A 55,773-nucleotide genomic window follows, 5' to 3' on the forward strand; every position below is an offset into this window, starting at 1 on the left:
TTTTTAAGGAAAATATCATTTCCCTAAAAACTCCGACATCCCTTTTTTTGCTTGCTTTTGAGAATGTAGATATATCTACTGTCTCCCCTCGCAAGTTCAGTCTTTTAAACATACTTCTCATGCTTGTCTGACTCTGGTCTAAGACCAAGCCTAACCAGATACTCACAAACTTAAATGTGTCTAACACTGGGTAGTCATCTTTAGGAAAATTAGATAGATGAGTTTTGACAATATGTCCAAAATTTGATATCATTGCTTCAATTATTTTAATATTTCTGCCCTTTATTCTATCATTTTAAAGGGCATTTTCCTTCTTTACAACTATCGTTCAACACTTCTGCAGGTACACATATCTTCATTGGACACGGGCGATCGCCTCTCTGGAGAGACCTCAAGGATTTTATTAGTGATCGATTGAAATTGCCTTGGGATGAATTTAATCGAGTTCCAATCGCTGGAATCACCAACACTACCCGTTTATCTCAGATGCTAGATAATGCAGCAATTGCATTATTGATAATGACTGCTGAAGATGAGCAAAGTGATGGTAAGCTCCGCGCAAGAATGAATGTCATACATGAAGCTGGTCTTTTTCAAGGACGTTTGGGCTTTACGCGCGCAATTATTCTTTTGGAAGAAGGCTGTGAGAACTTCTCAAACGTTGATGGACTTGGTTATATTAAGTTTCCATCCGGAAATATCAAAGCCTGTTTCGAGGAGATTCGTAGTGTTCTTGAACGCGAAGGATTAGTATGAACGCCATATAACATTCGTTTGGAGGGGACTATCAAAAGATTTAGTGCATTGCGAGAGTTCTTTGTAGCCGCTCAAGCGAACCGTTAGCATTACTGATAGCAAATATATGCAGAGAAACTGAGAAATTATATGAGAATTAAGAAGCTACAGCTAAAAAATGGGTACAAAAGATTTTTTAATCTTACTATAGATCTCGGTGACACACCTAAGCGTGTTGTCGCTCTGGTTGGGCCAAACGGTTGTGGGAAAAGCAGTGTATTAGATGGAATTTTATTCCATGCGAATGCACATGCTCAAATTGGGAACAAGGGAAACAAAGATTACCAATATCACTCAATGAACAGAACACCAAATTATAATTACAGCAATATAACTATAGAGTTTGATAAAGGTACATTTCAAGAAATAAGACAACAGAAGGTTGAAAGTGGCAAGGAAAATACAATTTTTTCATTCAGAAGTCCATATAGATACAACAGCACTCTAAACGTAACTGAGTCTAAAGCAACAACTGAAATTAGATTAAATAATTATGGAGCTACTACTGCCTCTGATTTAGACGATAAAATGGAAGAGAACTACCGACGTTTATATGTTAAATACGATAAGTACCTAAACGATCAAGATTGCCCTCCAAGTCAAGCTAAGGCAAAGATAATTGGTGATTTAAACTCATCCATCAAAGAATGTTTGGACTTAGAAATATCTAGCATTGGTAATATAGAGGCATCAAAAGGAACATTGTATTTTAAAAAGTTGGATCATCCTAATGAGTTTGAATTTAATGTTCTTTCTTCTGGCGAAAAAGAGGTAGTGGATATTCTCTTAGATCTCTATCTTAGACAAGATGAATATACTGATACGATATTTTTGTTAGATGAGCCTGAGCTCCATATAAATACAAATGTTCAAAAAAATCTGTTAATCGAAATTGACAAGCTGGTGGGGAAAGATTGCCAAATATGGTTAACAACACATAGCATTGGTTTCTTAAGAACATTGCAAGATAAATTCAGGGAAGAATGTCAAGTTATTCAGTTTAAGAGTTACTGCAAATTTGCATCGGAGTCATATTTATTAACACCAATGACAATGTCAAGAAGCAATTGGAAGGATATTTTTGAAATAGCTTTAGATGATATTGTTAACTTAATTAGTCCAAAACGAATTATTTATTGCGAAGGAAGAGATAGACCAGGTAATAGTGGGATAGAAAAAGGTCTTGACGCGCAGATATTTAATAATGTATTTGCGAATACGTATATTGATACATTATTTGTCTCAAGCGGCGGCAACACTGAGTTAGACCAAAGAAGTGAAATAGCAATAGCAATTCTTGGCAAAGTATTTTCCGATTTAGAGATTTTGGTACTTAAAGATAGAGATATGGCGTCAGGAAAAGACACCAATGAAAACGATAGAATTGTGTATCTAAAGACCAATCCCGATAATCACAGAGTTCTTAAAAGATGGGAGATTGAGAATTATCTGTATGACAAAGAGGTGCTTGTTAATTATTGTAAATCTAATCAACTGAATTTTGATCAAGAAACTTATGACAACTTTGTTTCTGATATTAATAATCAAAATCTAAAAGATCATACTAGCCAAATTAAAAATATATGCGGAATAAAAAACAGTATAAATCCTGAGAAATTCAAGCTTGAGCTTTCAAAGTATATTACTCAAGATATGGAAGTATACTCAGAATTAGAATCATGTGTTATTCGCCGCGAATAAAATATTGCACTAACAAAGCGCTCGTTCAGGCACAGGGCTTAAATATTAAGAACAAAAATCTATCCGTAGCTGATCGCCATCAAAAAAACTAGTCGAGCTAACAAGGCTTACATACATTACAGAGGTTTGCGAGCGCACCGCATAATGGATCTTTGCAAAGTCGCAAAAATATCTTTAAGTCAATAATGAAAAGGAAAGTCCGCCCGGCCAAAGCCCGGCTTTCTGTGGGGTTTAAATTTGATGGCACCATGGATTACCACCGTGCATTGAAGATGTAGTCGCTCAGCCTAGCGGATCTCTGCAAGGCCGCCAAATTTTACTAGGGGTTTAACTTAATCCATCTAACTTATCCAAAAGCCTTAAACCCTCAGTAACGTTACCCCGGGCCGCCATTAACCGAAAACGGTTATAAGCATCAAATTCAGTCAAAGCAATGGTTGAAAGCTCCTCAACTAACTTATTCACACTAATTCCCCTAGACTCCGCAAGCTGCTTAAGTCTGGAGTGTTTATCATCCGGCATCCGTATCGTTAAAGTACCCATGGTTTAACCTCTTAGTAAATGCTCTGGTTTCAAAATTGACAAGTGAGGAAAAATTAACTCTGTTCCTTGAAAATCTTTGACATTGTTGGTTGCAATATAGTGAGCATTACCAGAGATTGCTAACTCAATCAAATGATTATCTCCCTCATCTCTTAAATTGGGTCGCCACAGATAGTAAATATTAATCCACTCACAAACCGACATCAAAGCCTCTAGTAAACTAACAACCTCAGTCTGGCTCAAAACACATTGGTCAATAATCTCCTTACGTCCCATTACAGCTTCATACTCGGCAAATAAAGCATTTCCTATCAGTGGTTGATACCGCCCCAACAAACAATACCTAATCAGTTTCCGACTCGGCCCATCAGCACCAATCAGAGCACTCACAAAAACACTGGTGTCAATGACAATTCGATTATTCACAAAGCTAATGATAGCATATACACTGTCATTGTTGAATTTTTTTATCCAGCCATTGGGAGGCGATCGCCAAAAACTCTATCAAGTCTTAATTGTTCTGGTTAGCAACAAACCGATTAACCAGTTCAACATCAATGTCTAACTCCTTGGCAATTTCGGCAATTGTAAGGCCCAATTTCTTCAGCAGAGGTATGGTTTCTAGTTTCGCCTCCAGCCTACCTTCTAGTTTCCCCTCTAATTTTCCTTCCAACCGTCCAGTTTCCCGGCAATTTTACCTTCCTCTAAAATTTCTTGATAGACAGCAGATTCCTTCATAATTTCACTCCTTAAAATTGTCTTGATAATGTCAGGGGCCAGCAGAATTCCTGCAAAAAATGAGGTTGCTGCCATGAGATTTGCTTTAACTCGATTATCCTCAATCTGATCCAGCACAGTCGCCACTTCCCTCAATTTTAGTGCCGGGTCAGAGGTCTGCGTCAACACCCCTAGGGGCAATAGTCCTGGACTTTGGAGAAATGCTTCCGATAGCTGCTCCCAATTGTGGTAGAGTTTAGGCTATTGAAGGGGAGTAGCTTGGGCTATAAAAGCCCGTTATCTGAATCAACATACTGGTGATGAGCCTGGTTCAGATAGCAAATTAGTTTTCTGATTTGTCAGCGAGACCTTCACTGAGTCCACGGAAAGAGTGGGCTTGGTGGGGTCTTTCCAGATATCCGTCATGCCTACTCAATCCACTATTGGTTGGAGTAAAGCATGAATTTTTTGACGGGATTCACGTCCGGGCTATTGCTGATTACGCTTTCAGAGCTCGGCGACAAAACCTTTTTTATTGCCGCTATTTTGGCGATGCGGCACCCCCGACGATGGGTATTTATCGGGGCAACGGCGGCGTTGGCCACCATGACTTTGTTATCTGTTGGGATTGGCCAACTAACTTCTTTACTTCCCCAACACTATGTTCAAGCCATTGCTGTGGCTCTGTTTATTGGTTTTGGCTTAAAACTCCTCTACGATGCTAGCCGTATGTCTGGAAAAGAAGTCCTAGACGGAGAGCAAGCAGAAGCTCTAGAAGTGGTTAAACAACGAGAACAGGGTATCGTCCTCTGGTCTGCTAGAGCCATCGTAATGGAAGCATTTGCACTTACCTTCGTGGCCGAGTGGGGAGACCGCACTCAAATCGCTACTATTACCCTGGCTTCTTCTCACCATCCCTATGGAGTGCTTTTAGGAGCCATTATGGGCCATGCCATTTGCGCTGCTATCGCCGTGGCCTGCGGAAAACTCATTGCCGGTCATATTTCCGAAAGGCTACTGACTACCCTTGGCGGTGTACTATTCATTGTCTTTGGGATTATTACTGCCATAGAAAACTTTTGAACCGAACTATTTTGCTTTCTGAAACTATTCCTTTATCTTTCAATCCAGTCATTTAACCAATGATTAAGAAGAGAACACCATTCTATCCCTATCAACCTTTCTTACTCAGAATTTTGCATGGCCTTACGGGATTATGCCTGATTGCAGCCATTCTGACCGCCTATTGGACCTACGACACCTACGATGGACGCTGGGGCCGCATTCCTCTGCCCTCTTACCCTGATATTGAAGGCATCCATGGCACTTTTGGATTATGGACTTTGCTGATATTTCCAGCTTTTGTGATCTACGCTTTCCAACGGGGGCAACGGCGACTGGTACAATCCGATACCCTAAGTCAACTAACTTCGGTAGGTAAACCGATCTGGTGGTATAGCCTAAATCGCATCACTAATACCCTAGCTTTGTTAGGATTAACCTTTGCTTTATTCAGCGGCAAAATGATGGGCGAAACCTAGTTACCCAACGGGGAACTCCACCATGGCTGGTACTACGCCCACCTAATTTCGTGGTTGGTCATGGTGGGTGCAATATTGCTCCATCTGCTGATCAATGCCAGGGTAGGGGGCACACCGTTGCTACTTTCTATGCTGACCTGGAAGTTTCGTGATAAAGATAGCCCAGCTCTTTGGCCAAGTCATGTTGCCCAATGGTGGTCACAAATTCAACATGGAGCTTGGACAATGGAGTTTCAAACAGCGACGGCGATGCTCTACCTAGAAATTTTCATCTTGGTGAGCCTTGTTGCTGCCTGGATTATTCCTCTATTCAGGTAAAAGCTTCAGAGACTGGCAAGCTAAACGGACATGAAAAGGAAAATCTAATCGTTCTGCCAAGGCTATTTCAAGAGGGGTAACTTTACTACAGTTATCAATTCCTTCTAAAATCATCACTCGACAGGTAGAGCAATTACCCTGGCCTCCACAAACATCGGTGTGGGGCACATCCTCACTCAACAAATTTTCCAGAAAAGTCTTATTAGGATGAGCTTCAATGATTTTATTGTCGGGGAAACAGGTAATTTTAGTCATTACCCTTCAAGCCTCTTAAAGTGATTTATTGACAAATTTAAAGATCAAAAGTAAAGAAATCGTAAATAAGGTTTAGTTTCCTTAATCGAGGACAACGGGCAACAATACAATGAAGCAAGAACCTTTACCCAGTTCACTTTCCACTAAAATTTGACCTTGATGGTGTTGGACAATGCTTTGGGCGATCGCCAAACCTAAGCCTGTGCCAGATATTTGGGAAGATCTAGATTTTTCCACTCGCCAAAAACGATCAAAGACAAAAGGAATATATTCTTTTTTAATTCCTATACCCGTATCTTGGACAGTAACAATTGCCCATTCTTCTGAGGTTTTCAAGCTAATATTAATATCTCCTCCCGTCTCTGTATATTTAATGGCATTATCAATTAAATTAGTAAATAGCCTTTGTAACTGGAAAATATTACCGTTAACTAGGGGTTTAGTTAAACAATGGAGTTGCAGTTTAATCTTTTTTTTCTCAGCTTTGATTTCCCCAAAAGTAACTATATCTTCTAATAATTCTTCCAAGGGAATAACCGCAGTTTGCTGAGGCAGTAAATCTAAATCATTATCAGTACGAGCTAGAAAAAGCAAATCATCTATCAAACAACTCATTTGATTAGTGGCACTGACTATACTATTGATTTTTTCAATATCCTGGGGATGGATACGCTCTGGATGGGTTTGTAAGACTTCTACTGATGTTTTAATGGCTGTTAGGGGACTACGTAATTCATGGGAAGCGTCGCCCGTAAATTGTTTTAACTGCTCATAACTTTTAGCCAAAGGCTTTAAAGATTGTCGGGTTAACCACATACCGCCCACACTAATTAAGCCGAGAGTAATAAAAAAACCAATGGCAAATCCCCATGATAATTGTGATAAAAGTATGGTGATAGATTCCGTTGATTCCGTTACCCTGACATAGCCTTCGATATGCTTTGATTGAGGATTTTCCTGTTCATAAATAGTAATTATTAGAACTCGGATAGGAGGAGATTCGGGTAAAGTAATAAAACCAGGGGTAAAGTTGTTGATCTGAAAATTAATCTTTTTTCCTGAAGCTCCTAACAATTTTTGGCTGCCATCAAACCATTCAATAGTTTGGTTCGGTTGCTGTAATCCCTGCCAAGATAAATCCAAATCCCCATCTTCGTCTAAATAACGGTCGTGCCTAATGTCTGTATTGTTATTCTCTTCGATAATTTCCAGACTATGGGCTGCAGAATTAGCCAATAACTTTAGTTTTTGATCAAGTTGCTGATAAAGAATATGGGAAAAAAACTGATAAACTAAAAAGTTAGAAACAAAGTTAATGGCCATCATCACGGCTAAAAATGCCCCCAGTAATTGCCAGCGGAGACGCTGAAATTGAGGACTAAGACGAATATTAGATTTAGATAGATTTGAGGCGATAACCCAAGCCATAAATAGTCTCAATAAAATCCGGTGGTGCCCCAGCATTTCGTAGCTTTTTACGAAGATCCTTAATATGAACTTTAACGGTTTCTTCCCCTGGTGGATTTTCAAAAGACCAAAGCTGATCCATAATCATACTACGGCTTAAAACTCTCTGGGGTTTACGAACAAATAATTCTAAAATTTGATATTCTTTAGGAGTTAAATGTAATAAATTTTCACCATAAATTACTTCATAATTACTAGGATTTAAGCGAAGATTTGCCCATTCTAATACCGTTGGCAAAACCACGTCTCCTCGTCTTAATAAAGCCCGAATTCTAGCAGTTAATTCTGCTAAATCAAAGGGTTTAATTACATAATCATCTGCTCCGGCATCTAATCCCATAACCTTGTCATTACTACTGTCCCTAGCTGTTAACATTAAAACAGGCAACTGCATTCCGGCACAGCGTAGCCGTTGGCAAAGTTCAATTCCACTAAGTTTGGGCAACATTATATCTAACAAAATTAACCTATAATCAAAAGCTTGTAATAGTTCCCAGCCCATTTCTCCATCTGGGGCCAGATCAACCGTATATTGACAATCTTCCAGGGTTTCCTGTAGGGCAACAGCAATACGCTGATCATCTTCGACCAGTAAAATTTTCATCTATGGTAGTAATTGAATGAACTCACGATGTTAGATTAGCTGTAGAAATAAAACCTAGATAATACTATACATTGGAAATACGTTTACGAAAAATTCCAGTCATTTGAATTCCACTGATTAAAATTGCTATTAACCCTAAGCCAATAAGTAATATGTAAATCATCTGCAAAAATGAACCAAAATAACTACCTTGGTGAATATCCATGAGAATTTCTACTTTTTCCTTGGGGAGGTTAAACCAAGCTCGACCAATACGATAACCGATCCCTGTTATGGCACTTACTAATAATGGAGCAAATAATATTGGTGCTAAAAAACCATGAATAGACCGAGGATTTATCTTGCCGTGAATTAAATTCCCTAGGCGATTATTGCGCTTTTGGTTAAACATAATTATACCAGTGACAATTATCCCGATTAATCCTAAACCCACAAGTAAAATATAAACCGGCACTAATGGTTTACCTAAAAATTCTCCTTGATGAATGCCTAAAATAATGTCCTCAAACTCTTCTGATTCCTCTAAAAAAGTTTCTCCCACAACAAAGATCGTACCTGTTAACGCACTAAGTATCAGGGGCAGAAAAATTATTGGGGCAATGGTGCGGTGTAGTTTACGAAAGTTAATCTTGGCCATGGACTTTACCTAATAAATAATAAGATTAATTTCCCCTAATACTCATCCTTGGCTGACGGTAGGAGAACTGAATTTAATCTTTGTTATGGTTAAGATTATTGATAAACTGTAAAGAAAGGGTAAAGAATTCTCCAAACATAACTTACGAAAGTAAGGATTTGGTTAGATTTATCCGTTGTTCGGATGGAAAATTTTATGTCTATCATCTCCGATCGCCGTCAAAAGGTGGTGATTTTGGGGGCCGCTGGGCGGGATTTCCATAATTTCAATCAGGTTTACCGGGATAATCCTCAATACAAGGTTCTGGCCTTCACCGCCACCCAGATTGTGGGCATTGCCGATCGCCGTTATCCCCCAGATTTAGCCGGAGAACTTTACCCCCAGGGCATTCAAACCAGGGGAAACGGTGGTGAGAATGGCGGATATTGTCCTCATTCCTAAAACCGAAATGGCCACCACAGAACAGATTGCCCAGGTTAAAGCGTCCATTACCAAGTTGAATGCCACCGGCAAAATTATCCAGGGGCGATCGCCGTTACGGTTGGAACCGGCCATGGATTTACGGGGCAAACGGGTGATTGTGGTGGAGGATGGCCCGACGACAACCCACGGGGGCATGGGCTTTGGGGCTGGTTACCAAGCAGTGAAAGGGATTGAAGGTATTGACATAGTTGATCCCCGATCCTACGCCGTGCCGGAAATTGCCTCTATTTACGCTAAATTTCCCCATTTGACGAAAATTTTGCCCGCCATGGGTTATTTCCCCGCCCAATTGCAAGCATTGGCCGATACCTTAAACGCCGCCAATGTGGATGTGGTGGTGTCGGGAACCCCCAGCGATCTCGGTCGTTTGATCCAACTCAATAAACCCCTGGTGCGGATCTTTTACGATTATGCCGAAGTTGATGATCCTGGTTTAGGTGATCTCGTTGACGATTTTTTGGCCCAGCGTAATTTAGGGGGAAAAAGCCATGAATCTTCCTAAAGATACAAAGCCCATTGTCATTGTCCTGGGGGGAAACGCCTTATTACAAAGGGGTCAACCCCCCGAAGCGGAATTGCAGAAAAAGAATATTCACATAGCGTCCCTGGCGATCGCCAGTTGGTAACTCAATAAGTCTGAAGGTTGATATTCCCCCATTCCACAGGGTTTCCCAGTATAGCGGCGGGGAATGCTCAACTATCTTCACCAAACGAACAACCCTAAACCTTGCTTGCGGGGAACTCTACAGTGGTTGCCCCTTGTGCGCCGCACCATGCTAATCGGTAAATAGCGATCGCCAAATAACGGCGCTGGGGCATTTATTTTCGCTACGCTCTTTGTCCCCGACCGGGGTTGTTTTCTGTCCGCCGCTTCGATGACCCCGTTCTTTTTTGGGGGTTTTGCCCATGTCTGCTTTTCCTGTCGGTTCGGTTCGTGGTTCTGCTTTGGGTTCTGGTTGTTCCGGCTGGTTGGTTCGGCCTTCCGTTCGGGCCCAGTCCGGGTTGGTTTTGGTTGCTTCGTTCGGTTCTTTTGCCGGGGCTGGTCGTTTTGCCCGTCGTTGGTCTGGTCGGTTGGGTCGCTCTGTCTTCGTCCGGCGGGTTGGCCCTGGTTGGTCTGTCTCCGTCCCGGTTCTTGCCTAGTTTTCCCTGGGGGGCTTCGGCCTCCCTTTTTTTATGGTTCCTTGCTACAACAAAAATTACTAGGGGTTAACGGCGTGCAGCTTCGCTTTCCCCGAAGGGATAGACTGATGGCTTCCCTAGTTCTTTACATTTAGGTTCTAACTTGAATGGTGTAGAACAGCAATTAAAGCTTTTAGGAGTTTTCCCATGAATATTTCAGCTAAGTCTTTTCTAATATTGACGATCACTGCTGGTTTGGGATGGGGCGATACAACATTAGCCACCAATGCAAACCAGACCGTTGCTAATAATTCTGGGCAGAGTCAATACACCCTTGCTCAATTTTCTTCCCAGGACGTGGCCAGTCGAGACAATGATTCCCATGAAGGGCAAGAAGATCATGATGATGATAGCGACGATAAACAAGATAATGACGACTAGAACTATCTCTAAACCTTCATTAATCCAGCACCAGCAGGCAGACCATCACGCACCTCAGTTCTAAACTCTAACCCTATGTCGCGTCACGTTCCTTTGTTGCGATGAACCCGTTTTGGGTCGCCCTTGGGGGCGAGGACTAGAACAAGTTTTACTAGGGGTTAATGGCGATCGCCAAAAGTTTTTGTTGGTCACTGATGTCGGGAAAGTCCGCCCGGCTAAAGCCCGTCTTTCTGTGGGGTTTAGATTTTATAGCACCGTGGATTACCACCGTGCATTGGTAGTGTAGCCGATCGCTAAATTTTACTAGGGGTTAATGGTGATCGCCTAACAACAGAAAGTTTCTGTATAATCCTTAATTAGCCATCTCATCTACCTGACTTTGTTAGTACCAAAAGAATTTGGAACCAACTAACTGAATTAAAGGTCAAGTTACGCTTTACTGTTGCGCTAATCAAGCTGAATTAACGGTGGCTATAACTTCACCAATAGACTAATTTCGGAAAAAATATGAAAGAAGACTTTGGTTTCACGCACATTGCTCTATTTGCAAAAAATATTGACTTGAGCATTAGTTTTTACAACCGCTATGCAAATATGTCCGTAGTGCATGAGCGATTAGATAAAGATACCGGTAAACGAGTTGTTTGGCTGTCTGATAAAACTCGTCCTTTCGTTTTAGTGTTAGTCCAAGACGAAAATCCAACCCCCATCCTAGGCCCTTTTGCACACCTAGGCATTGCTTGCAAGGATAAGAGCGAAGTTGATTGCTTATGCGAACAAGCTAGACAGGAAGGAATATTGGCTAAAGATGCCACAGATTCTGGCTATCCTGTTGGTTATTGGGCTTTTATCAATGATCCTGATGGACACACCTTAGAAGTCTCCTATGGTCAAGAAATTGGATTAACCATTGATAAGCCCACTTAGGGCGCAGTGGCAAAGCTGGCGTTGAATCAAAGAAATTAGAAACTCCCACTGATCGCCAACAGTCTTTGCTGGAACCTAAAGAAAAAATAATTAATTTTGATAAAAATAATAAACTTTAATATCAAGAAAGGACGGACTGGATAAATTACTAAGAGTTCAATAGCGATCTCAATTGTAAAGAAGGCAAGTCAAAGAATATGATTCTCTGCTAACTTCAAATAAGTCTTCCTTTATCGTTCCAATTACCAAACATTTGATTGCGGGCAGTTTTGCTCACAAAATTCTGAAGTCGCCGCTCAAATTCTCTAGGATTTTTCCGCATTTCCTCAATGTATCCGATGCGTATTCGGCGATAGAGATCGGGGAATGCAAGGAAGTTAGACCAGGCATCAGATTCTGTTTTCATTACCTCAACAATATCTTTGGGAACTTCAAATTTGATGGTTAAATCAGGTAGTGTTGCAAATCCAGCATTAGTCATCATTCCTAGGCGAATCAGACGGCGAGCACGCTCCTTATTTAATTCTGTCCAGTTACTTCGTTTTTTCCGGGGAGTAAATCGTTGAGCACGCTCATGGGTTGAGAATCTTTTTTCTATACCATCGATCCAATCAAAACAAATAGCCTCTTCAACAGCGTCAAGGTAAGAAACAGTTGGACAATCAGGAAGCTCATCGAACAACAACCAAATTTCGCTGGTTGTAGCGTGATTTTGCTCAAGCCAAGAACGCCATACAGTTCTATTAATTGCTTTATAGGTTTTAGTGACCTCCATTGACCTCCGATGGTTTTATACATAATGGCTTAGGCTTCAGCTTATCCATACCCAAAGTTACTAAACAGCGGCCCCACCATGTGAGGGCAGAGATAGGCCTAAATAAATTACTAGGGGTTTACGGCGATCACCATTGTAAATAGTTCACCTGGAAGATTGCTTTAAATTTCAACGGTGTGGTGAAGATTTTAGTTGTTATATTCGATTGCCTATTGTGCAATTTTTAATAAATAACCTGAGTTCGGGATAAGGCAAGCCCTGAGATGGTTAAAGAAAAAAGGAGACAGATAAATTGGGATAGATGTTAATTAACCACCTCTGTCTCCCGCTGTGTCTAGTTTAGAAGAATTATTCTGTGCCGTAGATGATTTTTGCCAAAAATTTGAACCAAAGTGGCAATCAGAGTTATTGGGAACGGGTGTAAAAACCCGCAAACGCCCTCAGGGATTATGTTTGAGTGAGAAAATGACTCTATTGATTGCATTTCATCAACACCATTATCGAAACTTCAAGCATTTTTACCTGGACCATGTGTGTGTTTATTGGCGTGAATACTTCCCCGGATTGCCAAGTTATCAAAGATTTGTAGAATGGATGCCCTCTACCTTAGTGCCTTTATGTGTTTATCTCAAGCATTGTTTTGGGCAATGTACAGGCATTAGTTTTATCGATGCAACAAGTGTAAAAGTTTGCCACAATCGCCGTATATTTAGCCATAAAGTATTTGATAATTTGGCAGCAAGAGGGAAAACTTCGGTGGATTGGTTTTTCGGATTTAAGCTACATTTGGTTGTTAATGAAATGGGAAAGTTATTAAGCGTGCAAATTACTCCTGGCAACCTTGATGACCGAGTCCCAGTGCCAGATTTACTCCAATCATTATTTGGGAAAGTATTCGCTGATAGGGGCTATATTTCTAAGCCCTTAGCTCAAAAACTGTTGTCAGATTTTGGTATTGAATTCTTTGCTAAACATCGTCGTAACATGAAAAATCCTTTAATGCGCTTGACAGATAAATTATTATCCCGTAAACGTTTAATTATTGAGTCAATTATTGACCAACTCAAAAATATTTCTCAGATTGAGCACTCTCGTCATCGTAGTCCTATTAATTTTGGAGTTAATCTTCTCTGTGGCTTAATTGCGTACTGCCATCAACCCAAAAAGCCAGGACTTTCTCTTGAATGGGTTTTGCCTCCTGCTCTTTAACCCGAACTCACGTTATCAAGTAAGATTTAGGCCTCCGTCTGAAATCAAAATTTCGCCTGTAATATAGTGACTTGCAACCAGCATTGAAGCCATCTGTGCTATCTCTTCTGGCTGTGCCCCCCGCCCCATTGGAGATCGTTTTTCCCATAGCTTTCTTGCTGCTGTCCAATTTTTACTCATCGGGGTTTCAACTAAACCCGGTGCGATCGCATTTACGCGAATTAAAGGGGCAAGACTCAATGCAAGCAGCTTTGTCATGTGGTTTAGAGCAGCTTTACTTACAGAATAGGGGATTGAGGCTCCTTTCGGGCGAATACCAGCATGAGAACTAATATTGAGAATGCAGCTAGGACATTCACGACTAGATGACTGACGTAGAGCATTTTCAGCCTCTGCGATCAGAGTCCAAGGTGCAATGACATTGACTTCATACAGATCGCGCCAAATTTCGGGCGTCGCTTCCTTTAGGAATGTATGTGGAATTGTCGCGCTAATGCCCGCATTATTAACTAACACATCCAGCCTCCCATAATGCGATAATACTTTAGCAATCAGATCACAAGTTTGGCTTTGATCAGACAGATCAGCTTGAAAATAATATGCCCCAAGATGAGCTTCTACTAATGATTGCCCAACCAACACGGAAGACTTGGAATGAAAAGCAATCGTAAAACCATCTTTAGCAAGTTGCTCTGCGATCGCCATTCCGATGCCAGATGTCGAACCAGTGACAAGTGCAACTCTTTTTTCGCCTCTATCTTTGGTCATAATCCTATACTTTTCATTTTCTTTGAGTTTAATTCTGTCTAACCAGGCAATAGTAAATATATGGAAACCTTCGGCATTCCAATTTGACCACATCCCCGACCAATTGGCGATCGCCAAGCGTATCGGCACCAGTGGGCGCATACTGGTCTACCACTTTGGCTCGAAGCTACAGCTAGAGCGCCAAATAATTGCCCGGCTAGAGGTGCGTCTGCGCGAACAGCTCCAGTCACTACAAAACAAAAACACAGCCGTAGCTGATGCCAATACCATTGCTGAGTCATTGCTGGCGATGTGGAAGCAATTTACTACCCCAGAAATGCAGAGCTGGCTAAAGCTGACGATGGATCTCAACCTGCGGGCGATGCAGGGCGATACCGAAACTCAGCAGTTTCTGGATCGTGAAAACCAGCAGTGGATTGAGTCACTGACGACGCTGACGGGGGATGAAGCAGTGGCGCGATCGCTATTTCACCTCTTTCAGGGTGCTACTCTCGACTTTCTGACCACGGGCAATGCACAGCGAGGTGAGGAAAGCATCCAGTTATTTTTAACTACGATAGGCTGGAAAATCCGTATATCCCGTTGAATAGTCTCCCTCTGTCCCATTCCAAATTGTGGGATCGGGATCTGGAGCTAAAGCCCAGCCATTGGCAAAGCGTTGTACTAGATCTGGATTTGAAATATAGGGACGACCAAAGGCAATTAAGTCAGCGTTTCCGGCGGTGATCGCCTTTTCTGCGGTAGCTTGAGTATAACCGCAATTCCCCATTAAGGTTCCTGAATAAACTGCCCGAAAATCTGCCAAAGTTAACGGTTCTCCCAGGTCATGGAAACCAAATGCTAGACCATCTACAATATGCAAATAAGCCAAATTGTAGGCGTTTAAGCGTTGAGCAAAATAGGGAAAAGCTTCTCGATAATCGGGAGAACCCATGTCATTGTAAACGCCATTGGGAGATAGACGAACCCCCACCCGTTGGGATGGAAATACCGTTGAAACAGCTTCAGTGACTTCATGTAAAAAACGGAACCGATTTTCTAAACTGCCCCCATAGGCATCGGTGCGTTGATTGGTTTTAGACTGCAAGAACTGATCAATCAAATAACCATTGGCTCCGTGGATTTCTACTCCATCAAACCCGGCTTCCTTAGCCCGCACAGCAGCTTGGCGATAATCTTCTACGGTGGCAGTAATCTCTTGGACAGTTAATGGTCGGGGTATTTGATGGGGCTGTTTTCCATTCGGGGTATGGATATAGTCACCGTTAATGGCGATCGCCGAGGGAGCAACGGGTAAGCCTAAATGGGGATGAAAAGATTGATGGGAAGCACGGCCACAGTGCCACAGTTGTAGAAAGACTTTGGACTCGGCCTGGTGAATGGCCTCTACAATCGGTTTCCAGCCTGTTAGTTGGGTCTCGTTATAAATACCAGGGGTATGGTTCCAGCCATTGCCAATTTCAGAAATAACTGTGGCTTCGGTTAGCATCAAGCCTGCATTAGCCCGTTGACGATAATATTCCACCATTAAGGGCGTAGGAACCCGATCATCAGCGGTTCTAGCTCTGGTCATGGGAGCCAACACCACTCGATTTTTTAAGGACAGATCAGCAAGTTGGTATGTGTCAAATAAGGAAGGCATTTTAAAAGTCCCTAATGAGTTGAAATCAATAAACTAAATGACTATTCTTGTTGCTACAAATTTGTCATTCTCTGAATTACACTGCCTATAATTCTTGCCTGACCCATCGAAGTAGAACATTAGCACGACTAATGGACACCTTGGCCTTACGAAACTGGATAAAGCGGCGATCGCCACAAGCATTGCAACACTAGCCTCTCTTCTCCAATAGCCTCCTGTCCTAGGATCAAAAGCCTGCCGGATGCACTGAGGAATTCTCGCTGCCCAGCAAAGGAATTTTCCTTAGAATTATAGTTGAGCTGCAGTGGCTTGAGTTTGTGCCCAAAATGCATCCATTAATGGCTTACCCGCTTGCAGCAAAGAATTTACCACAGTAGATCCAGCGGTCTCAGGTCTACCAGCATCAAACGGCGGCTCAGGATCGTATTCCAACATCAGCTGCACCGTCCTGGCAACGGGTTCGCCGCAGAGTAGACTAAGTAACGTCAGCCCGAAATCAATGCCAGAGGTAACACCCGCCCCGGTCACTCGATTTCGATCAATCACCACCCGTTGGGGCACCACCTCTACTCCGAGCCTTGCCAACTGATCGCGAAAGGCCCAGTGACAGGTGGCTTTGTAACCTTTCAATAACCCCGCCACCGCCAAAATTAAGGAGCCTGTGCAAACACTGGCTACGTACTGGGCAGTTATGCTTTGCTGTTTTAAGAAATCTAGGCTTTCCGAATCCTTCATCACCTCGACCTGTCCCAGACCACCGCCTGGCACGCAAATTACATCCAGGGGTGGGCAATCAGCCATGGTAGTAGTAGATGTTAGGATTACCCCTTCGTTGCTGATAACCGGCCCAAAAGTTTTACCGACCAGATGAACGGTAGTCTGCGGCGGAAACGCCAATACCTGATGGGCCCCCATCACATCCAATTGCACCACACCGGGATAGATCAAAAAGCCAATTTGAATTTGAGTCATCGGGATATCATTGTCGAAATGCTGGTCACGTGGAACGATTATAGACAGCTCCCCCAGCCCTAGATAGTCCTCAGGTGGGTACAATTTCGGCAATGGTATGGTGAATTCTTTACATGCGCTATTTCAGGCAATTGCCACGGCTACTAGCGAGCAAACCCTACGTCATCGCTTGATGGATAGCATGGGTGACCATTTTAGGACAGAGCGTTGGGGCGTTTATCTACTGGATAATCACGACCATCTCGCTAGTGTGGACGTCATTGGCGTATCCGATAGCTTTGTCGAACGCTATGAACAAATGGGGCGAGCTGTCGATCCGGTCATGGGATATGTCATGGAAAACCATGCCCCGGCCCATGAGGAACTTGTACTTCCTGGGGGTGAATGGAAACAAAGTGCTCTCTACCAATACTGCTGCTCTGAGTATGACCATGAGCACATCATGACCGGGCCAATTGTCGGTCAGGGGCATCTGATTGGGACGATTCACTTTGCCCGGAAGACGGGAGCTCGAGCATTTGATGCCAAGAATTTAGCAGAACTAGGAGCAGTGTGCAGTCATGTTTCGGCCTGTCTAGCGGCGCTGCGGCGATCGTCGGCATATTTATTTCCAGACAATTTATTGGCAAAACGGCTCACACTCCGGGAGCGACAAATTGCCGATCTGGTGGCCAAAGGCTTGACAAATGCTGAAATTGGTACAGAACTGTGGATCACGCAAAACACCGTCAAGCAAGCTTTAAAGCGTATGTTTCGGAAGCTGGAAGTTTCAGCCCGAGCGGAATTGGTGGCAAAGTTGAGAAATTGACAGCGATTTTTATTAGGCTCTTTCGTCATTCTCGGCTTTGATGCTGGATCAGTAACGCCTCAATTAGCTGTTGGCCAGTTTTCAGCCGCTGTGGATCCTCAGACTGAGCTACCCAGGCCGCTAGTTCATTAAGCGACCCATTAACCAAATGGGCAAAGCCTTCCGCATCAACCACCTTGAGTTCCCTGTCAGCCACCACCATGTGGATCCACTCTTGGAGCAAGCTAAACCCATACTAGTCCATTTCAATGGTTAGTTTAGGAGACATAGTGATCGCAAGGGTAGAATATTTTCCTTTCTATGGCGTAACCCCTGATGAGAGGTAAAATCCGCCCAGCTAAAGCCCAGCTTTCTGTGGGGTCTATATTTGATGGCACCGTGAATTACCACCGTGCATTGAGAATGTAGGCAGTCTTTATAAGGGGTATAAAACAGTCATAAATATCGACGTAAAAGTTGATATACAACTACAATAGTCAATCCTATAAAAGCTCCAACTGGGCCAAAGAAAAAGATTGAGGTCATGGCTAATTCCAAGGGTTTGTCTTGAACATTAGTGGAGAAATTATTGACAATGAAGATTCCGGCCATAACACCAAGAGCATAGCCTGCTAATCCAGCAACTAATGCAATGACTATAAATTTGAGCATATTTTTAGTTTCATTTAACCCAAAGAAAAACAATTAGTTTTGATAAAAATAATAAACTTTAATATCAAGAAAGCAAGAATAAAGATGTGATTCCCGGCACTTTATGGTCGTCGTCCCTCCCTTTTTTTACTGCCTCCCCACCCCCCCGCCGGACGAGAGTTAACTATTGACACCCAAAGCTACTGACCGGCGGCCCCCCGAGTGGGGGCAAGAAAGCAAGAGGCGTTGTGGTCTAGTCGGTCAGAGCAATAAATACTTCACTCGACTACCTGCCCAAAGGCCGCAAGAGGGGGGGGACACCCCCTTCCCTAACCCTTCCCCCTTTTTGTAGTCCGGTCAAAGTCAGCGGTCACGGGTTGATTAGCCCGCAGGTCTTTTTTCGGAAAGCAAGAAAGATGAGCGGATTCGATGTTTTAATTTTTGATTCTAAGGAATCGAAGATCCGGAAATACCGTTTTTTTTTGCAACGAGGAATTTTATCATATTCGTCAAAATTTTTTGGTGTTATTCCATTTAAGGAAAAAATTTTATTTGGAATATGATTTTTGCTTTTCTTGGGCAAAAAAAAACTTAGTGGGGAATGGAAGAGAAAAAAGAGAGGAGAGAAAGGGTATATTGGTGTATTGAAAATAAAAGTAATTTGATGTATTAATTGTAGAAGAAAAAAATGATATAATATAAGAAAGTTTAAAAGGAAAAAAAGATGTTTAAAAAGTTAGGAGAAGTAGAAAAAGTAAAATTTAAAAATTGGTGTGTTGATAAAAATAATTTGATGGTTAAAGAGAAATGGTTTGGTAAAGAAATTAAAGAAGATAGGAAAATGGTATGGTTTGGGGTTGGAATTGAATTGGGAAAAAATGAAAAATTTGAAGGATTAGAAATAGATAATGGTTTGAAAAAAAGATGTTTGGAATTTTATGGAGAAGATTTTAATAGTTTATTATTAATGAGATATGGAGATGGAAGTAAATTAAATTTACATAGAGATAGAGATTGTTTTGATAAAAAAGTAATTATTGTAAATAGTGGGGTTTGTGTGTTTGAATATGATGGAGAAAGAAAAATATTAGAAGATGGAGGAATATATGAAATAGATGGTAAAAAAAGTCATGGAGTAGTAAAAGTAATTGGGGAAAGATATAGTTTAAGTATTAGAAAAGTTTTATAAAAAAGTTTGATTTTTTAGATCAATCACCCCCCGCTAGTAAAATTATACCACGCTATTTCCCGGCAAGGGTAAACTCCACCTTCACCCTCCTTCTAGTGGTTGCCCCTGCGGGGCATTTTTTATTGGTCGGTTCGGCCCTTGCCTTGACCCAAGCCTCATCTGCGGGATGGAGGGGCGTGGAGTTTCAATGGACAGGGGGGGGTCTGCCTTGTTTTGGGGGCTGGTCGGTGGGTGGCTCGGCCGCTCTGTCCTGGATTGCTTTTTGCATGGTTCCACGCTATAATGGGGGTTGTTGGTTGTTCCCCTGGGGGTTGCACTGTGTTGTCCGTTTCTGCCCTGTCGCCCTGCCTTGTTTCTCTGCTTTCTGCCTGCCCTGCCGTGGGGTTTTCCGGTTCCCGCTCTCTCTCCCCGTTGTCGGTTGCCGCTCTCCGTTCCCTTTCTGCTGCCGTTCTGCCTTCGGCCCGCGTTTTTGTTGGTTGTGCGGCTGGTGCCGATGCCGTTGCCCGGTCGCTTTTTCCTTCGGCCCAGGTTTTTTCTGTCAGTTCTGGTCGGTGGGGGGCTGGCCGTTCTGCCTTTGCCCGTCGGTCGGTTGCGGTGGTTTCTGCTGTTCTGTCTGCTGGTGGCCCGGCCGGTCTGTGGTGTTTCTTCCCTGCCGCCGGCTGTCCTGGTGGGTTGTTGCCTTCGGCCCGGTCTTCCCGTTGCTTTTGTGGGCTGGGGTCTGGCTCTTGGGCCTCTGCCGCCTTTGCCCTTGGGTCTGGCCTGCCGTTGCTGGCCTTCCTGCCGCCCGGTGTTTCTCCTCCTCCCGGCTGGGGCTTTGTCTCCCTGGGGGGTGGCTGGTGGGTGGCCCGCCCTGCCGCTGTCCAGTTGTCTCTTTTTGCCTAGCGTTCAGCCCCTGCCTGTTGGTGGGGGTTAATCATTGGTAGCAATAATTTCTAAAATCTTGTGGCGTAATATTTCCCGCCAGTTAGAGACAGCATAAAGTTTTTCTTTTTGTTCTGGGGTAATTCGTAACGAAATTTGAGCAGTACAAGGTACTTCTCTTTCAGTTTTGAATGCGTGCTTTTTTAAATCTGGATTACCACCAGGACGACCACGACCCATAAAAAATCCTTTGATAAATACGGCTCAAATATAGCACGGAACCACGCTATAAAGTTTTGTAAATTTTCTCAAAATAAAGTATTATTGCACGGAACCACGCTATAATAGATTTATAGGGCAAAACCCTAGACCACTCAACTACTTAGGAATTTTTATGACCATTCAAGAAGCAAAAGAGATCGCCGCAGTCTGTTCAATGATGCGAAGCGAATTACCCGATGGAATGTGGGAGGAAGTCAAGGAAGCAATTCTCGACTACCGGGAAGGCAAAGACGGTGAAGCTTTCGCAGAAGAACTAAGCGAAATTTGCAAAGACTGGGGGTTTTCAATCTAATGAAAGATTTAGAAAGCCTACGCAAAGAACTAGATAAGCTTGCACAACAAACTGAGCAAGAAGACCTGAAAAGGGAATTAGAAAGCTTAATTCAACAGATTCTCAAACATCGAGATTATTGCCCATTCTAAATAGTTACATAGCCCTCACCCTGGGGGCTTCGACCACTCTACTACTTAAGGATTTTTATGATTATCAAATTGTGTGAACTGTCCAATCCATCCCTAGCCTTAGCCGTATCCCGTCAAATGGGGGGAAAATCTGAATTATTGCAACACTATAAAGACGTTGTCAATCATGGTGCAGATTCTGGATTTAATGGCTTTATTTATTATTCAGAAACCGTTAAATTTTGGCGCAATAATAAGAAATTAATCCTAGAATCCTTAAGCCAATTAGCGGATGATTTAGGAGAAAATGTAATCAATATGGTCAGAAACTTTAACTGCATTAAGGGTGATTTTTCAACAGATGAAATTGGGAAAGCTCTATATGGCAGTTACCGTGAAGAATTCGACTTAATTTATAACTGCTTAGCCTGGTATGCACTGGAAACAGTTTGTCAGGAAATGGAAGCCCTAAGTTAAAATCTCGCGACCTCAGCACGTCCTGAAAAGGCTGACCACTCTTCTACTTAAGGATTTTTTACCATGCACCACGACACCAAAGAAGCGATCGCCCGTTGCCTTTATTTCATCGACCGGGAAAACAAAACCCAAGAAAACCCCATCATTGCCGTAATTGAGAAGGCCCTAGAATTTGCCAAAAATGAGGTTATTTTTTCAGACCCCTACGACCTATTAGCTCAGATTGAAAGCGTACTGACTGAGGAAGAATTGGCCAACGACGACCGTTATTATTCCCGCCAGGAAACGGAAGACTACCACCGCAATTGGTTACATTTCTAAGCCCCTAGTAAAATCCCTGGCCCCCCTGGGGGCCTCCACCACTCTACTACTTAAGGAAAATGATTATGTACTTTGACCGTTTCGACATTGCAGAGGCTTGGTTTATTTATCTCTCAGAAAACCATTCTGGCCAGAATTGCCCCCTATATCTTCGATTATGCCAACTGCAAAAATGGTTTAAGCCTAGCCCATTGTTAAACCGCTCCCGACTGAATGAAAATGCCCAAGCTATTCTAGAAAATTTGGAAGAAAATTAATGAAAGAAGAAACATTTTCAAGAGAATTAGCAAAAATTCTCAAAATTCACTGGACTAAAGAATTTCACCTTGAATTTATCAAAATCTCAGAGGAAATTATCAATGACAATATGGAACAGCAAAAACGGCCCAATCGCAGTTGATGATATGACAGAAGCCCACGCTAAGAATGTCTTAAAAATGTTGATCCGAAACAACATGATCAAGCGACCGGAACGACAAGTCCTAGAAATGCCCCAAGAGGTTAAAGACGAACTTTTAGCAAAGATGATTGAACGTGAAGAATCTCAATGGGGATATTAACCCCTAGTAAAATCTTTGGCCCCCCTGGGGGCTTTCACCACTCTACTACTTAAGGAACATTTATCATGACAACTACCACTAAAAGCACCAGCAAAACCCCTAAACTTTGGGAACTGTCCGACGAAATTACCAATCTTGAAGACCAGATCTCAGAAGTTCAAGACCGGGAAGATTTAAGCGAATCTGAAAAAGACCTATTAATGGGAGAAATCCTAGAAACTTGGTTATTGACTGGCAAAGAATTTGATGCTAAAGCCTGTAATGTTGCCGCTTACATCAAGCACCTAGAAGCAATTACAGAAGCTCGTAAAAATGAATACCGACGCTTACGAGATTTAGCAGAACAATCAGAAAATCAATCCCAACGCCTACGCAATTACCTTGTTAGCAATATGCAGAAATTAGGTAAAAAGAAAGTTAGTGGAGTATCAGTCAATTTATCGCTACGAAAAAAGCCAGCAAAGGTTATTCTCAATTGCCCATTGGAAGACTTACCAGCGGCGTTTATGAAAGTCGAAATTAGCCCCCGTCTATCGGAACTGAAAAAACACGTTCAGGCTAACCCAGATTGTTCTTTTGCCCAATTAGCCGATGTTGAGGAGTATTCAGTGATGATCAAGTAAACCCAAAGACCTGGGCAAGTCTAAAACTGCCCAAAAAGAAAGTGATCTCCCTTAGGGCGACCACTCTTCTACTTAAGATCTTCAGGATAACAAATCATGCTCCTTAACGAAATTCTCGAAAACCTACGCCAACCCATTGCCCCCCAGTTCATTAGCCAGAAAAAAACCTACAAAAACAAAAAACCAACTGGTTCCGTTGATTTTGTAGCCTGGTATGATCTAGCGGACTTGCTCGACGACCTTTGTGGCCTGGAGGGTTGGGAATGGTTAATCATTGACACCCAACAAATTGGCGATCGCCTAACCCTCACTGGCTCCCTGACGATCCATGGGGATGACCGCAGTTTGACCAGGCAGGCCACCGGCACCGAAGACATTGATTGTAGTAGCTACGGCGATCCAAGCTCCAATGCAGAAGCCATGGCCCTAAGAAGATGTTGCGCCAAGTTTGGTCTTGGCCGTGACCTGTGGAGAAGAGAAAAACCCCAGCCCCTCAAGATGGGACAACGACGAGAACCAGAGAAACAGACAGTTTTCCCCAGGCACCATCTCGCGGGAGGAATGGCTTAAGAGAAAAGCGGGAAAGGGCTAAATGATAGCCACTGTAGAAGCAGGAAAATTAGGCCGCTATTTTTTGACGACTCGGTGACAACTCTCCCAATCTCTGGCCAGTGAGGATCAACAAAGTGGAAAGCTCTGAGCTACCAAGAGATCTAATAAAACTACCCATATCAACGCCACCAGCGAGAGATAAATAATACTCATCGGCGAACCCTGGCGAGAGGCGATCTGCGGCCTCCACTAAACCCTTAAACATTTCAAGGGTGGGGCTTTTCTTACCTGTAAAGACTTCAGAGAGATAAGAAGCATTACGGCCAGCTTCTAAAGCAAGAACCTTGGTTTGGATTCTGTGGCTTTTAAGCTTGCCCTGAAAAACTTCTAAAAAATCTCTATTCATTTTTTTAGCCAACCTAAGATAACATGTAACACAGCAATAGCCGCTTTTTTATGGCTATACTCAATTTAACACATTTTAGGGGAAGCAATAGCCCCAATGACCTTTCTACAATTACTGAGGCTACGGTTATTATGGCATTTTTCGATGAACTGACAAGGCCCGCAACAGCAGAACTATCAATGGATAAGTCATCTTACCGAGGTCTGAGGTTGTACAAAATAGCAAGCTTTACAGCGATCGCCACGTCAAAGGAGTGGGCAATTTAGGCCAAAGAGAGCAAAAACTCGAAATACTCCAGAGATTCGCCTATGGATTACATTGACCGAATTTATGAGTTTTTGTATACCAAAGCACTTTCTTCCCCTAGCCGTTCAGGTAAACAGTATCTAATTTATTTAGCATAGGCTTATTTTAAGCCTTTATACCTGCAACTAGATACTTTCAGAACTTAATTGCATCAATCAGATCAGCGCTTTATCTCCGTAAATCCAGGCAAATCAGCTTCAAATTTGCCAAAAACGGCGCAATGCTGAAAACCAAATTGCAATTTAGGAACTTGCTTTCACAATTTTTATCCTTTACAAAAATAAAAAAGGCGGAGGGTCTTAAGCACCCAACGCCCCAAAGAAATATCAAAATATGACCCAATTCTACAAGCTAACGACGGATACTGCCGCAGAACTCTTAGCCGCTAAACTACCCCGTTCAAGCTGGGAGCTATGGACATGGGCAACTACCCTCGATCCGTTTGGAGATCGCCGGGTAAGAATAACCTGGGAAATAGCCAAAGAAGCCATAGGAATCAGTAGAACGACTTTTTACCGTGCCCTAGCCCAATTGACTGATGCAGGCTTACTGATTTCTGAGCGGGTTTTTGGGTTTTGGATTAGTCCCAAAAATGGGAATCCAGTCCCAGAAATAGAAATCGAGTCCCAAAAATGCGTCTCTGAGTCTCAAAAATGGGACTCCACTATATATACAGACTTACAGACTTTCTCATACTCTCCAGACTGGAAGAGCGAGGAAAAAGAGAAAATTCCAGATCCGGAAATAAATACAAATGGACGAAGTAATGGAATTAAGCCAAAAATCCCAGAAAAACCAGCTACGGCAGAAGTTAACCAAAACTTATCTGCAAAACCTGTAGGTCAAGGAGAAGAAAAATATTCCGCCGCCCGTCGTACCAAAAAACGCACTAGTAAAAACCAACGCTTTGATTGGCTGCCCCAGGGCCCCTGGAACATTGAGGGCAAGCTAGACCCCAACTTCCGCGATTGGTTGGCGAAGAACTGGCTGAAACGATATGGCGGAGACTTCCACGATAAGCAAGCGGATGTGTTGGCCCATTTCAAGAAAGACCCCGCTAATCTGCCCATTCGCTGGGAGCAATATCAGAAAGAATTTGTCCATCGGGTAGAGAATACCCAAATGCGCCTCGCCAATGGCTGTCAAATCCCCGAAGACCAGCAACGGAACCTAATCACCCATCAGCGGGCTGTGACGGCGGTTCTACCCCCAGAAATGAATCCGGTGGCTGTGGTGGAACCCACAATTGCACCGGTGCTTATGCCTGGTGTGGAGGAAATTACTAGGGGTTTGGAAAGTGTCGAACCTGTGGCGGACTTATCCCCTAGTAAAAATCTTGAGGAAGCTGAGCTGGCCCCCACGGAAATCCCTTCCCTGATTGTTGCTCCTGAGTGTGAACCTTCTCCCTGGGAAAGTGACTGCCCTACTGAGGAACCCCAAGAAGTTACTGGGGATGTGTTTGTGTCAGCGGTGAGTGTTGAAACCCCTCCCGAAAATTCTTCCCCGACTCCTGATTCTGAATACACCATCCTTCCCGACGGCACTCGACTAAAAGTTTTCCAACGCCAGCAAAAATCCGAGCCTGTGGCCCCAGAGCAAGCCCAAGCATTCCGGCAAATGATGCAGGGTTTGCTCAAGGGTTTTGGTGGTAAGCGGGAAGTTTGCCCCAAACCCCAGTCCGAACTGGAACGACTCAATCAATGGCTTTTTGACCCTGCTCTACGAGAGGAAGCAATTCACTATGCCCGGCGATCGCCAAGTTACAAATATTGCCCCGACACTGACCAAATTATCCACTGCGAGGAGTTCTAGCCATGGAACCCTTAAACACCTTGACCTTTTTGCCGGATGTGGCGGATTCACCCTGGCCGCAGAACAAACCGGAGGAAAAGTGGCAACAACTCAGTTTGTTGAAATCGACCCCGACTGTCATACCATTTTGTCCCACCACTGGCCCCACATCCCTATCCACGCCGACATCAGGGACTACTACCCAAGCCCAGGGCAATTTGACCTTGTTACCGCTGGTTTCCCCTGCACCGGCACCAGTGGAGCTGGAACCAAAACAGGCCTCCACCATCCCGAATCAGCCCTCTTTCGGGAAGTGTTACGCATCATTGCCCAGTGCCATCCCCAATTTGTCGTCATTGAGCAACCCCTGGGAGTTATCCATCGAGGCCTTAGAGCAATCCTTGGCGGACTCCGAATGGTTGGTTATCAAAGCGAAATTGAGATTATCTCGGCGCAGGAGCTTGGAGCGGGGCACCGCAGGGAAAGATTGTTTGTTGTTTCCTACCCCTACGGCCTGTTTGGGCACCTACCGTCAAGCTGGGTCGAACAAATTGGAGCAATGGTTGAGGAGCAACGGGCTAATTCCCAATGGCTCACAGTTGAGCGCAACCGCCTATGCCCTGATTCAGGGTTATCCTTCTCACTGGTTTCAGGCCTTGGCCCCCAATTCTGCATTGTCCCCACCGGAACCCCCGGCAGAATTAAAGCTCGCAAGCTGGCCGGCAGAACCGTCACCCCAGGACAAGCCAGTATTCCCCTCAAGCGAATCCTCTATCTCCATTCCCTTATCCCCTAGTAAAAATTCTGAGCGAAAATCCAAACGGAGATCTCGGGGCCAAGGTAGTGGTTACATCCAATTGCACTATTGCGAAAAACAGACCCGCTCCGGCAAAAAATCCTATGAACAGTACTACTATCACTATGAGCTTGAAGTGGGGAAAAAACGGGTTAAACGCTCTGCCTATATCCCTAAGGACAAGCTAGATGTGGTGGAGGAATGGGATAGGAAAAAACTGGATGTAGTCCTGATTCTGCAATATCTTGGCAAGGTGACGGACTAATTAAACCCAACAACGGCGATCAATTAATCCCGTCCGGCGAGTTGGTGCAGATTTGTTAGTTAACCCCTAGTAATTTTTGTTGATTCTTGGTCTTCTGCCGACAGCTATGTAGGCTTTTAATCAAGAATGAACGAAATAAAGAAATAAAGAAAAGTTGGAGTAGGTTAAATTGAAATCCCTGGAAAGCTTGTTTTTCAGGGAAATAACCTGTTCAAGACTAAGTAACGAAATGACGAAAGCAAGACTTAAAGCAAAGACCGAAACTTGGCAGAAAGGACGAATTAACGAAAACAAGAAATATATTAGTGAAGTCACTCTAGACTTTTCCCATGATCAAAACGGCCTATATTGTCTGCGGCAGTCCCGGTGCTGGCAAAACCTTCTATGGCAAAGAACTAGCCAAACTCAAGCAAGCTACTTTCCTAGATATTGATACAGCAACAGAACGGCTTGTGAGGTTAGCCCTCGAACTATCAGGTCAAGATCCCAATGATCGTGATAGTCCCTATTTCAAGGACCACTTTAGGAACCCAATTTACGAGCAGTTATTTGACATCGCCCAAGATAATTTGCTTTGGAACGATGTGGTCATAGCAGGGCCTTTTACCAAAGAAATCAAAGATCCAGACTGGGCTAATAAGTTATCAACTCGTTTAGGAGTTCCCGTTCAAGTTCATTATGTTTTTTGTCTACCCTCAATTCGGCAAGCCAGAATCAGAGATCGTAAGAATCCTAGAGACTTAGCCAAGTTAGTCTCCTGGGAAGACTACCTACGTTATTACGAGTCCGAGCCACCACCAGCTTGTGAACATATTTTCATTGACAACACCCTTGATAAAGAAATCAAGAAATAAAGAATTCTGCCATGGGCACAAATAGCTTAATCTAGGGTCATAGCAATAAATAACGAAAATAAGAAAACACGAAATGAAGATAATTGCCGTGACTGGCTATAAGGGAGGAGTTGGTAAAACCATCACCTCAATTCACATTGCTCGTTATCTGGCCGACAAGGGAAAAGTTTTGTTGATTGACTCTGACCCTAACCGTTCGGTGGAGAAATGGGCCGCCCGTGGGGAAAATGAACCTCCGTTCAAGGTCAAAAATGAAAAGTCTGCTCCGGCCCATATTGCCGGGAATGATTTTTTAGTTTTGGACACCCCCGCCCGGCCCGATAGTAATGAACTCAAAGAAATTAGCCAAGAGGCCCATCTAACAATTCTGCCCTGTGTACCGGATGCCATTAGTCTTGACCCAATGCTTCAGATGTTTCAGGACTTATACCCTGGTGCCATCTATCGAGTTTTGATTACCATTGCCCCTCCTTATCCCAGTAAATCAGCCGATGAATTGCGGTCTGTTCTGGCTGAAAATCAGATCGAAGTTTTTAAGGGATTTATCCGACGCTCTGCTTCGGTGGTTAAAGCCATTGATATGGGAGTCACCACTGCGGAAATGAGGGGACGAGATCACTACCCCTGGCAAGATTACAAAACCATCGGCAAGGAAATTATGGAGGTCATCAATGGGAAGGCTCAGTAAAGTGTTTGACACGGCTAAGGCAGAATCCTTACCAGAAACAGAAATAACGAAAGCAAGAAGTAACGAATTCGTTAATCTTAATTTTAAGGTAACTCCAGAAATGCGCCGTAAGCTCAAACAGTATGCCGCCAAGCACGATCTTTCCCTCAAGGAAGTTTTTGAAGCGGCTCTGGATTTTTACATTGAGCATCATCCCTAGCCCGAAAAAATTACTAGGGGTTCAGCAAAAGTGTCAAAATTTTTTGCTAGGGGTTCCAAATGATGACTATAAAAATTACTAGGGGTTTGGGATGAAAGATAGCCGTTATCCCCCAGACTGGCCTCAGTTAGCTCTGGACAAAAAGCAGTCTGTTGGTTGGGTCTGTGAACGGTGCGGGGTGCAATGTCTTCGGCCTGGGGAGGGGAAGGGTCTGCTAAAGGAGGAACGGTATAGGCTTAGGATGGCGGTGCATCACTGCGATTATGATCCTGGAAATAACTCCCCCAGTAATTTGATGGCCCTATGCTCTCCCTGCCATCTTCATTATCACCGCAGGCAACGGGGGAATATTTCACTGGGGCAATTATCGTTGGAATTTTACTAGGGGATAAGAATGCCGAAAACTCCTGACTGCGACTACTGCCAGTTTTACGCCCATGATCTCCATCTGGTTTGTGTGGTGTATCTTGTACAGAGAGAGTTTAAGAGATTAACTGTTTATGAAACCTTTGTAAGATCATTAGAATGTGTGACAGTAAGATGATCGCAACAACATTTCAAGAACCAATTTACATGGTTAAAACCGTTGAATCTTTATCAGGCACATTAGAAAAATATGACACAACGATTAATGTGATAGGGGGAATTAAGGATTACAGTGCCATATTTAAGGTTATTAATTCGTACTTTGATGGGGGAGACTCAGTTAATCAGCTAATTTATCAACGAAATGAATTCAACTTACGTACCGATAAAAGTCGGCAGCGTATTGAAAAAGCTATTGTCAAAGCATTTTTAAACTTTAAAAATCCAGACCATCAACAATTCGTCAAAGGCTTATTAGCAGAACATATTCCTTGGGCGGATAAACAAATGGTTTTATTTTGGCACTTTTCGCTGAATAATCGCTTATTTCGCGAGATTTCAATTCAGGTATTTGCTAAAATATATCATTCCGGTAGAGTTAGTATCAATAAAAATGATATAATTGCCTACTTAAAAGACTTTATTGCTACGGAAGAAACTAACCAAATTAGTTGGTCAGAATCGACAATTAATACCTTGGCAACAAAATATTTAAATTTGATGACTAAGTTAAGATTTTTGAAACCCAAGCGGAATAAAATCTTTGAAGAAATAAAGCCTTCTTCCCAATCATTAGTTGTATTTCTTTATTTTGCTAAATTATTTGATCCCGATGACCATGATATTTTCAAAAATCAATTTTTACCTCTTTTACTCATTCATCATCAAGGGGTTGTAGAACGTCTCAAAAAGTTGGCAATGAGAGGCTTCTTTAATATGGATTTTAATGGTGTTTCTTTAAATATTGACTTAACCTATCCTTACCAGGAGATTAGTAATGTCCTTTATCGCTAATCATCAGCAAAAATTTACTGATTTAATGTTTAATTTAGAAAATCAAGAACAGCTAAAAAAACAAGCAAATGGAGGAAATAGTATCATATTTAGCTACCCGCCCTATGAGGAGTATTTATACATCCAAAAAGCCAAAGAAATTTATCGTAATAAAGTAGAATTTATTGACATCAGTCGTCTATTTGTTAACTTTATTGATCAAGGAACTTGGGAAGAGTTTAGAGACTACTATAATGATTTTCGTAGTAGTCCTCATTTAGTTTTCCATTCTGATGATGCTGATATAGACTTATTTGATTTAATTATTAGTGAAATTAAGATCGCTTGTGAAAATGATCGGATTCCGTTTTTAATTAGGACAGGATGTTTATTAGGGACGGGCATTGATAATGTCAACATTATGGAGCATCCAGTTGTGATGGGCTTAGCTCATCCTTTAGTGGTTTTCTATCCATCAATAATCGAAAATAGTAATCTTTATTTTTTGGGTTTCAAGTCTGCTTCAAATTATCGTTGCATATTAATTTACTAAGAGATTAATTATGACTCAAATCACAGAATTATTAACGCTAAAAATTGATGAAGATATTAAAAATGTTATTGACTTAGAAGATCGTTCTGAGCTAGAAATTCAACAGGAGATAGAATCCTATATCGTGACAGAAGGAATTGGTCGTCATCTTTATAATTTCACTAACCAATTCACGTCTAATATCAAAGAGACTGGCGTTTGGATATCAGGGTTTTATGGCTCTGGTAAGTCTTATTTTGGTAAAATGTTAGGCTATATTTTAGATAATCCGCTCATCAACGGGACTTTAGCTAGGGAACGTTTTATTCCTCGTATTAAAGGAATAGCTGATGCCAGTTTAATTGAGAACTCGATCAGAAACCTTGCTATGGTAGATTGTCGAGTTATTTTTTTAGATATTGCTAAACAAAATACCGATAACGGATTGGCATGGACTTTATTTGCTAATTTGCTGAAAAGTTTAGGTTTTCGAGAAGATGTTTATGGCTATATGGAGTTTGATTTATATGTCGATCGCCAATATAATCGTACCAAGGAAATTGTCAAAAATCAACTGGGACAGGATTGGGAAACCGTAAAACGGAGTAATCGTCAGGTTGCTAAATTAATGCGCCAAATTTTTTTAGCAATGGATTACAGTGAAACTAATTATACAGAAACCTACAATACTTATAATGCGGCGATCGCCAATTTTTCAGCGAGTAAGTTTAAGGAAGAATTGGAGAAATATTTAACATTTAATCCTGATGAACGGTTGGTGTTTATTTTTGATGAAGCCAGTGAAGCCATTAGTCAACATAAATTTAGTTTGCTAGATTTAGAGGGTATTAGCGAAGCTTTATCGAGTATTAGCAATCGTGTTTGGACGATCGCCATTGCCCAAGAGAAGTTAGATACGGTTATCAATAATGCTAATGTCAATCGTAGTCAATTAACCAAGGTCACTGATCGCTTCAAAACTAAGATTCATCTAGAATCTACAGAAGTTGATGTTATTATCCGCAATCGTCTATTACAAAAAACAGAAGTAGGGGAACAGATTTTAAGGAATTATTACCAACAGAAACAAGGTTTAATCACCGATATTACTAACTTAAACTCTACTTTCCCCACGAAAACAACGAATGTGGAAGAGTTTGCCACCTATTATCCGTTTCATCGCTATCAATTTGATATTTTACAGAAATTTCTTTTTAGTTCTAATGCCTTGGTTGCGACCCAGATTGCGGCCCGGGGAATGATTATCACCACGTTTGACGTACTCCGCAAACAAATGCGAGATACTACGGTGTTTAACGTGACACCTGGCTATGCTATTTGCTCAGAGGCCCAAACAGCCCCGCCGATTGATCTAGCAAATAAATACGATACAGCTAGGAAAATATTAATTGAGCAAAACAGTGAAATTGAAGGCAATAAACTGCTGAAAACTCTCCATTTATTAGCAGACTCGGATGTCGTTGCTCCCACAATTGAGAATATTACCAAGAGCTATATTACAGATATTAGTAAGTATTATGACATTAAACCAAAAATTGAAGAGGCGCTTAACCTATTACTGGACGCTAAAGTTTTATTATTTTCCAATAATAACTGGAAAATTACCTCGGATTTGGAAGGTAAAATTCTCGAAGAAATGCAGAACTTCACCGATGATTTGACGCTAAAAAAACGAGAGATAATTAACTATCTTAAGGATTATAAGCTGTTTACCTCTATTGCTCAATTTAATGACGGTGAGGATTCGTTTCGGTTTAGTGTTTTGTCTGATCAAGAAGACGAATTAGTCAGCTCTGGCAATAAGCAGCTAAGAATCATCGTTTATAGTTTGTTTAATATCAATGATAATCGCCTGGATTTTGTCGAACAAAAAAAATTAGAAACCCAATATCAAAAAGAGTTAGCAACGCTGATTCCTGACAACCGTGAATTTGCACAAATCAGTAAACTGATTGGGGAGATCTTACGTTATGGGTTTATTGAAGATAAATACAAATCTGATCCAGATCCGAACAAACGTAAAATTATGCAAAATTTCGGTATAATTCGAGAAGAGAAGGAAAGAGTGTTACGCAATAAACTGGAAGGAGCTTATCGCAATGCGTCGTTAATCTATCTCTACGATGAATTATTGCTGAATGATAATACCTTCAAAAGCACCATTGGCGAGATTCAAAAACAGATTGTCAAAAATATCTACACCAAACGTTTAGCCAGTCAATTGAATGATGCGTTAGCTGTCAAAATCTTTACGACCCGCAATGATGGCCTCTCTCGATTATTTTCAGGAGAAGATTTCAAATTTTTTGATAGCCATGGCAACTTTATCGGTGATCGCCTGAAGGTAGTGGAGGAAGTCACCGCTCCTCTCAAAGGTCGTTATGTGGATGGCAAGGGTTTGGAAACGGAATTATCAGGGCCGCCCTGGGGGTTTAGCTTTGGCACTCTTATTTGTACCCTAGCTGCCCTTTTCCGAGCGGGACGCTTAACGGTTAAATATGCTGGCGGAACCTACTATTCTCCCGATGAAAAAGCAGTGCAGGAAGCCTTTAAAAATACCACCAAGTTCAAATCAGCTTCCTTTAAAGCAGTCACCGCGACCCTGACGGCTGTGCAAAAACAGCAGGCGGTGGAGTTATTGCTAGATCTTGATGTGGAAAAGCACACTGGGCGTAAGGTGGACTGGAGCATTAACGACGTGGAGTTAGCCTTCAGCGTTGAAGCCTTGGTAGGGCATTTTATTCAAGCGCTCAACACGCTCACGGAAACGATCGCCGAATTTGAGCTGCTCTTTGCCTCGGTAGCCGCCCAAAAAGCAGTATTACAAGGATTTGCCGGTAAGGTTACCGAAAATAATCACCTGGAGAAAGTGGAATATCTGTTAACCAATCGGGACGCTTTCCAGGGTGCCATTCAGGTCATTCTCAAAGGGCAGTCCTTTATTAAAACCCAATTCCCGAAAGTGAAGGAGTTTAAGCGTTTTATTGAGGCAGTAACGGCGGAATTGAACAAGGCCGATCGCCAGGATGTCACCATCAGCCAAACCCAGGCAGAATTTGAGCGACTATATCAACAGGATCTGGTCAATCATTATGGCGCACTGCAACAACAGGCCCAGATCGTCAAGGATAGTTATTTCCGTTTGCTGAAAACGGGCACCGTCGGTATGACCCAGGCTTATCAGGTGTTGAACGGCAAAGTGGACGGGGCAATGCGGGAATTGCAGGATTATCCGGCGGAGCTGAATCAACAAAATCGGCAAAAATTGGAGGTATTAAAACGGTATTGCGGCGATCGCCAGGTGGAGGAGCCAGTATTAGACTTTGGTATTACCTGTAAAAAATCGGGTTATTCGTTATCGGATGTGTTGAACTACACAGCTTTAGCCCCTAGTAAGGAAAGTGAGTTACTGATTATTCAGAGTTCCTTTAAGCGGGAACCGACTCCGGTGATTGAGCCTGATCCGTCGGGAGTGGTGGTCAAGCCTCCCCGTCAGGTCAAGGTACAGTTTCCCCGAGGGGTGATGACGGTGGCGGGTTATCGGTCTTGGCTCCAGTCAGAGTTACAAAAACTGACAGCGGCTAGTGCCCAGGAGGCAATTGAGTTAGACCTGGAGGGGGAAGATTGAGTAAAATTGGATAACATGAGCAATTGTAAGGAGATGTACCGATGAAAATTGACTTAAGGACAGAGTTACGTCAAAAAATCGACCATCTATCAGATGAACAACTGGAACTATTTACAAAAATTGCTCATTTTGTTGAACAAAAGGATCTGAATGATCTAAAGGAATATGAAGACTGGACTGATCAGGAGTGGCGGAAATTAGCATTGCAAGCTCTTTGGGATGATGATGACGTTGAGTACACACTAGCGGATGCTAAGGAAATTTACCAACGATGAATCCTGGTGATGTTGTTTTTGTTGATTTTCCCTACGCAGATCAAGCATCAAGCAAACTAAGGCCAGCCTTGATTATTGCCATCATTCCTGGAAAGTATAACGATGTGTTAATTGCGGCAATTTCTTCTCGTCTATATCAAGCTATTTCTAACTTTGATGAACTAATTAAGCAAACAGATGATGACTTTGAACTGACTGGTTTAAAGATTCCTTCATTAATACGTTTGGGAAAATTGACAAGTGTTGAATCTCAAATGATTTCAGCTCGTTTGGGTAACATTTCTTCTGAAAGGTTAGCCCAGATCAAGGAACGGGTAGCTGATTGGCTTACGGATAAAATAATTCCGCAATTACCTCTGAGCGATGAACAGGTTTGATGTTTACAGATTTTCAAAAAAGTAAAGTTTTCTAATATCAAGTAAATTATGATGTCTGTATCAGAAAGTTATCGCCAATTATTAGCCCAGTTTCCTGCCCGTCCCATTAATACGGAGGAAGAACTGGATGCTACCCAAGCGGTCATTGATCAACTACTCGACAAACCAGAGCTAACTCCTGATGAAGCAGATTATTTAGACCTCTTGGGAACCTTAGTGTATGACTATGAACAACAGCAAGATCTGATGCCTGATATTTATGGGGTGGAGTTGTTAAAAGTTTTAATTGAGGAGCGGGGACTCAAGCAAAAAGAATTAGTGCCCATTTTTAAAACGGAATCTATTGTTTCTGATATTCTGCGGGGGAATCGTCAGCTTACCACCCGTCACATTCAGGAATTATCGGCTTATTTTCACCTGTCCCCTGCGGTTTTTTTTCCGGCAGTCTCGTCTTCTGCAATGGCAATCGCCTAGGATCTAAACCATGAAGTTAGCGGATCATGTTCAGCAGTTACGGCAGTTAATCGAAGCGTCCTTTGATAAGACCTTGGCGCGGTTGGGTATTGGCAAAACCCAGTCCTTGGCGGTGGAAAAGTTGCCAGATCATTTGCGACTCCAACGGTTACGGCTCGATGAGATGTTAACCAATCACACGGGGGAGGTGGGGGGTTACGAGTTGGCGCGGGCCAAGTTGTTGGATGAGTTGACGTTTACGTTGTTTAACCGGCTGGCGGCGATCAAGGTGATGGAGGCGGCGCGGTTATTTCCCCCCATTTTGACTAAGCAGGCGGAACACGGCGATCGCTCCTTTGGCCATTTGGCGTGGTTGGAGTTGAATGCCGATGGGCGGGGGTTGGAGTTGGAAGGGATTGATGTTTATTTACAGTCGGAGTTTGATAAGTTGGGGCGGATGTTGCCGTTATATGCCCAGGATTATGCGTTTGGTTTGTTGCCTGATGCGATTAGTTTGAATGGCATTATTGAGCAGTTTAATCAGGTGGAAAAAGATCCCCAGGTGGGGGCAGAAATTTGGCTGAGTGATGATGTGTTGGGCTGGCTTTATGAGAGTTACAATGCCCAGAAGAAGCAGGCCCATAAGGACAGTAAGGCAAAGACGGAGTTTGATAAGGTTTCGTTACAGTCCCAGGTTTATACACCCCGCTGGGTGGTACAGTTTTTGGTGGAAAATTCTCTAGGAAAACTATACCTGGAGATGTTTCCCAATTCGCCGATTCGGGACCGGTTTAAGATTGCTAATGCTCCGACAGTAAGGGAAAGGGAGCCGCAAGCTTTAACTAAAATTAAGGTGATTGATCCGGCCTGTGGATCGGGGAATTTTTTACTTTATGCGTTTGATTTTTTCTATGAGTTATATCTGGATCAAATCAACACTTATGGGGCGGATTATGAGGAAAAGGAGATTCCCCAGTTAATTATTGAGCATAATCTCCACGGCATTGATCTCGATGACCGGGCAGTGCAGTTGGCGCAGTTGGGGTTATTTATTAAGGCCCGGCGGCGCTGTCGTTCTTTGGCGTCGTTACGGTTTCGGGTGGTGTCTTCGGATTTCTTTTTGCCGGACTATGGCACGGTGCGGGATATTTTTGAGGAAGGTAGTGATTTAGATGGGGATCAGCGGCAGTTGATCCAATCGATCTGGGGGGATTTACGCAATGCCTATAAGTTTGGTTCGTTAATTCGGTTGGATGAGAAGTTACGATCGCGCATTAGTTTTTTTCAACAGCAGATTGCGGCAGGGGATAATCCTTTATTGGCCAGTGCTTTTTTGGAGGAAGAGAAGGATTTTGCGACGAAGTTTTTTGCCAATTTACGTCAAGCCATTGCCGGTTATGCCCAGGGGGGAGGGAATCAGTTTTTGAGTGATAAGACGGCGGATGCGGTGACGTTTTTGGAGGTGTTAAACAGTAAGTATGATGTGGCGTTGGCGAATCCGCCCTATACGGATAGTAGTGATTTTGGGGCGAATTTGAAGGGGTTTATTGATGAGAATTATAAGAAGCCGGAGAAGTTTAATACAAATTTATATGCGACGTTTATTAAGCGGTGTTATGAGTTGACGAATGAGGCGGGAAAGCTGGCGATGATTCATCCCCGAACTTTTATGTTTATCAAGACGTTTGATGATGTGCGTAAGTTTATTTTAAATAATGTTCACGTTAATATTTTTGTTGACTATAGCTTGAGTAATCTATTTGGATCGATTATGGTTGATCCTGCTTTTTACATTTTAGAAAAGGGTATTAAGAAAGAAAAAGAGTCTTTATTTATTTCTTTGGATCAATATACGAGAACACCTAACGAAAAGTTTAAGAAAGATTTCTGTTTACAGGCTTTAAATGATCATATTGCTGGGATTGAGAATGAGCATAATTACGTTATCCCCCAAGCAAAGCTAAAGATCATCAAGTCTTGGCCGTTTATTTATTGGATCTCCGATGAATTTCGAGCAAAGTTTGGAAAACAGACCATTGAAAGTTTTGGTTCGGCTAAACCTGGATTACAAACAGGAAGTAATGAAAGATTTTTACGTTTTTGGTGGGAATTAGATCGGGAAAAATTATCTAGTTCAATAAAAGATGATTTAAGATGGAAAAACTATGCAAAAGGTGGTGATTATCAGAAATGGAGCGGCAATTTATCGCTTTACATTGACTGGGAAAATAATGGGGAAAAATTGGAAAAATACGCAAAATCATTATTGAGAAATAGTCAATTTTATTTTAAGGAAGGAATCACTTATTCTGCATCTGGTTCCAAAGGTGTTTCATTTAGATATTTACCAGAAAATTGTGTTTTTGATGTCGGTGGTGCAAGCATATTTTTAAATAATAAAGAATATACTTTTTATACAATTTCCCTTCTTAATAGCATTGTATCAAAATATGTAATTAATTGTTTAAATCCAACAGTAAATACCCAAAAAGGAGATATTGATAGAGTTCCTTTTGTAGAATCAAATGAAGTTTTAAAGGAGTCGATTATAAAATTAGCTCAGGTAAATGTAAGCATTATTAACAAAAAAAAAGCTTATTCAATTATCGAACAAAAATTTCGACAACATCCTCTTTTAAATCTTGATTCATGGCAAAAAAACTTATTCAATTACTTTAATTATGAAAACCATCTATTAACCCAAGTCCTGATCAACGAGGCCATCATCAACGAAAAAATCTTTGAAGTTTATGACCTCACTGATCACGATAAAGCCATGGTGCTGGCCAAAGAAGGGGAAAGCATTGGCGGTTTACCCGTTGACCCCACTGCTCGTACCGCTTACCTAGCCGAAACCGAAGCAACCCAAGAATTTCCCCTGGATCACATTCGAGACTTTATTGAGGCTTCACCCACCAAAACCTTTAGCCCCGAAGAAAAGGCCGAAATTGAAAAAGGATTTCCCACCCTTTACCAAAGCAACAACGACCTGGAAGAATTTTGCATCCGCCATCAGGTTAACCCCATCAACGTTTGGTACTGGTTCCAACAAAGTAACGTCATTCCCCCCCAACGGGCCCACACCCTAGCCATGGAATTTCTCGCCGATTTAATCCGGGAAATCCTCATGGAAGATGAAGACGGCATCATTCCCCTGGTACCCAATGCTGGCGAAAAAGTCTTATTAGACCGCATCGAAGAAAAATTTCGGCAAAAAGGCTTCACCCAAGCCCAATATTCTAGCTTTGACAGCCTACTGGGGAAATCCCTGCCCGATTACCTCAACAAAAACTTCTTTGCCGAACTCTCTGATCACCTCAACTTGTTCATGTATTTGCCCAAAACTCCCTTTATTTGGCATCTTTCCAGTGGGGCAGAACAGGGCTTTGACTGCTACATCATCATCTACAAATGGAGCCGCGATAAACTGCTACGCCTGCGCTCTGTTTACCTCGAAAACCGCGAACGGGCCTTGATTAATCGCCAAACTGACCTGGCCAACAACGACAGCGCCGCCGCCCAAACCGAAAAAGACCGCATCTTTAAACAACTGCAAGAAATTGCCGACTTTAAAACCAAAATTGATGACCTCCTCGCCAGCGGTTACAAACCCATCCTCGACGACGGCGTGGGTAAAAATATCGCCCCCCTGCAACAACGCAAAATGATCCCCTATGCCGTGCTCAATCCCGGCCAACTCAAAAAATACCTCAACGCCGATTGGTGATGACCTGTTAAACCTAATCTTTAATCTTTAATACTTATAAAGAAACTACCATGCTACAACTCCAAATAAAATCTGATTCTACGAATATTGAAACCGATCAAAATTTAGTCAAAGCGGCTATTGCTTCCGAAGTTAAAAATTTGAAGCGAGCCTTAGCTAAGACAGAACACATAATTCAAGAATTTGAAACAAAATACCAAATCTCATCAGACTATTTCTTAGATAACTGGACAGCGGAAGACCTAGAAAATGGCGATGATGAATATATTACTTGGTTCGGGGAACTTCAAATGAAAACGAAGTTGTTAGAATCCCTTGAGAAACTAGAAGGAATTGAATATGTTACTTAAAGATTACCAAAATGATATTATTCGCACTATTCAAAAATATGTCGATGAAGGATGGATTACTGCTTTTAATTTCTCTGTAGATTATCGAACAGATTACCTTGGCTTTATTCAAGGAAACTTAGACTTTATAGACAATTCATCTTTATTTTTCAAAGAATATATTGACCTCCAGGGTTCACCTAGTAAAATTTCCTATTCGTTTCATTATCAAGATCACCATAACAACTTAATTTTTAGATATGATAATGCTAAACACAAACCCGATTTGGGCTACCTACATCATAAACATATTAATAACGAAATTATTGCTTCAACCATTCCCACCCTTGAACAAGTCCTTATGGAAATTATCCAAAACTATTTAATTAAGCTCTGATATTGAGGATAATTTATGGACATCAACGCCAGCATTGTCGATCAACAAATTACCGGACTACTCGAAAAATATCCTGATTGGTTTACTAAATGTAAAGACGAGAACCAAAAACGGGCCACCGCTTTTATTCTTCTTTGCATGAAAAACTGCCTTGATATTCCCATCGAAGAAACCTTGGAACTGCTCACCGATGGTGGTAACGATGCCGGTGTAGATGGCTTACACATGAGCGATGTTGAAGACGGTGAATTTTTAGTCACCTTATTTCAGGGAAAATATAAAATTAAGGATCTAGAAGGAACTTTTAACTTTCCAGAGAACGGGGTGCAAAAAGCAGTTAACACCGTCCAGACCCTATTTGATCCTGGTAAAGCTATTGACATGAACCCCAACCTCAAACCGAAAGTTGAAGAAATTCGCTCCTTGGTAATGGAAGGCTATATTCCCGATGTCCGGGTAGTTTTGTGTAATAACGGTGCGAAATGGAACGACCAAGCTCAACACTGGATTGACCAATCCCAATTACCTAAAAATCAAACCCAATGGATACATTTTAACCATGACTCTATCGTTGACATTCTCAGAAAAACGAAAAGTGTTGACGATCGCCTTTCCTTTGTGGGTAAAGCGATTGTAGAAGACTTTAATTATCGGCGTGTATTGGTCGGCAAAGTTCCCGTGTCTGAAATTGCTGAACTGTTTAATCGTCATGATGACTTGTTATTACAAAGGAATATCCGCCGCTATTTAGGATTACACGTCAATCGAGTCAATACTGCCATTCATCAAACCTTAAAAGATCCAGACAATCGCAGTAACTTTTATTTCTTTAATAACGGCATTACCATCATTTGTCAAAACTTTAGATATAACGCCCTGCAAGGGGAAAACTATCAAGTCAAACTGGAAAATATGCAGATTATTAACGGCGGACAAACCTGTAAAACCATTCAGCAAACCCTTAATGAGCCGTATTTGTTTAACGATTATGAAAATACCTACGTCATGGTCAGAATTTATGAGCTAGCTAACGACGACCAAGACTTTGTCACCGACATCACCTATGCCACCAATAGCCAAAACCCCGTCGATTTACAGGATTTACGCTCTAACGATGCTCTGCAAAAACAACTGGAAATTGGCATGGAAACCTTTGGCTACACCTACAAACGCCAACGGGAAGACCGTCTGAGTGGCCCGAATATCATTCCCAGTTCCATCACCGCCGAAGCCGTCCTAGCCATCTGGCGCGAAAAGCCTCACCAAGCCAAATTCCGCCGCAAAGACCATTTCGGCAAACTCTACGACGACATTTTTCAAGATCTCAACGCCGCCCAAGCAATCCTCGCCGTGCTCATCTTTCGCTATGTTGATAACGCCCGCAAACGGGCTAACCCCGACAACGCCCCCGATTTTTTACCCTACGCCTCCCATTACCTGGCCATGCTCATAGGTCGTCATCTTCTCAGCAGTCAGAATCTATACCTTAACCAAGTCTCCCACCGTAACTTTACCGACCTGAAACAAAGCTTTGAAACCCAGCAAGAAGACTGGCACTACACCGCCATTGAGCAAATTCAGCAAGCCCTGATCCAATGCTACGGCGATCGGCCCATTTCTCTGCAACAATTGGCCGCCACTTTCCGCCGGGGAGACTTACTGGAAATGCTGAGGGGGGTTAGCCAATGATTGACCAATGGTTTAAACAGGATTTACAAGAAATTTTCGCTACCTATGGCATTGCCGTTTTCATTGATGAATCAGGGGAAGCAGAATTTTTGCTGTCAACCCTGGGTAATGATTACGTTATCTACTCCGCCCATAGCGAAATCGAAGAACTGCATGTTAAATATTTGATTGAAAAAGAACAGCCCAGCCCTGAGAAATTTATCATTTATACTCGCACCCAACGGGAAAAACTCAAATTTATTCGGGAATATTGCGAAACCAATGGCTGTTTAGAAATTCGCTATCTACAAAATTACATCAAACAAAACGTTCACCAAACCTTAAATCTCAACATTAACTTACCCACTGAAGACTTAATTTCAGCCGCAAAAGTCAGCGTCGGTAAAGACCGCACCTACTGGTTCGACCTCAGCCATAAAGGAGCCTCAGAAATCTTTGACCTCAAACGAGAACTCCTGCCCTTTATTCACGACCCAGACCGCTACGCCCAGGAAAAATATGATGCCCAACTGCGGCAAACCTTTTACCGTAAAGTTAGCGAACTGTTGGGGCAGGATTACCTTGAAAAACCCCCCAGTACCCTCGCCACTGAAGTGGTACAAACCCTGTTTAACGGCCTGGCCCAGGGCGATTGCCCGCCACTTTTGACCGATATTTATCACACCTGGCTTGATTCCCGCAGTTACCGTTCCTCCTTGGAGTCCTACCTGCAAGGCTATAACCTCCCCCCTGGCCTCGACCTCTGGCAGGTGAGTCCCGATCATCCATTTAAAGCCGTTGATGAACAGTGGCTCCAAGCCCTTAGCCTGCACCTCCACGACAAAGCCAAAATTAATCAAATCTTGCCGCACCTCAAACAACGCCATCGCAGTCACCAAGCCCAAGCCCTCAACATGACCTTTTGGGGCGATGTGATCACCCTGTTGGAATTTGACCCCAAAAATATCAACTACCTCAGTTCCCTCGCTGAATGCGTTGAATTTTATACCCAGCATTTTTATCAGCTAGACACCGCCATTCGCCATCTTTATACCGAATTTCTCAACCGTCCAGACTTATTGGAACCCTGGCAAGCACTTTATCGAGATTATCTGGCCATCTTTCTCGACCGCTGGTTTACCTATTGGCCCAGCTACCAAGAGAACCAAACAGGTATTCTGCAAAAACTGATTGATCAAAATCCCGACACCAAAATCGCCGTCATTGTCGGGGATGGGGTCGCCTACGAAATGGCGGAACAGGTTGCCGCAAAAATGAAAGGTCAAGCCCAACTGAATCGTCAGGTCATTCTCGCCGACATTCCTTCCGAAACCGAAAATAATATGAGCCGCATTTACCTCGATAATGGGCTAATTACCACGATACATGGCGATCGGGAACGCTACCTGCTAGCCCAAAATGCTAATCTTTCCATTGATTTGACCTTGCTAGAGGCGGTTAATGATGAACCTCTATCAGGACAGGTGCTAATTTGCACCTATAAAGACATTGACGATATGGGAGAAAAACTGCAACAAAAAGCGTTGAAATACTTTGGTGACACCATTGATTTCTTTGCCCAGAAGATTAGCCAACTCCTCCGCAACGGCTACAGCAAAGTTTATTTGATCACCGATCACGGCTTTGTTTTAACCGGATTACTGACCGAAGCGGATAAAGTTACCGTTGCCCCGTCCCAGGGTGAGGCCAAAACCTCAGAACGCTATATTCGCACTGTGCAGCCCCAACCAGCTTGGTTACCCCCTTTGATCGAAGTCAAAAAAGCCTATCAGCAATTCCAGTATCTCTATTTCGCCCAAAGCATCAATCCCTTCAAAACCCCAGGACTCTATGGTTTTGCCCACGGTGGTCTAGCCCCCCAGGAATTAATCACCCCCTTCTTTTGCTGGGAACAGTCTGCCGCCATCACGTCAACCCTACCAGTGGCGATCGCCAACAAAGACGATTTAACCAGTGTTACCGGGGAATTATTTACGATCAAACTCCGCGCCGAACCGGGACAAGGAGATCTCTTCTCCGGCGATCGGCGAGTTTATTTGGTGTTTTTTGTCAATAAACAACAAGTCAATAAAAGTGACGTGTTCTCGATTCCCCAAGATATCCTAATGACAAAGGAATACACCTTTGATGGTTATCGAGAAATTGAAGTGCAATTACTTGATGCCCATACTAAACAGTTGCTGGACAAAGCCCTGGTCAAACAGAACAAAGAGCGTGACCTCGGTGGCTTATTTTAATCTTCAAATGGGAGTAATCACATCGTGGCTACACTTGACTACTTAGATCACAAACTCCTAGAACATTTCCGAGGCTATGTCGTTAAAAAAGATTTAGTCCGCTCTGTTAAAGTGGGGGCTAATGTCCCAGTCTTTGTTTTAGAATATCTCATTGCTAATTCCTGCTCTACCGACGACGAAGAAAAAATCCGCATCGGTATGAAAAATGTCAAACGGGTTCTCAGCGAACATTATGTCAACCCAGAAGAAAGTGCGTTAATTCATTCAAAAATCAGAGAAAGGGGCAGATATAAAATCATTGATAAAATTTCCGTCGAACTCCAGTCTAACCAAGATACCTACTGGGCAAAATTACAAAATAGCAACATTAAAAATGCCAATATTAGCGATGATTTAGTCAAACAGCATGAAAAAATGCTCATGGGTGGCATTTGGTCAATTATTGATGTTGAATATGATCCCAGTATTAAAAGAGGGCAGAATATTTTTCCCTTTGTGATTACAGAAATCAAACCGATTCAAATTTCCTCCTTTGACAATAGTAAAATTATCAATAAACGCCAAGAATTCACCAAACAAGAATGGCTAGACATTTTACTAAGAAGTTGCGGCTATGAACCCAAGTCTGAGGGCTTTACAGAACGGATAAAAATGCTACTGCTCAGCCGCCTTATTCCGATGGTAGAAAGCAATTTTAACTTCATTGAATTAGGGCCCCGCTCCACCGGAAAATCCTTTGTGTTTAAGGAATTAACCCCCTATGCTGTTTTAATTTCTGGGGGACAGGCAACCGTTGCTAAACTATTTGTCAATAGTGCCTCTGGCAAAGTTGGCGCAGTGGGGCAATGGGATGCTATTTGTTTCGACGAAGCCACCGACAAAATTTTTAGCCAAAAAGATGCCGTTCCCTTGATGAAAGACTATATGGAATCTGGTTCATTTTCTAGGGCAGGTGCAGGGGGAGAAATCACAGGGGTAGCCTCAATTATTCTCAATGGCAACATTAACCAACCCGTCGAAACCGTTTTACAAACTTCCCATTTATTCAACCCCCTCTCCGATGAAGTTAATTACGACACGGCTTTCTTAGACCGGATTCATTATTACCTACCCGGTTGGGAAATGATCAAATTTGCTCCCCATCATTTCACCCAGAACTTTGGTTTCAGCACCGACTACTTCTCTGAGGTGCTTAAATCCCTACGGAAAGTGACCTACACCGATGCCCTTGATCAATATTATTCTTTGGGTTCTCATCTGAAGCAACGAGACACAAAACCTGTCAAAAAAACAGTCTCTGGTTTTATTAAGCTACTTCATCCCGATGGCCAATTTACTAAAGAAGACATTCAAGAATACTTAGAAATTGCCCTAGAAATGCGAAGACGGGTTAAAGAACAATTAAAACGGATTGGCGGTATGGAATTTTGGGATACCAACTTTTCCTATATTGATAAAGAAACCCAGGATGAAATCTACGTTAGTTTACCCGAAGAAAAAGGCTCCCACCTCATCGAAAATTCCCCCCTTCCCCCCGGCGTTTGCTATACCAGCACCAGTGATGGTGAAAACGTGGCCCTAGTCAGGATTGAAACCGTCGCAGTAGTCGGATCAGGTAAACTCAATATTACCGGGGTGAATAATACCGGCGTTAAAGAAAATATTAAAAATACCTACCAGTATATCAAAGCTAATGAAAAAGCCATTTTAAGCGAAAATCACTCCCTTAAAAACTATGACATTACCATTCAAATTACTAATCTTTTAGGCGCAACCATTGCATCGGGAATAGGCTCTGCTGTTTACATTGCCATTATTTCAGCGTTATACAAAAAGAACCTTAAACCCGGTCTTGCTGTCCTAGGTAATCTATCCGTAGGCGGGGCGATCGAACGAGCCATTAATTTTGCCGACAAAGTAACTATGCTTTCTGAGAATGGAGCAAAAACAGTCATTGTACCGATGGATAATCTAACAGAGTTAGCCAATTTGCCACCAACCGTTTTAGGTGAAACTGATGTGCCATTCTATCAAAATAATCAAATGCTACTCCAAAAATCAATTTTATTAGATTGATTTTGATCAATAAAGATTATTAGCCAGCATTTTTATTGGCTATAAACATTTTGTATAACACGTATTTCCAATAAGAATTAGGCAACTGCGATATTTCAGATTCATCCAAAGGATTATTTAAGATAAATTCTAAAGTGTCTTTATTTTTAGCCGCAATTCTATGACTGCAATGCTGCGTCCCATTAATTAGTTGAATTTCATTTAAAACTCTAGGCTCTAAAGGTTCTATTTTCATCTCTTGTGGATGTAACCAAATGCAATAGTCAGAACTAATAGGAAAATAATATTCATTAATCCATTGATTGCGTATAACTGGACTTCCAGAAATAACATAGCTTAACTCATTTTTTCCGCTCAAATTTTGAATTAATTCTATATTCAATTTTTCAAATTTTTCCACATGAACGTTAGTGTACTTAAACAAATCAGCGTGAATATTTTTAACACTTTCTTTTCGATCAGCAAAATATTTTTCAAGATAATCAAAATCGCCATATCTATCATCTTTTTTTAACTGATCAATAAAATCAGTATTAAAACACTCTAGAAGTTCAATTAATTCATCATACTCTGATTTAAATCTTTCTTCTAATATTTTTTGGAGATTTTCAGATTCTTTCCGAAGTGCAATCCCCCGAAGAAATTGAAGTGAAATAATTTCACACAAATCATGTCTAAATTCAGCCCTAGACGGAATTATTTTTTGAGATAAAATTTCTCGAAAAATTCTAGCATATTTATCATCATCAAACCATTGGTCATAATTTTCTTGTGATGTTCTGAAATAGTGTCTTTCACAAAAAACCTCCTTAATTTTCTTATTTTCTATAGGTGTTTTTAGGTTTTCAGAAACACGAACAGTATAAATATTGACGGTATCCGAGGAAAAGTTCCTTAACAAGGATTGAGGGACATAGTGCTGTCTTATTACTTCTGTCATTGGTTTAAATTTTTTAGCGTTCAATATTTAATGATAGGAACCTCGAAAAATAAAGATGCTTGTTGAAAATAACTCGTTATACGAGGGTGGGTTGTCGCAACAAAGTAATTTTAATTGAGTTTTCCCTATCTTACTGGTTTATTAACTACCTCTCCTGACATTCCCTAGCTGTAAACCTCACCGTTGGGATTCCCTCCCTGAGTAGAAGGCGATCGCCAGCATAATCCCTAGCCCGATCGCCGTTATGTTGAGGGCCATCAATTTGGAGAATGACGCACTTCCCCCGATGGAAGATAAGGAAATCAACCTCCATTCGACCGTTAAGGTATTGGGCGGACACCGGGGAACCCTCAAGGGAATAACAACCTCTGGCATTGGCAAAAAATGTTACCCCCCGTTTTTGTAATTCCTGGGCCATCTTCATTTCGACCTTGGAGCGGAAGTACATCCCAAACCATTCATAGGACGTACGAACTCCTAAGCTAGCTTGATTCTTGGGTCTATCATTGACCGCTAAGGCCGTCCCCTTAATTAATGTCTCAATTTGGGACTTCAGGCGATCACCGTAATAAAGTTTCCACCAGTGAGCAGTACCGTGGCCGTCCCGTTGGTCACCATAGGCAAGGTGAAGGTCAGAGTTGAGGGGAACATTAAAGTCAGGTTTGCTGTTGCGGTAGAGCCAATCATTGACCTGTTTACGAGTTTTATGCGTTGGCAAAACCCCTAGTAAACATAGGGCAGGCTACCCTCAACGGTTCTAACTCTGTCACACGAAACCCCTGATAAAACCCTGAAATGCTTACTGCATAGTTGTTTCAGCTACGAGTGAATGATTTTACCTCTATCTTGGCAAGGGGCAGAAATGACTCAATAAACAACAATTGTGTTGATAATTACAATTTATTAAGACTTTGTTACTGCTAACTCTAGCTTGCGTTAGTATTCTGCCAGACAATACAAAATTTTTGTCTTCTATGGTCACTAATAAGCTCTCAGTTCCTGTTCCTCTGCTCCAACAATTTGAGTTTTAATATTCACCAGGATGAGTTGACTATCTCTGAGGCGATGTTGGCTGCTATGGCTTCCTATGTTGGCGATACCGAAAGGTTGCCCCTTTATTTCATTTCTTTTTATCAGTATGAATTTTACAAGTGACCTGGTTGGCGAAATTGTTGGTGGTAAGTATGATATACAAGCACCACTTGGGAAAGGGGGAAGTGGCGTTGTATATTTGGCAAAAAAACTTAGGACAAATGAGCGTTACGCAATTAAAACTCTGGCTACTGATGAAGATAATGCTATTAAACTTTTAGAAAGAGAGACAGAAACATTAAAACGCCTTAATCATCCCAATATTGTTAAGTTTGTAGAAGAGGGATATGAAAAGCGTAATAAAATCGTTTATTTGGTTTTAGAGTATTTAGATGGTCAAGATATCAAGGAATATTTTGATCGTGATATTGATTTAAAAACCAAACTAAATATATTTTTACAAATCATTTCTGGGATTAGTCATGCCCACTCAAAAAATATAATTCACAGAGATATTAAACCGGACAATATAAAAATTGTAGATATTGGCGAACAGCCTGAAGCCAAAGTATTAGATTTTGGAATAGCAATTATTACTACTACAATTTTAACTAATACGATTAGAAGCTATCACACCCCTTTATTTTCTGCTCCTGAACAAAAAAATCTTGAAGGTATTTCCAGGGATTCTGATGTGTATTCTCTTGGAATGACATTTTTATATTTATTGTCAACTCAGGAAGCTAGAATTGATTTTCAAGACAAACAAGATAAAGGTATACTTTTTCAATCTACAGAGGAAAGTTTCAGCGATTTAGATAATTCTTCAATTTTAATTGATATATTAAAACAGGCAATTGATAAAGAAAGAGAAAAACGTCCAAGGTTAGATCAGATCAGAAAAGTATTGTCTGATTTTCAAGAACAATTGACAGAATCGATTACCGTTGTTTTTAACATTACTCGTAACCTTGAACAAGAAATTAATGATAAGTATAATTATCAGAATAACATTTTAAAAATAAAAAGACATATTGAATCTTTATTTAAAAGAAATGCTAACACAGTATGTATTAAAAAAAGTCCTGATAAATTTCAAAAAAGAGACGATTCAATGACAGTTGAAGTTGCTTTGGAAGAATCATCCACATTTTATCGTGGATTTATTAATTTAGATAATTGTAATAATACTCAAATAACTATATTGTATGAGACTTCTACTATACCTGTTAACTTACAAGAGCAAATATTTGAAAATGGCTTATTAATTAAAGTTAATCCAATTATAGAAGTCGGTTCAGGAATCAAAAGGAAGACAGATTTATCTGAGCTGATTAAACAGATTATACAAAAAGAGCAACAAATACAAAATGAAATAGAAAATAATAAAGCGTTAACTGCAACTTTTGAGCAATGGCAATCTGTTATTAATCTTGAAAAGAAAATCATTAATGAAAGAAAAAAATCTTTTAGATACAAGGAAAAATCTTATGATGAGTCAAGACAAATTCTAATTTTAACATTAGAAGATGAAATTTCAATTGAAACTCTTGATGAAATAACATCTCCTCCTTTGCCTGTAACCATTTCAGTAGAAAAAAAATCCTATAATCGTAGACAAGGATTTCAAGAAGGAATTGGAAATATTATTGATGGGGACAAATCCAAAAATGGAGAATCGGTTAAAACATTACATGTTAGTATAGGTGACTTTTGCAAACCAGAGATTATAGATATTGTCTTAGAGAAGGGAAAAATTGAAACTAATTTCACGGCACAAGAATCTGAAATCAAAAAACGAGGGAAGGCACTTAGAGAAATTAGATATGGTGATTCTGAAAATGCAGAAATTTGTAAAGTTATAGTAGCTCCTACAAATATAAAACCTATTGAGCCTGTCTTGATTCATCGCTATTTTAATCAGCAACTAGATGAGTCACAACAAAAAGCCGTAGCAAAGGCTTTAGCTACAGAAGATATTTTCTTAATTCAGGGGCCACCTGGAACAGGAAAAACCTCTGTTATTACAGAAATAATTTTACAAATTTTAGAACGATATCCTAACGATAAGATTTTGATTTCTTCTCAATCTAACGTAGCAGTAGATAATGTTTTAACGAAAATTTCTCGTATTGATGATCAAGAAATAAAATGTATTAGAATTGGACGTGAAGAAAAGATAGAAGAAGAAGCTAGACGGTTTGAGGTAGAAAAAGCAATTATTAAATGGCAAGCTAAAATACGTTCTAGATCGTTAGATTATTGGCAAGAATATAAAGATAAAAATGATCAGGTATTATCAGGAATAAAAAAAATATCCCGACTAGAAAAGATTAAAAATAATAATCAAGAATTGGAATTTTTAGTTGCAAAATTAAATAAAGTTATTGCTAGGTTCAATTCAAGCTTTATTATTGACAAAGAGAATACAGCTTCTATTGAATTTTCTGATATTATTTTAGAGTCCATCTATGAAAAATTAGAATTAGAACAAAAAATATTAAATTCTATTGAAAAATACACCAGTCAGTTTGGAATAGAATATCCTGAACAAAAAGAACTACAAGATTGGATTGAAGAAGAATATGAGGTATTAAAGGAAATCCTAGGTGACAATCAAGAAAATTATGAAAAATTCATCAAGTTAGATAATTTAAACAAAGAATGGAATGATAAATTAATAAGGAAACAACAAGATTTAATCTCCTTATTTATAGATGAAATCAATGTCGTTGGTGCAACTTGCTTAGGTGTCGCTAGATTTAAAGATCGTAACTTTGACTGGGTAATTATTGATGAAGCAGGAAGATCTACCGCACCAGAAACTTTCGTGCCAATGTCTAAAGGAAAGAAAATAATTCTGGTTGGGGATCATCGTCAGCTACCACCTATTATTGAGCAAGAATTACAAGAAAGAGCCTTAAATGAACAAGAACTTCAGAAGAAAATTCTTGAGACAAGTTTATTTGAATATCTTTACGAACAGTTACCACAAAACAACAAAATAACCTTAAATAATCAATATCGAATGCATCCGGATATTGGCAATTTGGTTAGTACTATTTTTTATGAAAATACAGTTGCTAGCGAATTGGCTGATATTAAAGAAAAGCAACATAATTTAACTGTTTTTGAAAAAAGTGTTTATTGGATATCAACATCTGATGTATCTGAAGATCAGTCTCAAGAAAGACAAAATGGTAAAAGCAGAAGTAATCCTTACGAAGCAAAAGTAATTAGGGAAATCTTGTCGAAGATTCAAGAAGATTGTGAATCTAAAAATTTACGCAAAGAAGTTGGTGTTATTTCTGCATATCGTTCACAAATTAGTGTTTTAGAATCATCTGTTGCTCCTAATGATAAACAATTTTGGAAAAATTTAGATATTATTATTCATACAGTAGATGCTTTTCAAGGTGGGGAGTGTGACATTATTATCTACGATTTAGTAAGAAGCAACAAGAAAAATCAACTTGGTTTCACCTCTGATGATCGGAGATTAAATGTTGCTTTATCGCGAGCTAAACAATTATTAATTATTGTGGGCAATGATAATATGGCTTATCAAGGTAGAACACCTAATAATATAAGCAATCCTTTTAAACCATTGATTGAGTATATTGATGAGAGTCATAAATCTTGTATTCGTTTAGAGTCTAGTGAATTTATTAAATTTTAGGAGCTTAATTTATGCACTATCCAATAAAAGAAATTGAAGATAAAATTCGTAAATATCATTCTCTTCCTGAAGCAATTGTAATTGAATGTCAACCAGTCGGTTATCCTTATTATATTTTAAGTCTTGATTTAACTTATTTAAGAGATAGGAATTTGGAATTACTGGAGGAGTTTACAATGAAGTGCATTGATAAGGGCTTAAACAATATTGAAGAAATCTCTAACTTTTTAGGCTTAGGCAGTCATATTACTGAAAAAATCGTCTCAGGATTAATTTCTGGAGATCAAAATTTAATTACCAGAAATGAAAATCAATTGACTTTAACTCAAGAAGGTTTAGATGCTTTACAAAAACAAACTGTTTTAGCACTAAATTCTGACACAAGAACTTTTTATTTAGATGCTTTAAATGGAAAGTTAACAGATTATTTTAATTTTAATAATTTTGATGACAAAAAATATCCCAATAGCTCAATAAAAAAAAATATCAAAAAACCCAGAAAAGGAAATATACAGGATCTGATAAAGCATTATGAAGAAATTGAAAAATCATTGCAAGACACAAATAGCTCTAACCATGTTGAATTAGTGCAAGTTAATAGTATTGAGAAAGTGTATATTCAATGGCATGAAATTCTACTGGTTTTATATAAAACTAATCCCAATGATCAAGAAATAGAATATGAAACTTTTTCAAGAGGTAATATTCAAAAAGGATACAGAGAAACAATACAAGAACTTAAAGCTGAGGGGAAAAATGTATTAAGCTCAATTTTTGATAATGAGGGAGAAAGCGGTATCTTAAATGAATCATTTTCTGAAATAATTGAAAATATTCAAGACGAAGACATAAAACAAATTGAACAAATAAATGTGAAAATTACTTCTCTAAATGAAAATAAGGCAGATTCTTCAAGTAAAACCCTGACCCAAAAACTTAACGAAGATCAGCGAAAGCTTCAGCAAGAGTTACAAACAATAAAAGATAAAACGAGAATCTCGGAGGTGATTCATACTTGTGAAATCAGAGAATATCTTTTCACGGCATTACAACAAGCACAAAAAAGATTAATGATTGTTTCTCCTTGGATTAAGGGAAAAGTAGTAGATAATAACTTTCTGTTTAGTTTAGAACAAACTTTAAAGCGTAAGGTTGTAGTATATATAATATATGGAATAAAAGGATCAGATAATCAAAATAGTCGTTGGGCAATTAAACAGCTAGAAAACTTGATGGCTAATCATAAAAATCTCAATTTCTCAAAAACGCAAAATAGCCATCGCAAGCAACTTATATGTGATGATATATTTGCTATAGTCACCAGCTTTAACTTTTTGTCATTTAGAGCAGATCCAAACTTAACGTATAGAGATGAATTCGGAGTTGTTTTAAGAGATAAGCAGACGATTGAAGATGCCTTTCAAAGTGGGCTAAAACTTATTGAAAAATAATTGATTTTTTAATAAGTCACCAATATCTAAAAAACTTAATCTACTTAATTGGATTAGCATATGAATTTCGACAAAAACCTACAATCACGGATAATTTATTGTCCAAAATTCTTACAGGCTAAAATAGCCCTACGCGCCAAAAACGTACAATTTATTTATCCCTTACTAGTCAGTATTTTGGGCTAGGTAGAGGTCAGGACAGAAAGGAAAAATACCCCTAATTTTTATATTGTTTTTGCTCTGTCGAATATCTATAATGGTGTGATAACTTACTATTTATGGAGTAATCCCTTCTGGGGATAATGACTATGTTTAATCTGATGGACATGACGAATGATGGCACTGACCGGAAAAGAAGATTAACTGAATTTTAAAATGAAATTGTAGATAAAGCTTGCTCTTTTTCTTGTTCAGAAACCTCCAGATAGTGGGATAACACATTCAAATTCTTGTGACCACTAATCTTTTGGATAACCCTCAAATTGATACCCTTTCTACACATCATTGTTAACGCAGTGCGACGAAAAGAATGGGTAGATACTCCCCTCACCCCAATCAAACCCGTGGCGGCTTTCAAAATTTTATGGGCCATGGAAGGATGAAGATGGGAACCCACCCGTTTGCCCCGAAAAACATAGGAGGATGGAAACCTAACGGATTGTTGAGCTTGCCGGTATTCCTCAAACAAAGCTTGCAAAGCTGGACTAATTGCCACAGTGCGACTGGACTTAGTTTTAGTTTTTTCAATGCGGAAAGTCATGGCATCGGCGGTGACATCATCCCAAGCCAAGGAGCAAGCTTCCCCAATACGGCAACCAGTGTAAAGACAAATGCCAAACAAGAGGCGATCGCGGGGAGTGAGCAAGCCAATAGTGAACAGGTTGCGCAGTTCCTGCTCTGTTAATACTTTTGCTTGCCCCTGGCGGTTAATTTTCATTCAATAATTTGTGGAAATTATTGAATAGCTCCCACAACCCTAATTCTATCGTGGAATTTCCCCGACTCCCCATCGCTCAACACAAATTGTTGCTAATTATTCTCAGTTGATAAATTATGAAAATTGCTACTTCTTCTAAAATCGTCCCATACAGTGTTTTTCTTGTGGAAATGATGAATCGTACATGAAAAGCAAAATATAAGGTTTATAGGCGATTCTCCGTGGTGTATTTTGTATTACTTTTATTGGCTTTTTGAATTATCCAGAAAAATTGGGCAACGGATTGTTTTTGACAAAGCAAGCGTTATCAATGCTATCATCTGGGTGATAGCCAAAAGTAAGATTTCAATGCGAACCAGAGGTGGTGTATGGCTAATTTAATCGTCCGCAACATCGATGAGGCAATAGTCTTGGCACTGAAAAAGCGGGCGGGGCAACATGGCATTAGTGCCGAAGCAGAACATCGCAAAATCCTAGAGCAGGCCCTATTACGACTTCCCCGAAAGCCCTTTGCCGAGGTGCTCCGCCAGATTCCCAATGTGGGCAATGACTCAGATTTTGAGCGAATACAGAATGACAGAGCCAGTCAAATATTTGATTGATACCAACGTTATTAGTGAGCTACGGAAGCAAGATAGGGCTGACTCCGGCGTACTAGCATTTTTCCAACAAGCTCAGCATCTCTATTTGAGTGTGATTACCATTGGAGAATTGCGGCGGGGCGTAGAATTAATCAGGCATCGAGGAGATGATCAACAAGCCAATTTGTTGGAGGACTGGTTGGAAACTGTCGTCGCAGATTACGCTGACCAGATCCTAGATTTCACTATCTTTGAGGCTCAGGTTTGGGGAAAATTACGAGTTCCTAATCCCCATAATGCCCTAGATAAACAAATTGCTGCCACTGCCCTTAGTTACGGACTGACCCTAGTTACCCGTAATGTTAAGGACTTTGTTGGCACTGGGGTTTGTTTGCTTAATCCTTTCATAGGTGATCAATAATCCAAATAAAAACCCCGACTTTAGTCAGGGCTGTACTAGCCTAATAGCGATTAGGTTAGTGTTAAGGGTTGGGAGTTGTCCGGTTAAGGATCTCTGTCAGTTTGTCCTCAATTCTTTGTAGATGATCCAGGTAATCCGATTGGGACTCATAAAAATCAGCTTGGGCGGCCGCTAATCGTGCCATCCATTCAAAGACGTGGGCCCGGTCTTTACGGTAAAGGGAACTATCCTGATTAGCTTTGCTTGTTAATGCTTCAATGCTCTTGGCGTTGGACTCAATCAGAGCCTCAATGCGATCTAGTCGGTCGGACATACGTTAAACTTCCTATTAGATTTGTGTAATGGATTGGGAGAGTTAGCGGCTCTCCCTTTCTGCTTTTAGGGTAGCGGATCAGAGTCAAGGAACGACAGTTGGAATTTGTTCAGGGCACGTTTTGAGATCGCCCATGGCACCAGAAACATCAAAAAGTTAACCTCCATATTGGTCAGGATGGGGGAAAGATCGCCAGATTGGAAACCCCTAGTAAAAGTTATTGGGATCTATTCCCTTGGCTAAAATTTCCTATCTTCATTGGTAAATATCGCTACATTTTAGACCCTATTTAACAGCATCCCCAATAATCAACTCAGTAGTTAACTAGGATTGTCAGAGTATTAATGGATAAATCAGCAAAGCTTTAAAGAAAGTTAAATTTTTCAATCTTTGTG

Annotated in this window: 66 protein-coding genes and 4 pseudogenes; 48 read left to right on the plus strand and 22 right to left on the minus strand. The window is 41.1% G+C overall.

Annotated features, from left to right (window positions below; translation table 11 throughout):
• Positions 1-253: pseudogene (locus tag IQ217_RS08145) on the minus strand (IS4 family transposase); the annotation flags it as partial.
• A gap of 104 nt (positions 254-357) precedes the next feature.
• Here IQ217_RS08145 and IQ217_RS08150 point away from each other — a divergent pair.
• Together IQ217_RS08150 and IQ217_RS08155 are read left to right on the plus strand one after the other, a co-directional pair.
• Positions 358-756 carry a TIR domain-containing protein gene (locus tag IQ217_RS08150; RefSeq protein WP_338117492.1) on the plus strand — a complete coding sequence of 133 codons (399 nt, stop codon included), beginning with the start codon at positions 358-360 and terminating at the stop codon, positions 754-756.
• A 129-nt stretch (positions 757-885) separates the two neighbouring features.
• A complete protein-coding gene (locus IQ217_RS08155; protein WP_194019564.1) occupies positions 886-2,496 on the plus strand; it encodes an AAA family ATPase in 1,611 nt (536 codons plus the stop codon).
• Positions 2,497-2,823: 327 nt separating this feature from the next.
• Here IQ217_RS08155 and IQ217_RS08160 read toward each other — a convergent pair whose 3' ends face one another.
• The 4 genes and pseudogenes from IQ217_RS08160 to IQ217_RS18880 all read right to left on the minus strand — a co-directional run.
• Entirely contained in the window at positions 2,824-2,961 is a 138-nt protein-coding gene (locus tag IQ217_RS08160) for a hypothetical protein (protein ID WP_338116586.1), read from the minus strand.
• Positions 2,962-2,985: 24 nt separating this feature from the next.
• A pseudogene (locus tag IQ217_RS19385) lies at positions 2,986-3,039 on the minus strand (toxin-antitoxin system HicB family antitoxin); the annotation flags it as partial.
• A 3-nt stretch (positions 3,040-3,042) separates the two neighbouring features.
• Entirely contained in the window at positions 3,043-3,465 is a 423-nt protein-coding gene (locus IQ217_RS08165) for a putative toxin-antitoxin system toxin component, PIN family (RefSeq protein ID WP_190599852.1), read from the minus strand.
• A gap of 85 nt (positions 3,466-3,550) precedes the next feature.
• Positions 3,551-3,999: pseudogene (locus tag IQ217_RS18880) on the minus strand (Rpn family recombination-promoting nuclease/putative transposase); the annotation flags it as partial.
• 216 nt (positions 4,000-4,215) lie between these two features.
• Between IQ217_RS18880 and IQ217_RS08175 the strand changes: the two are divergent.
• Genes IQ217_RS08175 through IQ217_RS18890 form a run of 3 tightly spaced genes read left to right on the plus strand, consistent with a single transcriptional unit; the run spans position 4,216 to position 5,615 of the window.
• On the plus strand, positions 4,216-4,839 hold the full coding sequence (locus tag IQ217_RS08175) for a TMEM165/GDT1 family protein (RefSeq protein ID WP_194019566.1): 624 nt from the start codon (positions 4,216-4,218) through the stop codon (positions 4,837-4,839).
• A gap of 59 nt (positions 4,840-4,898) precedes the next feature.
• Positions 4,899-5,297, plus strand: a complete 399-nt coding sequence (locus tag IQ217_RS18885) for a cytochrome b/b6 domain-containing protein (RefSeq protein ID WP_228024315.1) — start codon at positions 4,899-4,901, stop codon at positions 5,295-5,297.
• Between the two features lie 60 nt (positions 5,298-5,357).
• Positions 5,358-5,615 (plus strand): hypothetical protein, encoded by a 258-nt coding sequence (locus IQ217_RS18890; RefSeq protein ID WP_228024314.1) that lies wholly within the window; start codon positions 5,358-5,360, stop codon positions 5,613-5,615.
• On the opposite strand, the gene IQ217_RS08185 is transcribed toward IQ217_RS18890, so the two are convergent.
• From IQ217_RS08185 to IQ217_RS08200, 4 genes are all read right to left on the minus strand, one after another.
• Positions 5,604-5,870 (minus strand): 2Fe-2S iron-sulfur cluster-binding protein, encoded by a 267-nt coding sequence (locus tag IQ217_RS08185; protein ID WP_194019567.1) that lies wholly within the window; start codon positions 5,868-5,870, stop codon positions 5,604-5,606. The genes IQ217_RS18890 and IQ217_RS08185 overlap by 12 nt on opposite strands.
• 81 nt (positions 5,871-5,951) lie before the next feature.
• Positions 5,952-7,298, minus strand: coding sequence for a sensor histidine kinase (locus tag IQ217_RS08190; RefSeq protein WP_194019568.1), 1,347 nt, complete (start codon positions 7,296-7,298; stop codon positions 5,952-5,954).
• Positions 7,267-7,941 carry a response regulator transcription factor gene (locus IQ217_RS08195; protein WP_194019569.1) on the minus strand — a complete coding sequence of 225 codons (675 nt, stop codon included), beginning with the start codon at positions 7,939-7,941 and terminating at the stop codon, positions 7,267-7,269. Before IQ217_RS08195 ends, IQ217_RS08190 begins: the two co-directional genes overlap by 32 nt.
• Before the next feature lie 64 nt (positions 7,942-8,005).
• Positions 8,006-8,578 carry a PepSY domain-containing protein gene (locus IQ217_RS08200; RefSeq protein ID WP_194019570.1) on the minus strand — a complete coding sequence of 191 codons (573 nt, stop codon included), beginning with the start codon at positions 8,576-8,578 and terminating at the stop codon, positions 8,006-8,008.
• 195 nt (positions 8,579-8,773) lie between these two features.
• On the opposite strand from IQ217_RS08200, the gene IQ217_RS18895 reads away from it, so the two are divergent.
• The 3 genes and pseudogenes from IQ217_RS18895 to IQ217_RS08210 all read left to right on the plus strand — a co-directional run.
• Complete coding sequence (locus IQ217_RS18895) at positions 8,774-9,019, plus strand: hypothetical protein (RefSeq protein ID WP_228025736.1); 246 nt, start codon at positions 8,774-8,776, stop codon at positions 9,017-9,019.
• Positions 8,994-9,563, plus strand: coding sequence for a hypothetical protein (locus IQ217_RS08205; RefSeq protein WP_228024301.1), 570 nt, complete (start codon positions 8,994-8,996; stop codon positions 9,561-9,563). The genes IQ217_RS18895 and IQ217_RS08205 overlap by 26 nt, the downstream gene beginning before the upstream one ends.
• A pseudogene (locus IQ217_RS08210) lies at positions 9,550-9,678 on the plus strand (carbamate kinase); the annotation flags it as partial. The gene IQ217_RS08205 and the pseudogene IQ217_RS08210, both read left to right, overlap by 14 nt.
• 159 nt (positions 9,679-9,837) lie before the next feature.
• Here the strand turns inward: IQ217_RS08210 and IQ217_RS19215 are convergent.
• A complete protein-coding gene (locus tag IQ217_RS19215; protein ID WP_265583627.1) occupies positions 9,838-9,969 on the minus strand; it encodes a hypothetical protein in 132 nt (43 codons plus the stop codon).
• On the opposite strand from IQ217_RS19215, the gene IQ217_RS08215 reads away from it, so the two are divergent.
• The 4 genes from IQ217_RS08215 to IQ217_RS08230 all read left to right on the plus strand — a co-directional run bounded on the left by IQ217_RS08215 (position 9,968) and on the right by IQ217_RS08230 (position 11,548).
• Positions 9,968-10,201 carry a hypothetical protein gene (locus tag IQ217_RS08215; protein ID WP_194019571.1) on the plus strand — a complete coding sequence of 78 codons (234 nt, stop codon included), beginning with the start codon at positions 9,968-9,970 and terminating at the stop codon, positions 10,199-10,201. The two genes, IQ217_RS19215 and IQ217_RS08215, sit on opposite strands and share 2 nt — an antisense overlap.
• 186 nt (positions 10,202-10,387) lie before the next feature.
• Entirely contained in the window at positions 10,388-10,621 is a 234-nt protein-coding gene (locus IQ217_RS08220; RefSeq protein WP_194019572.1) for a hypothetical protein, read from the plus strand.
• A 112-nt stretch (positions 10,622-10,733) separates the two neighbouring features.
• Positions 10,734-10,907: a hypothetical protein gene (locus tag IQ217_RS08225; protein WP_194019573.1), complete on the plus strand. Its 174-nt coding sequence runs from the start codon at positions 10,734-10,736 to the stop codon at positions 10,905-10,907.
• Positions 10,908-11,128: 221 nt separating this feature from the next.
• Positions 11,129-11,548 (plus strand): VOC family protein, encoded by a 420-nt coding sequence (locus tag IQ217_RS08230; RefSeq protein WP_194019574.1) that lies wholly within the window; start codon positions 11,129-11,131, stop codon positions 11,546-11,548.
• Between the two features lie 214 nt (positions 11,549-11,762).
• On the opposite strand, the gene IQ217_RS08235 is transcribed toward IQ217_RS08230, so the two are convergent.
• Positions 11,763-12,323 (minus strand): YdeI/OmpD-associated family protein, encoded by a 561-nt coding sequence (locus tag IQ217_RS08235; protein ID WP_194019575.1) that lies wholly within the window; start codon positions 12,321-12,323, stop codon positions 11,763-11,765.
• A gap of 330 nt (positions 12,324-12,653) precedes the next feature.
• Here IQ217_RS08235 and IQ217_RS08240 point away from each other — a divergent pair, with 330 nt between their 5' ends.
• Positions 12,654-13,532 (plus strand): IS982 family transposase, encoded by an 879-nt coding sequence (locus IQ217_RS08240; protein ID WP_194019576.1) that lies wholly within the window; start codon positions 12,654-12,656, stop codon positions 13,530-13,532.
• A 15-nt stretch (positions 13,533-13,547) separates the two neighbouring features.
• On the opposite strand, the gene IQ217_RS08245 is transcribed toward IQ217_RS08240, so the two are convergent.
• Positions 13,548-14,417: an SDR family NAD(P)-dependent oxidoreductase gene (locus IQ217_RS08245; RefSeq protein ID WP_228025739.1), complete on the minus strand. Its 870-nt coding sequence runs from the start codon at positions 14,415-14,417 to the stop codon at positions 13,548-13,550.
• Here IQ217_RS08245 and IQ217_RS08250 point away from each other — a divergent pair.
• The gene (locus IQ217_RS08250; protein WP_194019577.1) at positions 14,404-14,886 is read left to right on the plus strand and encodes a TetR/AcrR family transcriptional regulator; all 483 of its coding nucleotides are present in this window, start codon (positions 14,404-14,406) and stop codon (positions 14,884-14,886) included. The genes IQ217_RS08245 and IQ217_RS08250 overlap by 14 nt on opposite strands.
• On the opposite strand, the gene IQ217_RS08255 is transcribed toward IQ217_RS08250, so the two are convergent.
• Positions 14,848-15,942 carry an alkene reductase gene (locus IQ217_RS08255; protein WP_194019578.1) on the minus strand — a complete coding sequence of 365 codons (1,095 nt, stop codon included), beginning with the start codon at positions 15,940-15,942 and terminating at the stop codon, positions 14,848-14,850. The genes IQ217_RS08250 and IQ217_RS08255 overlap by 39 nt on opposite strands.
• A gap of 288 nt (positions 15,943-16,230) precedes the next feature.
• Positions 16,231-16,914, minus strand: a complete 684-nt coding sequence (locus tag IQ217_RS08260; RefSeq protein WP_194019579.1) for a DJ-1/PfpI family protein — start codon at positions 16,912-16,914, stop codon at positions 16,231-16,233.
• Positions 16,915-17,011: 97 nt separating this feature from the next.
• Between IQ217_RS08260 and IQ217_RS08265 the strand changes: the two genes are divergently transcribed.
• On the plus strand, positions 17,012-17,722 hold the full coding sequence (locus IQ217_RS08265; RefSeq protein WP_194019580.1) for a LuxR C-terminal-related transcriptional regulator: 711 nt from the start codon (positions 17,012-17,014) through the stop codon (positions 17,720-17,722).
• A gap of 25 nt (positions 17,723-17,747) precedes the next feature.
• On the opposite strand, the gene IQ217_RS08270 is transcribed toward IQ217_RS08265, so the two are convergent.
• A complete protein-coding gene (locus IQ217_RS08270; RefSeq protein WP_194019581.1) occupies positions 17,748-17,945 on the minus strand; it encodes a hypothetical protein in 198 nt (65 codons plus the stop codon).
• Positions 17,946-18,157: 212 nt separating this feature from the next.
• Positions 18,158-18,373 (minus strand): hypothetical protein, encoded by a 216-nt coding sequence (locus tag IQ217_RS08275; RefSeq protein ID WP_194019582.1) that lies wholly within the window; start codon positions 18,371-18,373, stop codon positions 18,158-18,160.
• Positions 18,374-19,076: 703 nt separating this feature from the next.
• Between IQ217_RS08275 and IQ217_RS08280 the strand changes: the two genes are divergently transcribed.
• Positions 19,077-19,541, plus strand: coding sequence for a 2OG-Fe(II) oxygenase family protein (locus tag IQ217_RS08280; RefSeq protein ID WP_194019583.1), 465 nt, complete (start codon positions 19,077-19,079; stop codon positions 19,539-19,541).
• A gap of 318 nt (positions 19,542-19,859) precedes the next feature.
• On the plus strand, positions 19,860-20,423 hold the full coding sequence (locus IQ217_RS08285) for a hypothetical protein (protein WP_338117491.1): 564 nt from the start codon (positions 19,860-19,862) through the stop codon (positions 20,421-20,423).
• Between the two features lie 27 nt (positions 20,424-20,450).
• Here the strand turns inward: IQ217_RS08285 and IQ217_RS08290 are convergent, their stop codons facing one another.
• Positions 20,451-20,642: a hypothetical protein gene (locus tag IQ217_RS08290; protein WP_194019584.1), complete on the minus strand. Its 192-nt coding sequence runs from the start codon at positions 20,640-20,642 to the stop codon at positions 20,451-20,453.
• A 154-nt stretch (positions 20,643-20,796) separates the two neighbouring features.
• On the opposite strand from IQ217_RS08290, the gene IQ217_RS08295 reads away from it, so the two are divergent.
• From IQ217_RS08295 to IQ217_RS08325, 8 genes are all read left to right on the plus strand, one after another.
• Complete coding sequence (locus IQ217_RS08295) at positions 20,797-20,976, plus strand: hypothetical protein (RefSeq protein ID WP_194019585.1); 180 nt, start codon at positions 20,797-20,799, stop codon at positions 20,974-20,976.
• Entirely contained in the window at positions 20,976-21,107 is a 132-nt protein-coding gene (locus IQ217_RS19220) for a hypothetical protein (protein WP_255414290.1), read from the plus strand. The genes IQ217_RS08295 and IQ217_RS19220 overlap by 1 nt, the downstream gene beginning before the upstream one ends.
• Before the next feature lie 57 nt (positions 21,108-21,164).
• Entirely contained in the window at positions 21,165-21,563 is a 399-nt protein-coding gene (locus IQ217_RS08300; protein ID WP_194019586.1) for a DUF7222 domain-containing protein, read from the plus strand.
• A gap of 63 nt (positions 21,564-21,626) precedes the next feature.
• Positions 21,627-21,884, plus strand: coding sequence for a hypothetical protein (locus IQ217_RS08305; protein WP_190599836.1), 258 nt, complete (start codon positions 21,627-21,629; stop codon positions 21,882-21,884).
• Between the two features lie 65 nt (positions 21,885-21,949).
• Complete coding sequence (locus tag IQ217_RS08310) at positions 21,950-22,141, plus strand: hypothetical protein (protein ID WP_011153846.1); 192 nt, start codon at positions 21,950-21,952, stop codon at positions 22,139-22,141.
• Positions 22,142-22,243: 102 nt separating this feature from the next.
• Positions 22,244-22,444: a hypothetical protein gene (locus IQ217_RS08315; RefSeq protein ID WP_194019587.1), complete on the plus strand. Its 201-nt coding sequence runs from the start codon at positions 22,244-22,246 to the stop codon at positions 22,442-22,444.
• A 65-nt stretch (positions 22,445-22,509) separates the two neighbouring features.
• Entirely contained in the window at positions 22,510-23,067 is a 558-nt protein-coding gene (locus IQ217_RS08320) for a siphovirus Gp157 family protein (protein ID WP_194019588.1), read from the plus strand.
• Between the two features lie 96 nt (positions 23,068-23,163).
• Positions 23,164-23,637, plus strand: a complete 474-nt coding sequence (locus IQ217_RS08325) for a Rad52/Rad22 family DNA repair protein (protein WP_228024304.1) — start codon at positions 23,164-23,166, stop codon at positions 23,635-23,637.
• Between the two features lie 49 nt (positions 23,638-23,686).
• Here IQ217_RS08325 and IQ217_RS08330 read toward each other — a convergent pair whose 3' ends face one another.
• Entirely contained in the window at positions 23,687-24,025 is a 339-nt protein-coding gene (locus IQ217_RS08330) for a hypothetical protein (protein WP_190599832.1), read from the minus strand.
• 639 nt (positions 24,026-24,664) lie between these two features.
• Here IQ217_RS08330 and IQ217_RS08335 point away from each other — a divergent pair.
• The 19 genes from IQ217_RS08335 to brxL all read left to right on the plus strand — a co-directional run bounded on the left by IQ217_RS08335 (position 24,665) and on the right by brxL (position 46,024).
• A complete protein-coding gene (locus IQ217_RS08335) occupies positions 24,665-26,143 on the plus strand; it encodes a helix-turn-helix domain-containing protein (protein ID WP_194019589.1) in 1,479 nt (492 codons plus the stop codon).
• Complete coding sequence (locus IQ217_RS08340; RefSeq protein WP_194019590.1) at positions 26,073-26,918, plus strand: DNA cytosine methyltransferase; 846 nt, start codon at positions 26,073-26,075, stop codon at positions 26,916-26,918. Before IQ217_RS08335 ends, IQ217_RS08340 begins: the two co-directional genes overlap by 71 nt.
• Positions 26,919-26,979: 61 nt before the next feature.
• Positions 26,980-27,183 (plus strand): hypothetical protein, encoded by a 204-nt coding sequence (locus IQ217_RS08345; RefSeq protein WP_228025741.1) that lies wholly within the window; start codon positions 26,980-26,982, stop codon positions 27,181-27,183.
• Between the two features lie 329 nt (positions 27,184-27,512).
• Positions 27,513-28,037 carry a P-loop nucleotide/nucleoside kinase family protein gene (locus IQ217_RS08350; protein ID WP_194019591.1) on the plus strand — a complete coding sequence of 175 codons (525 nt, stop codon included), beginning with the start codon at positions 27,513-27,515 and terminating at the stop codon, positions 28,035-28,037.
• 73 nt (positions 28,038-28,110) lie between these two features.
• Complete coding sequence (locus tag IQ217_RS08355; RefSeq protein WP_194019592.1) at positions 28,111-28,725, plus strand: ParA family protein; 615 nt, start codon at positions 28,111-28,113, stop codon at positions 28,723-28,725.
• The gene (locus tag IQ217_RS08360) at positions 28,709-28,924 is read left to right on the plus strand and encodes a hypothetical protein (RefSeq protein WP_194019593.1); all 216 of its coding nucleotides are present in this window, start codon (positions 28,709-28,711) and stop codon (positions 28,922-28,924) included. The genes IQ217_RS08355 and IQ217_RS08360 overlap by 17 nt, the downstream gene beginning before the upstream one ends.
• A 91-nt stretch (positions 28,925-29,015) precedes the next feature.
• Positions 29,016-29,309 (plus strand): HNH endonuclease family protein, encoded by a 294-nt coding sequence (locus tag IQ217_RS19390; RefSeq protein WP_338116587.1) that lies wholly within the window; start codon positions 29,016-29,018, stop codon positions 29,307-29,309.
• Between the two features lie 188 nt (positions 29,310-29,497).
• A complete protein-coding gene (locus tag IQ217_RS08365; protein ID WP_194019594.1) occupies positions 29,498-30,304 on the plus strand; it encodes a BrxA family protein in 807 nt (268 codons plus the stop codon).
• Positions 30,288-30,836: a hypothetical protein gene (locus IQ217_RS08370; RefSeq protein ID WP_194019595.1), complete on the plus strand. Its 549-nt coding sequence runs from the start codon at positions 30,288-30,290 to the stop codon at positions 30,834-30,836. Before IQ217_RS08365 ends, IQ217_RS08370 begins: the two co-directional genes overlap by 17 nt.
• Positions 30,837-30,846: 10 nt before the next feature.
• On the plus strand, positions 30,847-34,464 hold the full coding sequence (gene brxC, locus IQ217_RS08375; protein WP_194019596.1) for a BREX system P-loop protein BrxC: 3,618 nt from the start codon (positions 30,847-30,849) through the stop codon (positions 34,462-34,464).
• 41 nt (positions 34,465-34,505) lie between these two features.
• A complete protein-coding gene (locus tag IQ217_RS08380) occupies positions 34,506-34,739 on the plus strand; it encodes a hypothetical protein (RefSeq protein WP_194019597.1) in 234 nt (77 codons plus the stop codon).
• Complete coding sequence (locus tag IQ217_RS08385) at positions 34,736-35,116, plus strand: type II toxin-antitoxin system PemK/MazF family toxin (protein ID WP_194019598.1); 381 nt, start codon at positions 34,736-34,738, stop codon at positions 35,114-35,116. Before IQ217_RS08380 ends, IQ217_RS08385 begins: the two co-directional genes overlap by 4 nt.
• A gap of 51 nt (positions 35,117-35,167) precedes the next feature.
• A complete protein-coding gene (locus IQ217_RS08390) occupies positions 35,168-35,590 on the plus strand; it encodes a helix-turn-helix domain-containing protein (RefSeq protein WP_194019599.1) in 423 nt (140 codons plus the stop codon).
• A 10-nt stretch (positions 35,591-35,600) separates the two neighbouring features.
• Positions 35,601-39,296: a BREX-1 system adenine-specific DNA-methyltransferase PglX gene (gene pglX, locus IQ217_RS08395; protein ID WP_194019600.1), complete on the plus strand. Its 3,696-nt coding sequence runs from the start codon at positions 35,601-35,603 to the stop codon at positions 39,294-39,296.
• Between the two features lie 50 nt (positions 39,297-39,346).
• Complete coding sequence (locus IQ217_RS08400) at positions 39,347-39,646, plus strand: hypothetical protein (protein ID WP_194019601.1); 300 nt, start codon at positions 39,347-39,349, stop codon at positions 39,644-39,646.
• Positions 39,636-40,022 (plus strand): toxin-antitoxin system TumE family protein, encoded by a 387-nt coding sequence (locus IQ217_RS08405; RefSeq protein ID WP_194019602.1) that lies wholly within the window; start codon positions 39,636-39,638, stop codon positions 40,020-40,022. The genes IQ217_RS08400 and IQ217_RS08405 overlap by 11 nt, the downstream gene beginning before the upstream one ends.
• Before the next feature lie 15 nt (positions 40,023-40,037).
• Complete coding sequence (locus tag IQ217_RS08410) at positions 40,038-41,711, plus strand: AIPR family protein (RefSeq protein ID WP_194019603.1); 1,674 nt, start codon at positions 40,038-40,040, stop codon at positions 41,709-41,711.
• Complete coding sequence (locus IQ217_RS08415) at positions 41,708-43,948, plus strand: PglZ domain-containing protein (RefSeq protein WP_194019604.1); 2,241 nt, start codon at positions 41,708-41,710, stop codon at positions 43,946-43,948. Before IQ217_RS08410 ends, IQ217_RS08415 begins: the two co-directional genes overlap by 4 nt.
• A gap of 24 nt (positions 43,949-43,972) precedes the next feature.
• Complete coding sequence (brxL, locus tag IQ217_RS08420) at positions 43,973-46,024, plus strand: protease Lon-related BREX system protein BrxL (protein ID WP_194019605.1); 2,052 nt, start codon at positions 43,973-43,975, stop codon at positions 46,022-46,024.
• Positions 46,025-46,043: 19 nt separating this feature from the next.
• On the opposite strand, the gene IQ217_RS08425 is transcribed toward brxL, so the two are convergent.
• Together IQ217_RS08425 and IQ217_RS08430 are read right to left on the minus strand one after the other, a co-directional pair.
• Positions 46,044-46,964 carry a DUF4238 domain-containing protein gene (locus IQ217_RS08425; RefSeq protein ID WP_194019606.1) on the minus strand — a complete coding sequence of 307 codons (921 nt, stop codon included), beginning with the start codon at positions 46,962-46,964 and terminating at the stop codon, positions 46,044-46,046.
• Between the two features lie 145 nt (positions 46,965-47,109).
• Positions 47,110-47,682 (minus strand): hypothetical protein, encoded by a 573-nt coding sequence (locus IQ217_RS08430; RefSeq protein WP_194019607.1) that lies wholly within the window; start codon positions 47,680-47,682, stop codon positions 47,110-47,112.
• Between the two features lie 420 nt (positions 47,683-48,102).
• On the opposite strand from IQ217_RS08430, the gene IQ217_RS08435 reads away from it, so the two are divergent.
• On the plus strand, positions 48,103-51,675 hold the full coding sequence (locus tag IQ217_RS08435; protein WP_194019608.1) for a serine/threonine-protein kinase: 3,573 nt from the start codon (positions 48,103-48,105) through the stop codon (positions 51,673-51,675).
• Between the two features lie 11 nt (positions 51,676-51,686).
• Positions 51,687-53,126: a phospholipase D-like domain-containing protein gene (locus tag IQ217_RS08440; RefSeq protein ID WP_194019609.1), complete on the plus strand. Its 1,440-nt coding sequence runs from the start codon at positions 51,687-51,689 to the stop codon at positions 53,124-53,126.
• A gap of 370 nt (positions 53,127-53,496) precedes the next feature.
• On the opposite strand, the gene IQ217_RS08445 is transcribed toward IQ217_RS08440, so the two are convergent.
• Positions 53,497-54,063, minus strand: coding sequence for a tyrosine-type recombinase/integrase (locus IQ217_RS08445; RefSeq protein WP_194019610.1), 567 nt, complete (start codon positions 54,061-54,063; stop codon positions 53,497-53,499).
• 368 nt (positions 54,064-54,431) lie between these two features.
• Here IQ217_RS08445 and IQ217_RS08450 point away from each other — a divergent pair, with 368 nt between their 5' ends.
• On the plus strand, positions 54,432-54,665 hold the full coding sequence (locus tag IQ217_RS08450; protein WP_194019611.1) for a FitA-like ribbon-helix-helix domain-containing protein: 234 nt from the start codon (positions 54,432-54,434) through the stop codon (positions 54,663-54,665).
• A complete protein-coding gene (locus IQ217_RS08455; RefSeq protein WP_194019612.1) occupies positions 54,637-55,065 on the plus strand; it encodes a type II toxin-antitoxin system VapC family toxin in 429 nt (142 codons plus the stop codon). The genes IQ217_RS08450 and IQ217_RS08455 overlap by 29 nt, the downstream gene beginning before the upstream one ends.
• Before the next feature lie 61 nt (positions 55,066-55,126).
• Here the strand turns inward: IQ217_RS08455 and IQ217_RS08460 are convergent, their stop codons facing one another.
• Entirely contained in the window at positions 55,127-55,378 is a 252-nt protein-coding gene (locus IQ217_RS08460) for a hypothetical protein (protein ID WP_190597172.1), read from the minus strand.
• Positions 55,379-55,773: the final 395 nt, after the last annotated feature.

The organism is Synechocystis salina LEGE 00031, assembly GCF_015207985.1.
GTDB lineage: Bacteria > Cyanobacteriota > Cyanobacteriia > Cyanobacteriales > Microcystaceae > Synechocystis > Synechocystis salina.

Excerpts from the sequence above, each read along its gene's own strand:
- IQ217_RS08205 (WP_228024301.1), top strand. The coding sequence starts at position 8,994 with ATGGCGGATATTGTCCTCATTCCTAAAACCGAAATGGCCACCACAGAA.
- IQ217_RS08260 (WP_194019579.1), bottom strand. The coding sequence starts at position 16,914 with ATGACTCAAATTCAAATTGGCTTTTTGATCTATCCCGGTGTGGTGCAA.
- IQ217_RS08265 (WP_194019580.1), top strand. The coding sequence starts at position 17,012 with ATGGTGAATTCTTTACATGCGCTATTTCAGGCAATTGCCACGGCTACT.
- IQ217_RS08410 (WP_194019603.1), top strand. The coding sequence starts at position 40,038 with ATGGACATCAACGCCAGCATTGTCGATCAACAAATTACCGGACTACTC.
- IQ217_RS08275 (WP_194019582.1), bottom strand. The coding sequence starts at position 18,373 with ATGCTCAAATTTATAGTCATTGCATTAGTTGCTGGATTAGCAGGCTAT.
- IQ217_RS08450 (WP_194019611.1), top strand. The coding sequence starts at position 54,432 with ATGGCTAATTTAATCGTCCGCAACATCGATGAGGCAATAGTCTTGGCA.
- IQ217_RS18890 (WP_228024314.1), top strand. The coding sequence starts at position 5,358 with ATGGTGGGTGCAATATTGCTCCATCTGCTGATCAATGCCAGGGTAGGG.
- IQ217_RS19220 (WP_255414290.1), top strand. The coding sequence starts at position 20,976 with ATGAAAGATTTAGAAAGCCTACGCAAAGAACTAGATAAGCTTGCACAA.
- IQ217_RS08385 (WP_194019598.1), top strand. The coding sequence starts at position 34,736 with ATGAATCCTGGTGATGTTGTTTTTGTTGATTTTCCCTACGCAGATCAA.
- IQ217_RS08370 (WP_194019595.1), top strand. The coding sequence starts at position 30,288 with ATGTCCTTTATCGCTAATCATCAGCAAAAATTTACTGATTTAATGTTT.
- IQ217_RS08190 (WP_194019568.1), bottom strand. The coding sequence starts at position 7,298 with ATGGCTTGGGTTATCGCCTCAAATCTATCTAAATCTAATATTCGTCTT.
- IQ217_RS08355 (WP_194019592.1), top strand. The coding sequence starts at position 28,111 with ATGAAGATAATTGCCGTGACTGGCTATAAGGGAGGAGTTGGTAAAACC.
- IQ217_RS08360 (WP_194019593.1), top strand. The coding sequence starts at position 28,709 with ATGGGAAGGCTCAGTAAAGTGTTTGACACGGCTAAGGCAGAATCCTTA.
- IQ217_RS08320 (WP_194019588.1), top strand. The coding sequence starts at position 22,510 with ATGACAACTACCACTAAAAGCACCAGCAAAACCCCTAAACTTTGGGAA.
- IQ217_RS08390 (WP_194019599.1), top strand. The coding sequence starts at position 35,168 with ATGTCTGTATCAGAAAGTTATCGCCAATTATTAGCCCAGTTTCCTGCC.
- IQ217_RS08330 (WP_190599832.1), bottom strand. The coding sequence starts at position 24,025 with ATGAATAGAGATTTTTTAGAAGTTTTTCAGGGCAAGCTTAAAAGCCAC.
- IQ217_RS08435 (WP_194019608.1), top strand. The coding sequence starts at position 48,103 with ATGAATTTTACAAGTGACCTGGTTGGCGAAATTGTTGGTGGTAAGTAT.
- IQ217_RS08445 (WP_194019610.1), bottom strand. The coding sequence starts at position 54,063 with ATGAAAATTAACCGCCAGGGGCAAGCAAAAGTATTAACAGAGCAGGAA.
- IQ217_RS08175 (WP_194019566.1), top strand. The coding sequence starts at position 4,216 with ATGAATTTTTTGACGGGATTCACGTCCGGGCTATTGCTGATTACGCTT.
- IQ217_RS18895 (WP_228025736.1), top strand. The coding sequence starts at position 8,774 with ATGTCTATCATCTCCGATCGCCGTCAAAAGGTGGTGATTTTGGGGGCC.
- IQ217_RS08425 (WP_194019606.1), bottom strand. The coding sequence starts at position 46,964 with ATGACAGAAGTAATAAGACAGCACTATGTCCCTCAATCCTTGTTAAGG.
- IQ217_RS08195 (WP_194019569.1), bottom strand. The coding sequence starts at position 7,941 with ATGAAAATTTTACTGGTCGAAGATGATCAGCGTATTGCTGTTGCCCTA.
- IQ217_RS08350 (WP_194019591.1), top strand. The coding sequence starts at position 27,513 with ATGATCAAAACGGCCTATATTGTCTGCGGCAGTCCCGGTGCTGGCAAA.
- IQ217_RS08365 (WP_194019594.1), top strand. The coding sequence starts at position 29,498 with ATGGTTAAAACCGTTGAATCTTTATCAGGCACATTAGAAAAATATGAC.
- IQ217_RS08235 (WP_194019575.1), bottom strand. The coding sequence starts at position 12,323 with ATGGAGGTCACTAAAACCTATAAAGCAATTAATAGAACTGTATGGCGT.
- IQ217_RS08315 (WP_194019587.1), top strand. The coding sequence starts at position 22,244 with ATGACAATATGGAACAGCAAAAACGGCCCAATCGCAGTTGATGATATG.
- IQ217_RS19390 (WP_338116587.1), top strand. The coding sequence starts at position 29,016 with ATGAAAGATAGCCGTTATCCCCCAGACTGGCCTCAGTTAGCTCTGGAC.
- IQ217_RS08255 (WP_194019578.1), bottom strand. The coding sequence starts at position 15,942 with ATGCCTTCCTTATTTGACACATACCAACTTGCTGATCTGTCCTTAAAA.
- IQ217_RS08290 (WP_194019584.1), bottom strand. The coding sequence starts at position 20,642 with ATGGGTCGTGGTCGTCCTGGTGGTAATCCAGATTTAAAAAAGCACGCA.
- brxC (WP_194019596.1), top strand. The coding sequence starts at position 30,847 with ATGACTCAAATCACAGAATTATTAACGCTAAAAATTGATGAAGATATT.
- IQ217_RS08415 (WP_194019604.1), top strand. The coding sequence starts at position 41,708 with ATGATTGACCAATGGTTTAAACAGGATTTACAAGAAATTTTCGCTACC.
- IQ217_RS08295 (WP_194019585.1), top strand. The coding sequence starts at position 20,797 with ATGACCATTCAAGAAGCAAAAGAGATCGCCGCAGTCTGTTCAATGATG.
- IQ217_RS08200 (WP_194019570.1), bottom strand. The coding sequence starts at position 8,578 with ATGGCCAAGATTAACTTTCGTAAACTACACCGCACCATTGCCCCAATA.
- IQ217_RS08460 (WP_190597172.1), bottom strand. The coding sequence starts at position 55,378 with ATGTCCGACCGACTAGATCGCATTGAGGCTCTGATTGAGTCCAACGCC.
- IQ217_RS08340 (WP_194019590.1), top strand. The coding sequence starts at position 26,073 with ATGCCCGGCGATCGCCAAGTTACAAATATTGCCCCGACACTGACCAAA.
- IQ217_RS18885 (WP_228024315.1), top strand. The coding sequence starts at position 4,899 with ATGATTAAGAAGAGAACACCATTCTATCCCTATCAACCTTTCTTACTC.
- IQ217_RS08325 (WP_228024304.1), top strand. The coding sequence starts at position 23,164 with ATGCTCCTTAACGAAATTCTCGAAAACCTACGCCAACCCATTGCCCCC.
- IQ217_RS08300 (WP_194019586.1), top strand. The coding sequence starts at position 21,165 with ATGATTATCAAATTGTGTGAACTGTCCAATCCATCCCTAGCCTTAGCC.
- IQ217_RS08280 (WP_194019583.1), top strand. The coding sequence starts at position 19,077 with ATGTTTAAAAAGTTAGGAGAAGTAGAAAAAGTAAAATTTAAAAATTGG.
- IQ217_RS08310 (WP_011153846.1), top strand. The coding sequence starts at position 21,950 with ATGTACTTTGACCGTTTCGACATTGCAGAGGCTTGGTTTATTTATCTC.
- IQ217_RS08305 (WP_190599836.1), top strand. The coding sequence starts at position 21,627 with ATGCACCACGACACCAAAGAAGCGATCGCCCGTTGCCTTTATTTCATC.
- IQ217_RS08400 (WP_194019601.1), top strand. The coding sequence starts at position 39,347 with ATGCTACAACTCCAAATAAAATCTGATTCTACGAATATTGAAACCGAT.
- IQ217_RS08405 (WP_194019602.1), top strand. The coding sequence starts at position 39,636 with ATGTTACTTAAAGATTACCAAAATGATATTATTCGCACTATTCAAAAA.
- IQ217_RS08230 (WP_194019574.1), top strand. The coding sequence starts at position 11,129 with ATGAAAGAAGACTTTGGTTTCACGCACATTGCTCTATTTGCAAAAAAT.
- IQ217_RS08335 (WP_194019589.1), top strand. The coding sequence starts at position 24,665 with ATGACCCAATTCTACAAGCTAACGACGGATACTGCCGCAGAACTCTTA.
- IQ217_RS08455 (WP_194019612.1), top strand. The coding sequence starts at position 54,637 with ATGACAGAGCCAGTCAAATATTTGATTGATACCAACGTTATTAGTGAG.
- IQ217_RS08220 (WP_194019572.1), top strand. The coding sequence starts at position 10,388 with ATGAATATTTCAGCTAAGTCTTTTCTAATATTGACGATCACTGCTGGT.
- IQ217_RS08185 (WP_194019567.1), bottom strand. The coding sequence starts at position 5,870 with ATGACTAAAATTACCTGTTTCCCCGACAATAAAATCATTGAAGCTCAT.
- IQ217_RS08380 (WP_194019597.1), top strand. The coding sequence starts at position 34,506 with ATGAAAATTGACTTAAGGACAGAGTTACGTCAAAAAATCGACCATCTA.
- IQ217_RS08215 (WP_194019571.1), top strand. The coding sequence starts at position 9,968 with ATGTCTGCTTTTCCTGTCGGTTCGGTTCGTGGTTCTGCTTTGGGTTCT.
- pglX (WP_194019600.1), top strand. The coding sequence starts at position 35,601 with ATGAAGTTAGCGGATCATGTTCAGCAGTTACGGCAGTTAATCGAAGCG.
- IQ217_RS19215 (WP_265583627.1), bottom strand. The coding sequence starts at position 9,969 with ATGGGCAAAACCCCCAAAAAAGAACGGGGTCATCGAAGCGGCGGACAG.
- IQ217_RS08440 (WP_194019609.1), top strand. The coding sequence starts at position 51,687 with ATGCACTATCCAATAAAAGAAATTGAAGATAAAATTCGTAAATATCAT.
- IQ217_RS08155 (WP_194019564.1), top strand. The coding sequence starts at position 886 with ATGAGAATTAAGAAGCTACAGCTAAAAAATGGGTACAAAAGATTTTTT.